The organism is Allofournierella sp. (assembly GCF_017889395.1).
Taxonomy (GTDB): domain Bacteria; phylum Bacillota; class Clostridia; order Oscillospirales; family Ruminococcaceae; genus Allofournierella.
This window is the reverse complement of sequence record NZ_JAGHKE010000002.1, coordinates 1-40634: the sequence shown is the minus strand read 5'-3', so window position 1 is coordinate 40634 and position 40634 is coordinate 1. Positions and strand designations below refer to the sequence as shown.

The 40634-nt window shown below is 58.8% G+C and carries 47 protein-coding genes and 1 tRNA gene; 22 read left to right on the top strand and 26 right to left on the bottom strand.

Features of this window, described 5'->3' with window-relative positions; translation table 11 throughout:
- From J7G73_RS00475 to J7G73_RS00440, 8 genes are all read right to left on the bottom strand, one after another.
- A partial coding sequence (locus tag J7G73_RS00475) for a carbohydrate ABC transporter permease (RefSeq protein WP_291244822.1) occupies positions 1–694 on the bottom strand: 694 nt, incomplete at its 3' end.
- The gene (locus J7G73_RS00470) at positions 691–1644 is read right to left on the bottom strand and encodes a M56 family metallopeptidase (RefSeq protein WP_291244821.1); all 954 of its coding nucleotides are present in this window, start codon (positions 1642–1644) and stop codon (positions 691–693) included. The genes J7G73_RS00475 and J7G73_RS00470, both read right to left, overlap by 4 nt.
- On the bottom strand, positions 1641–2030 hold the full coding sequence (locus J7G73_RS00465) for a BlaI/MecI/CopY family transcriptional regulator (protein ID WP_291244820.1): 390 nt from the start codon (positions 2028–2030) through the stop codon (positions 1641–1643). The genes J7G73_RS00470 and J7G73_RS00465 overlap by 4 nt, the downstream gene beginning before the upstream one ends.
- 153 nt (positions 2031–2183) lie before the next feature.
- Positions 2184–2900, bottom strand: a complete 717-nt coding sequence (locus J7G73_RS00460; protein WP_087295860.1) for an ABC transporter ATP-binding protein — start codon at positions 2898–2900, stop codon at positions 2184–2186.
- 2 nt (positions 2901–2902) lie between these two features.
- Positions 2903–3664: an ABC transporter ATP-binding protein gene (locus J7G73_RS00455; RefSeq protein WP_087295859.1), complete on the bottom strand. Its 762-nt coding sequence runs from the start codon at positions 3662–3664 to the stop codon at positions 2903–2905.
- 3 nt (positions 3665–3667) lie between these two features.
- Positions 3668–4762, bottom strand: a complete 1095-nt coding sequence (locus J7G73_RS00450; RefSeq protein WP_291244819.1) for a branched-chain amino acid ABC transporter permease — start codon at positions 4760–4762, stop codon at positions 3668–3670.
- 10 nt (positions 4763–4772) lie between these two features.
- A complete protein-coding gene (locus J7G73_RS00445; RefSeq protein ID WP_291244818.1) occupies positions 4773–5654 on the bottom strand; it encodes a branched-chain amino acid ABC transporter permease in 882 nt (293 codons plus the stop codon).
- Positions 5655–5873: 219 nt separating this feature from the next.
- Positions 5874–7031, bottom strand: coding sequence for an ABC transporter substrate-binding protein (locus tag J7G73_RS00440; RefSeq protein ID WP_291244817.1), 1158 nt, complete (start codon positions 7029–7031; stop codon positions 5874–5876).
- A 377-nt stretch (positions 7032–7408) separates the two neighbouring features.
- On the opposite strand from J7G73_RS00440, the gene J7G73_RS00435 reads away from it, so the two are divergent.
- Complete coding sequence (locus J7G73_RS00435; protein ID WP_291244816.1) at positions 7409–7993, top strand: xanthine phosphoribosyltransferase; 585 nt, start codon at positions 7409–7411, stop codon at positions 7991–7993.
- 108 nt (positions 7994–8101) lie between these two features.
- Here the strand turns inward: J7G73_RS00435 and J7G73_RS00430 are convergent, their stop codons facing one another.
- The 5 genes from J7G73_RS00430 to J7G73_RS00410 form a co-directional block, all read right to left on the bottom strand.
- The gene (locus J7G73_RS00430; RefSeq protein ID WP_087180633.1) at positions 8102–8428 is read right to left on the bottom strand and encodes a YerC/YecD family TrpR-related protein; all 327 of its coding nucleotides are present in this window, start codon (positions 8426–8428) and stop codon (positions 8102–8104) included.
- Between the two features lie 704 nt (positions 8429–9132).
- Positions 9133–10047: a translation elongation factor Ts gene (tsf, locus tag J7G73_RS00425; protein ID WP_291244815.1), complete on the bottom strand. Its 915-nt coding sequence runs from the start codon at positions 10045–10047 to the stop codon at positions 9133–9135.
- Positions 10048–10089: 42 nt separating this feature from the next.
- Positions 10090–10815 (bottom strand): 30S ribosomal protein S2, encoded by a 726-nt coding sequence (gene rpsB / locus J7G73_RS00420; protein WP_058967216.1) that lies wholly within the window; start codon positions 10813–10815, stop codon positions 10090–10092.
- A gap of 219 nt (positions 10816–11034) precedes the next feature.
- A complete protein-coding gene (locus J7G73_RS00415) occupies positions 11035–12945 on the bottom strand; it encodes an LTA synthase family protein (protein ID WP_291244814.1) in 1911 nt (636 codons plus the stop codon).
- Positions 12946–13157: 212 nt separating this feature from the next.
- The gene (locus J7G73_RS00410) at positions 13158–13457 is read right to left on the bottom strand and encodes a YlmC/YmxH family sporulation protein (RefSeq protein ID WP_291244813.1); all 300 of its coding nucleotides are present in this window, start codon (positions 13455–13457) and stop codon (positions 13158–13160) included.
- 166 nt (positions 13458–13623) lie between these two features.
- On the opposite strand from J7G73_RS00410, the gene J7G73_RS00405 reads away from it, so the two are divergent.
- The 3 genes from J7G73_RS00405 to sigE all read left to right on the top strand — a co-directional run bounded on the left by J7G73_RS00405 (position 13624) and on the right by sigE (position 16043).
- Positions 13624–14250, top strand: a complete 627-nt coding sequence (locus tag J7G73_RS00405) for an HAD family phosphatase (protein ID WP_087295852.1) — start codon at positions 13624–13626, stop codon at positions 14248–14250.
- 156 nt (positions 14251–14406) lie between these two features.
- On the top strand, positions 14407–15336 hold the full coding sequence (locus tag J7G73_RS00400; protein WP_291244812.1) for a sigma-E processing peptidase SpoIIGA: 930 nt from the start codon (positions 14407–14409) through the stop codon (positions 15334–15336).
- Positions 15333–16043 carry an RNA polymerase sporulation sigma factor SigE gene (gene sigE, locus J7G73_RS00395; protein ID WP_291244811.1) on the top strand — a complete coding sequence of 237 codons (711 nt, stop codon included), beginning with the start codon at positions 15333–15335 and terminating at the stop codon, positions 16041–16043. Before J7G73_RS00400 ends, sigE begins: the two co-directional genes overlap by 4 nt.
- Before the next feature lie 54 nt (positions 16044–16097).
- On the opposite strand, the gene J7G73_RS00390 is transcribed toward sigE, so the two are convergent.
- Complete coding sequence (locus tag J7G73_RS00390) at positions 16098–16610, bottom strand: hypothetical protein (RefSeq protein WP_087295849.1); 513 nt, start codon at positions 16608–16610, stop codon at positions 16098–16100.
- A gap of 187 nt (positions 16611–16797) precedes the next feature.
- Between J7G73_RS00390 and sigG the strand changes: the two genes are divergently transcribed.
- Positions 16798–17574, top strand: a complete 777-nt coding sequence (gene sigG, locus J7G73_RS00385; RefSeq protein ID WP_291244810.1) for an RNA polymerase sporulation sigma factor SigG — start codon at positions 16798–16800, stop codon at positions 17572–17574.
- A 79-nt stretch (positions 17575–17653) separates the two neighbouring features.
- Here the strand turns inward: sigG and J7G73_RS00380 are convergent, their stop codons facing one another.
- Positions 17654–18505 (bottom strand): DegV family protein, encoded by an 852-nt coding sequence (locus J7G73_RS00380; protein WP_291244809.1) that lies wholly within the window; start codon positions 18503–18505, stop codon positions 17654–17656.
- Between the two features lie 246 nt (positions 18506–18751).
- Between J7G73_RS00380 and J7G73_RS00375 the strand changes: the two genes are divergently transcribed.
- From J7G73_RS00375 to J7G73_RS00360, 4 genes are all read left to right on the top strand, one after another.
- Positions 18752–19660, top strand: a complete 909-nt coding sequence (locus tag J7G73_RS00375; protein ID WP_291244808.1) for a DnaD domain protein — start codon at positions 18752–18754, stop codon at positions 19658–19660.
- Between the two features lie 3 nt (positions 19661–19663).
- Positions 19664–20638 carry an ATP-binding protein gene (locus J7G73_RS00370; RefSeq protein ID WP_291244807.1) on the top strand — a complete coding sequence of 325 codons (975 nt, stop codon included), beginning with the start codon at positions 19664–19666 and terminating at the stop codon, positions 20636–20638.
- Between the two features lie 151 nt (positions 20639–20789).
- On the top strand, positions 20790–22142 hold the full coding sequence (locus tag J7G73_RS00365; RefSeq protein ID WP_291244806.1) for an MATE family efflux transporter: 1353 nt from the start codon (positions 20790–20792) through the stop codon (positions 22140–22142).
- A gap of 137 nt (positions 22143–22279) precedes the next feature.
- Positions 22280–23035 (top strand): GntR family transcriptional regulator, encoded by a 756-nt coding sequence (locus J7G73_RS00360; protein ID WP_291244805.1) that lies wholly within the window; start codon positions 22280–22282, stop codon positions 23033–23035.
- A 49-nt stretch (positions 23036–23084) separates the two neighbouring features.
- Here J7G73_RS00360 and J7G73_RS00355 read toward each other — a convergent pair whose 3' ends face one another.
- The 9 genes from J7G73_RS00355 to J7G73_RS00315 all read right to left on the bottom strand — a co-directional run bounded on the left by J7G73_RS00355 (position 23085) and on the right by J7G73_RS00315 (position 33114).
- Positions 23085–25382 (bottom strand): ATP-dependent Clp protease ATP-binding subunit, encoded by a 2298-nt coding sequence (locus tag J7G73_RS00355; RefSeq protein ID WP_291244804.1) that lies wholly within the window; start codon positions 25380–25382, stop codon positions 23085–23087.
- A gap of 137 nt (positions 25383–25519) precedes the next feature.
- Positions 25520–26311, bottom strand: coding sequence for an ABC transporter permease (locus tag J7G73_RS00350; protein WP_291244803.1), 792 nt, complete (start codon positions 26309–26311; stop codon positions 25520–25522).
- Positions 26308–27204, bottom strand: coding sequence for an ABC transporter ATP-binding protein (locus tag J7G73_RS00345; protein WP_291244802.1), 897 nt, complete (start codon positions 27202–27204; stop codon positions 26308–26310). Before J7G73_RS00345 ends, J7G73_RS00350 begins: the two co-directional genes overlap by 4 nt.
- Positions 27201–27818, bottom strand: a complete 618-nt coding sequence (locus J7G73_RS00340) for a TetR/AcrR family transcriptional regulator (RefSeq protein WP_291244801.1) — start codon at positions 27816–27818, stop codon at positions 27201–27203. Before J7G73_RS00340 ends, J7G73_RS00345 begins: the two co-directional genes overlap by 4 nt.
- 157 nt (positions 27819–27975) lie before the next feature.
- The gene (locus tag J7G73_RS00335; protein WP_291244800.1) at positions 27976–28236 is read right to left on the bottom strand and encodes a TIGR03905 family TSCPD domain-containing protein; all 261 of its coding nucleotides are present in this window, start codon (positions 28234–28236) and stop codon (positions 27976–27978) included.
- A 157-nt stretch (positions 28237–28393) separates the two neighbouring features.
- Positions 28394–29236 carry a PHP domain-containing protein gene (locus J7G73_RS00330; RefSeq protein ID WP_291244799.1) on the bottom strand — a complete coding sequence of 281 codons (843 nt, stop codon included), beginning with the start codon at positions 29234–29236 and terminating at the stop codon, positions 28394–28396.
- Positions 29237–29786: 550 nt separating this feature from the next.
- Complete coding sequence (locus J7G73_RS00325) at positions 29787–30866, bottom strand: tyrosine-type recombinase/integrase (RefSeq protein WP_087295636.1); 1080 nt, start codon at positions 30864–30866, stop codon at positions 29787–29789.
- A gap of 190 nt (positions 30867–31056) precedes the next feature.
- The gene (locus J7G73_RS00320) at positions 31057–31614 is read right to left on the bottom strand and encodes a zeta toxin family protein (RefSeq protein ID WP_270912725.1); all 558 of its coding nucleotides are present in this window, start codon (positions 31612–31614) and stop codon (positions 31057–31059) included.
- Positions 31615–32628: 1014 nt separating this feature from the next.
- On the bottom strand, positions 32629–33114 hold the full coding sequence (locus tag J7G73_RS00315; protein ID WP_291244798.1) for a helix-turn-helix transcriptional regulator: 486 nt from the start codon (positions 33112–33114) through the stop codon (positions 32629–32631).
- A gap of 155 nt (positions 33115–33269) precedes the next feature.
- Here J7G73_RS00315 and J7G73_RS00310 point away from each other — a divergent pair, with 155 nt between their 5' ends.
- From J7G73_RS00310 to J7G73_RS00260, 11 genes are all read left to right on the top strand, one after another.
- Positions 33270–33521 (top strand): helix-turn-helix transcriptional regulator, encoded by a 252-nt coding sequence (locus J7G73_RS00310; RefSeq protein WP_291244797.1) that lies wholly within the window; start codon positions 33270–33272, stop codon positions 33519–33521.
- Positions 33522–33552: 31 nt separating this feature from the next.
- Positions 33553–34878, top strand: a complete 1326-nt coding sequence (locus J7G73_RS00305) for an AAA family ATPase (RefSeq protein WP_291244796.1) — start codon at positions 33553–33555, stop codon at positions 34876–34878.
- Between the two features lie 428 nt (positions 34879–35306).
- Complete coding sequence (locus J7G73_RS00300; protein ID WP_291244795.1) at positions 35307–35495, top strand: hypothetical protein; 189 nt, start codon at positions 35307–35309, stop codon at positions 35493–35495.
- Positions 35492–35821 (top strand): hypothetical protein, encoded by a 330-nt coding sequence (locus J7G73_RS00295; protein WP_291244794.1) that lies wholly within the window; start codon positions 35492–35494, stop codon positions 35819–35821. The genes J7G73_RS00300 and J7G73_RS00295 overlap by 4 nt, the downstream gene beginning before the upstream one ends.
- Positions 35822–35824: 3 nt before the next feature.
- Complete coding sequence (locus J7G73_RS00290; protein WP_087295650.1) at positions 35825–36052, top strand: helix-turn-helix transcriptional regulator; 228 nt, start codon at positions 35825–35827, stop codon at positions 36050–36052.
- Between the two features lie 89 nt (positions 36053–36141).
- Positions 36142–36444: a hypothetical protein gene (locus J7G73_RS00285; RefSeq protein WP_291244793.1), complete on the top strand. Its 303-nt coding sequence runs from the start codon at positions 36142–36144 to the stop codon at positions 36442–36444.
- Positions 36441–36668: a hypothetical protein gene (locus tag J7G73_RS00280; RefSeq protein ID WP_291244792.1), complete on the top strand. Its 228-nt coding sequence runs from the start codon at positions 36441–36443 to the stop codon at positions 36666–36668. Before J7G73_RS00285 ends, J7G73_RS00280 begins: the two co-directional genes overlap by 4 nt.
- Positions 36665–36919, top strand: coding sequence for a hypothetical protein (locus J7G73_RS00275; RefSeq protein WP_291244791.1), 255 nt, complete (start codon positions 36665–36667; stop codon positions 36917–36919). Before J7G73_RS00280 ends, J7G73_RS00275 begins: the two co-directional genes overlap by 4 nt.
- A 14-nt stretch (positions 36920–36933) precedes the next feature.
- Positions 36934–37086 carry a hypothetical protein gene (locus tag J7G73_RS00270; RefSeq protein ID WP_291244790.1) on the top strand — a complete coding sequence of 51 codons (153 nt, stop codon included), beginning with the start codon at positions 36934–36936 and terminating at the stop codon, positions 37084–37086.
- Between the two features lie 63 nt (positions 37087–37149).
- Entirely contained in the window at positions 37150–37578 is a 429-nt protein-coding gene (locus J7G73_RS00265; protein WP_291244789.1) for a hypothetical protein, read from the top strand.
- Between the two features lie 77 nt (positions 37579–37655).
- On the top strand, positions 37656–38597 hold the full coding sequence (locus J7G73_RS00260) for a sigma-70 family RNA polymerase sigma factor (RefSeq protein ID WP_291244788.1): 942 nt from the start codon (positions 37656–37658) through the stop codon (positions 38595–38597).
- A 38-nt stretch (positions 38598–38635) separates the two neighbouring features.
- Here the strand turns inward: J7G73_RS00260 and J7G73_RS00255 are convergent, their stop codons facing one another.
- On the bottom strand, positions 38636–38911 hold the full coding sequence (locus J7G73_RS00255) for a hypothetical protein (RefSeq protein WP_291244787.1): 276 nt from the start codon (positions 38909–38911) through the stop codon (positions 38636–38638).
- A gap of 459 nt (positions 38912–39370) precedes the next feature.
- On the opposite strand from J7G73_RS00255, the gene J7G73_RS00250 reads away from it, so the two are divergent.
- Positions 39371–39568, top strand: coding sequence for an Arc family DNA-binding protein (locus tag J7G73_RS00250; RefSeq protein ID WP_291244786.1), 198 nt, complete (start codon positions 39371–39373; stop codon positions 39566–39568).
- A gap of 654 nt (positions 39569–40222) precedes the next feature.
- Here J7G73_RS00250 and J7G73_RS00245 read toward each other — a convergent pair.
- A tRNA-Gly gene (locus J7G73_RS00245) sits at positions 40223–40296 on the bottom strand.
- A gap of 147 nt (positions 40297–40443) precedes the next feature.
- On the opposite strand from J7G73_RS00245, the gene J7G73_RS00240 reads away from it, so the two are divergent.
- On the top strand, positions 40444–40634 hold a 191-nt coding region (locus tag J7G73_RS00240), incomplete at its 3' end, for a hypothetical protein (protein WP_291244785.1).

Genomic DNA, 40634 nt, shown 5'->3' with positions numbered 1-40634 from the left:
CCTTAAAGCTGTTTACAACACTGAAAATGAAGCCGAAAAACAGGCTGGGCACCAGCAGCGGCAGCGTAATGAATCGGAATTTTGCCCAGGCTCCCGCACCATCCAGCGCTGCCGTTTGATACAGCTCCTCCGGGATCATGTTCAGACCCGCCAGAAACAGCACCACATTGTAGCCGCAGTTTTTCCAGAGATACAGCCCAATCAGCACCCAAAAACTCTCCGGTCCGCTCAGCCATTGCCGGGGCGATGCGCCCCACTGCCCCAGCAGACCATTCAAAACACCCCGGTCGGCAAACAGGATCTGCACCAGCATCACAATGCTGGCAATTGGAAGTACCATGGGTAGAAGCAGCACCCGGCGCAGCCAGCAAGCCCCCGGAAGCTTCTGACGAAGCAGCAGTGCCACAAGCAGCCCCAGCGCCATAATCAGCGGAAGGCCCACCACCAAAAAGCGCGCCGTATTCTTTGCTGCCAGTTGGAACGCCGGGCTTTCCAGCACCTCCCGGTAATTGCGCAGCCCCACAAACCGAGTTCCGCCAATTCCAAAGGTGAGTGAGTAGCGAAGCATCAAAAGAAAGGGGAGCAAAAAGAAGATTCCGCTGCCCAGAAACACCGGCGCGGCCAGCATAAGGCCCGTGCGTGCTTCTCGCAGGGCGGCCGGTCTGCGCTCTTTTCCTCTTGTTCGTTTCATCATGGCTCCCCACACCTTGCTGTAAAAGGACTCTGCTTTTTCGCAGGTTTTTTGGCATGCTCCAGCAGTGCATATCCATAAAGGATGCGGTGGGCGGAATCTCGCCCTGCCAGCACCGCTTCATCACAGGCCAGCTCCAGATCATGATGGGCCGCACGCCGCATCATCCACACCAGAGGATTGAACCAGTGCATACAGGCAGCGGCCAGCAGCAACAGCTTCCAGAACAGATCGCCCCGCCGCAGATGGATGCACTCATGCCGCAGCACCGGCCCCGCAGCCGGTTCGCTTTCAAAGCCCTCCGGCAAGAGCAGAATCGGGTGAAAATACCCCAGAACCAGCGGCGCGCCCAGCTTGGCATTGCAGTAAGCTTTCGGCGGCCTTGCAAGCCCTGCAGACCTGCTTTCCGCCGCAAGCTGTTCCAGCAGTGTTGTATTTTCTACCGGCTTATTCCACCGCAGCGTCTGCCTCCGCCAGACAAAATACCGTAGCAACTGCCCTGCTGCGCACAGTACCATCCCGATTCCCCAGATCCCGCAGGCAACCGAAAGCAGCGACGGCCCCGCCTTTTCCAATAAGAGCGGCGCGGCGTCCCTCCGCGGCGAATCCTCAGGAGCTGCCGGCAGTTCCGATTTCTCCCCCATCCCCTCTTCCTGCGCCTTTTGCTCTTCCGGTTCGGGCGCCGGCTCTTCATCCCGCTGTGGGGATTGATACACCGCGCTTTGACCATATTGGGGCTGATCCAGCCTTCGCGGCAGCTCGATCCGCACAAACCCGCTCTCCAGCGGCAGGGGGATCATCAGCCGCACCGCCAGCAGCAGCCAGACCACGCATCGCCAGCGGGCGCTGTATCGCCGGGCAAGGCCCGATCGAAGCAGCAAAAGCACCAGAATCATCGCCCCCGCCGACAGGCTAAGGCCGAACACATTCAAAAGCAACTCCGCGCCGGTCATTCCAGATCCTCTTTTGCCTTTTGCAGGATTGCTTCCAGCTCCTGAATATCCTTTGCGCTAAGGCCCTTGCCCCGTTGCAGCGCCGCGATGAATCCGGCTGGCTGGCCACCATACAGCCGCTCCACCAGACTTTCGCTCTCGCTGGCCAGATATTCATCCCGGCTGATCAGCGCCTCATAGCGATAGCCCCGCCCTTCTTTGTTGTGGCACACAAACCCTTTCTTTTCCAGCCGGGTCAGCATGGTAACCAGAACTTGAGGCGCCCAGCCGTTTTTCTTTCCCGGGCCTTCATCCAGTTCACTGCGCAGCAGCGGATGGTCTGCCTGCCAAAGTGCCTGCATCACTTCCAGCTCACTGTCCGGAAGCCTGCGAATCGATTCACCCATATTCATATCCCTTTCTGTTATTTATAATACGGATGTATTATTTGAGATTATAATACATCTGTATTATAAGTTTGTCAATTCCCTCGGGCATAGAAAAACCCCCAATGCCGAAAATTTTTCGGCATTGGGGGTGCTCTTGTATTTGTTTTTTGCTCAGCAGCCCAGATAGGCCTTGCGCACTTCGATGTTATTGGCCAGCTCGTCGGCGGGGCCTTCCATCTTCACGGTGCCGGTTTCCAGCACGTAGGCACGGTCGGCAATTTCCAAAGCCATTTTGGCGTTCTGTTCCACCAGCAGAACGGTCACGCCGTCCTTGTTTACGTCCTCGATGATCTTGAAAATCTCCTTCACCAGCAGGGGCGACAGGCCCATGGAGGGCTCATCCAGCAGCAGCATCTTGGGCTTGCACATCAGCGCACGGCCGATGGCCAGCATCTGCTGCTCGCCGCCGGACAGAGTGCCCGCCTGCTGCTTGCGCCGCTCCTTCAGGCGGGGCAGGCGGTCGAATACCATCTCCAGATCCTGAGCGATGGCGGAAGCGCCGTCCTTGCGGGTAAATGCACCCATGGACAGGTTCTCCTGCACGGTCAGGTGGCTGAACACTCGGCGGCCTTCCGGCACCTGGGCCAGACCCAGCCGGATGATCTTATGGGCCTCCATCTGGCTGATGCGGTTGCCCAGAAAGTCGATGGTGCCGCTCTTGGGCTTCAGCAGGCCGGAAATGGCATGCATGGTAGTGGTCTTGCCGGCGCCGTTGGCACCGATCAGAGTCACGATCTCGCCCTCGTTCACGTGGAACGAGATATCCTTAATGGCATGGATGGAGCCATAGAACACATTCAGATCGCTTACGCGAAGCATCTCACCCATGGTCAGTCACCTCCCAGATATGCCGCAATGACCTTGGGGTTATTGCGGATGGATTCGCCGTTGCCCTGGGCGATGACCCGGCCGTAATCCAGCACATAGATGTATTCGCAGATGCCCATTACGAAGTTCATGTCGTGCTCGATGAGCAGGATGGCCACATCGAACTCCTTCTGCACAAACTTGATGGTGTTCATCAGCTCCTCGCTCTCGCTGGGGTTCATACCGGCGGCGGGTTCGTCCAGCAGCAGCAGCTTGGGATTGGTCGCCAGCGCACGGGCAATCTCCAGCTTGCGCTGCTTGCCGTAGGGCAGGCTGGAAGCAGGCAGATCCGCTTCCTTATCCAGATCAAAGATCTTGAGCAGCTTCATGGCCTTGTAGTCCATCTCCTGCTCCTTTTCCTTGAAGCCGGGCAGACGGAACACGCCGGTCCACATGGGATACTTGACCTGGTTGTGCAGACCGATCTTCACGTTGTCCAGCACGGTCATCTGGCTGAACAGGCGGATGTTCTGGAAGGTACGGGCAATGCCGGCCTGGTTGATCTTGGCCGGGGCCTTACCGGTGATGTTCTTGCCGTCCAGGATAATATCGCCCTCGGTGGGACGATACACGCCGGTGAGCATATTGAACACGGTGGTTTTACCGGCACCGTTGGGGCCGATCAGGCCATACAGATGGCCCTTCTCGATCTTCATATCCAGCTGAGCCACCGCCTGCAGACCGCCGAAAGCGATGCCCACGTTCATTACTTCAAGCAGAGCCATGGATTATGCCTCCCCCTTGTTTTGTTTTTTCGCCTGCGCCAGCTTCTGGAACAGACCGATGGTGGAAAGCTTTTCCCACACCTGATGACGCCAGGCGACCACCTGGGCGCTCTGGTTGAAGATCATCATAACGATCAGGATCACCGCATAGATCAGCATGCGGTAGTCGTTCAGACCACGCAGCAGCTCGGGCAGCACATACAGAACAGCCGCCGCGATCACAGAGCCGCGGATGTTGCCAATGCCACCCAGAACCACGAACACCAGCACCAGAATGGAGGTGTTGTAGTCGAACTTCTTGGCCGCCAGAGCGGACATATTCAGTGCATACAGCACACCCGCCATGCCAGCCAGGAAGGCGGAGGTGATGAAGGCCATCAGCTTGTACTTGGTCACGTTGATACCGGTGGCCTCGGCGGCAATGCGATTGTCGCGGATGGACATGATTGCACGGCCGGCGCGGGAATTGATCAGGTTCAGCACCACAAACAGGGTGATGAGCACCAGAATGATGCCCGCAGTGAAGCTGGAGGCTTTGGTCATGCCGCTGATGCCAATGGCACCGTTGATGATGACCTTACCATCCTCGCCCATGTTCAGAGCAGTGGCATCCTTCATGGAGAAGTGGAAGCCGTTGCTGTCCCAGCCCAGGTAGATGGCATTCAGGATATTTTTGATGATCTCACCGAAGGCCAGGGTCACAATGGCCAGATAGTCGCCCCGCAGCCGCAGCACGGGAATGCCGATCAAAAAGCCGAACACACCGGCCATCACGCCGCCGATGAGCATGGCAATCGCCAAACCCAGAACGGAGGGCAGGTTCTGCCCCGCGATCATCCAGTACACCGCGCCGGAAAAAGCACCAACGCTCATAAAGCCCGCATGGCCCAGGCTCAGCTCGCCCAGGATACCAACGGTCAAGTTCAGGGATACCGCCAGGACCACATAGGTGCAGATGGGCACCAGCATGCCCTGCATGGAGTTGCTCAGCACGCCGCCGCTGGCCAGCAGCTGCATCACCAGATAAAACAGCACCACAATGCCATAGGTGATCAGGTTGCTGCGGGTGGACTTTTTCATGGTTTTCAGAATATTCATAACCGCCACCTCACACCTTTTCACTGATTTTCTTGCCCAGCAGACCGGTGGGACGCACCAACAGCACAATGATCAGCACTGCGAACACGATGGCATCCGCCAGCTGGGTGGAAATGTAAGCCTTGCTCATGATCTCGATCACACCCAGCAGGATACCACCCACAAACGCGCCGGGAATGGAGCCGATGCCGCCGAACACCGCAGCGGTGAAGGCCTTGATACCAGGCATAGCACCGGTGGTGGGCTGCAGAGTGGGATAGGCGGAGCACAGCAGCACGCCGGCCACTGCAGCCAGGGCAGAACCGATGGCGAAGGTCATGGCGATGGTAGAGTTCACATTGATGCCCATCAGCTGAGCAGCGCCCTTATCCTCGCTCACGGCCAGCATAGCCCGGCCCATTTTGGTGTTATTCACGAAGAAAATCAGACCAGCCATGATGATGGCGCTCACCACAATGGTCACGATGGTCTCACCGGAGATGACCAGCCGGCCGCCTGCCAGCTGCACTGGAGCCAGACCCACCACGGAGGTGAAGGACTTGGGGTCGGCGCCCCAGATGAGCAGCGCCAGGTTCTGCAGCAGATAGCTCACACCGATGGCGGTGATCAGAACCGCCAGCGAGGAGGCGCTGCGCAGCGGCTTATAGGCAAACCGCTCGATCACGATACCCAGCAGCGTACACAAGACCATGGAAACAACAATGGCCAGCAGCGGAGGCATGCCCATCTGGTTCACCGCAATGAACACGATGTAGCTGCCCACCATGATCACATCACCATGGGCAAAGTTCAGCATCTTGGCAATGCCGTACACCATGGTGTAGCCCAGGGCGATGATGGCATATACACTGCCCAGGCTGATACCGTTGATTAAGTAGGACAAAAATTCCATACTCGATTCCCCTTTTTTCGCGGCGGCGGACCGATGATGCCTACACCTGTCTGCCGCCACCGCACAGAATATATGGATTATTATAGCACTGCTGTAAAGTGCGCACAAGAATTCTACAGCATTTTCTGCCGGATCTTGCTGTTTTTTTGAATAAAAAAGGGCTGCTGCGCCCCCCGGCGAGCAGCCCTTTCAGCACCGGACCAGGCCGGGCTGTTTGAATTACATTGCGGTGTAAGCGCCGTTCTGAATCTTAACGGCACGAGGAGCCTTGTTCACTTCGCCGGTGGCTTCCCACTTCATGCCCTCGCCGGTCAGGCCATCCACAGTGATCTGGGTCATGGCAGTCTTCAGAGCATCGCAAACAGCGGAGACATCCATATCCGCGGTCACGCCGCCCTTCTCGCAGGCAGCCAGGATGGTGTAAACACCGTCGTAAGCGTCGGCAGCGAACTGGTTGGGAGTCTCGCCGTACTTCTCTTCATACTTGGAAACAAAGCTCTGGGTCTTCTCGTCCTGCGCGTCGGCAGCGAAGGGAGTCAGCAGCATTACGCCCTCGAAGAGGGAGGTGTCGGCGCCTTCGATGGTCAGCAGGCCGTCCAGACCGTCACAGCCAAAGATGGAAGCGGTGCAGCCCTGCTTGTTCATCTCCTGGATGATCAGGTTGGCTTCGCTGTAATAGATGGGCAGGAACACCAGCTCAGCGCCGGAGCTCTTGGCCTTCTGAACCTGTACGGAGAAGTCGGTCTTGTTGTCGGCAGTGAATGCCTCGTCGGCTACGATCTCCAGGCCCTTGGTGGCAGCCTCTTCCTTGAACTTGTCGTGGATGCCGGAAGAATAGGCGTCGGAACTGTCGTAGATGATGGCGATCTTGGTGGCCAGGCCGTTCTCAGCGATGTAGTCCGCGGAAGCAACGCCCTGGTTGGGGTCGGTGAAGCAGACCTGGAAGGCATTGTCTTCCTTGATGACATCCACCGCAGAGGCGGAGGGAGTCAGCAGGAACATGTTGTCCGCAGCGGTCTCAGGTGCTACGGTCAGACAAGGCTGTGTGGTAACGGTGCCCAGCAGAGCCTGCATGCCCCAGTCCTTCAGGTTGTTGTAAGCGTTCAGAGCCTTTTCCGGGTCATTCTCGTCGTCCTGGAAGTTCAGTTCGAACTGCAGGCCGCCCTGGGCGTTGATCTCTTCCACAGCCAGAGCCGCGCCGTTCTTAACAGCGTTTCCGTAGATGGCAGCGCCGCCGGTCAGGGGACCAATACCGCCGATCTTAATCGCGGTGCCGGATGCGGTGGATGCTGCGCCGCTGGTACCGGACGCACCGCCACAAGCAGCGAAGCTGAATGCCATTGCGGCCGCAAGGACCAAACTCATTGCTTTTTTCATGTGGATTCTCCTCCGATCTTCCCCCTCACGCCCCTAATGCGCTTTTTGTGGGGGGAATTTTTTGCTTTTCTAAATTATACGGACATCAGTACAAAATTGCAATTCGCTATTTTCACATACTTTTTATCGTTGTAAAGCGCAAAGGTGGTGATAATGCACAGACTTCTTTGTTTTTTTGGACAAACAAAACTGTGCATTTGGCAATTTGTAACGCATTCGTTATTATTCATCCCTGAAAAAGCTGTTTTTTCAGCAAAAAAGAACGTTTTAAGCATTGCAAACCCTCCGCTTTTCTGTATAATAGGTGTATTACCTTTTTCCGTGTGTGCATTTTGCCCGCGGTGGGGATACTTTTGTGTAGGGAGAGTTATAAAGGTATGAAACTGCTGGAAGAGCGAATCGTTAAGGACGGTCAAGTCCGCCCGGGCAATATCATTAAGGTGGATTCCTTCTTGAACCATCAGCTGGATGTAAACCTGCTGGACGAGATCGGTAAGGAATTCTATCGTATTTATAAAGACGATGGCATCAACAAGATCCTGACCATTGAGGCTTCCGGCATTGCCATCGCCTGCATGACCGCCCGTTACTTTGATGTTCCGGTGGTATTCGCCAAAAAGGCCAAAAGCAAGAATCTGGACGGCGAGGTCTTCACCTCCACCGTACATTCCTTTACTTACGGCAAGGACTACGACATTACCCTGGCCAAAAAGTTCCTGGGCCCTGAGGATCGGGTACTGATCCTGGATGACTTCATGGCAGTGGGCAAGGCCATGCATGGTCTGCTGGATGTATGCGAACAGGCAGGCGCCACCGTATGCGGCATCGGCATCACCATCGAGAAGGGGTTCCAGAGCGGCGGTGACTCCCTGCGTGCTGCAGGCTACAAGCTCACCAGCCTGGCCATCGTGGAAGGTGTGGACGATGAGGGCAATATCATCTTCCGCCCCCAGGAAGGCTAAGCTTTTCGCAGCATCCTTCCAAAGAAAACCACTTCTCAAATCAAACAAAAAGAACACCCGGATGATTTCATCCGGGTGTTCTTTTTGTCTCAAGGGAACCTTGTCCGCTTATTCCGCAGCCTGCTCGCCCTCGGGCTGAGCATTCTGCTTCACACGGTCGATGATCAGCTCATAGCCGCCGTTGCCGTACTGGATGCAGCGGTTGATGCGGCTGATGGTGGCCGTGCTGATCTCCACGCTCTTCACGATCTGCTCGTAGGTCTTGCCATCCAGCAGCATCTTGGCAGCCTCCAGACGCTGAGCCATGTCGGCCAGCTCCTTCATGGTGCAAAGATCCTCAAAGAATGTATAGCACTCTTCCATGCTCTGCAAAGAAAGGATGGCCTCGAACAACGCGGTGGTCGCGGGGTTTCTCAGATGATTCTTGTCAGCCATTACGCACCTCACAATTTGCTTTCTTGTTTTATTTGACTAAAGTGTATCACATAAAATTCCAAAAAGCAAGCCCGCATTATGGAATTTTTACTGTAATTTACACAAAGCTTTGCCCGGTTTGCCGCAGCTTCAACGGGCAAAAAAAAGAGCCTGCCCCGCCTGATATTCAGCGGACGGCTCTTATCTCTCATGAGCAGGGATTATTGTAGCACGACTTTTGACCATTTGCAAGCGATTTGGTCGAATTACCACTTTATTATTGCAAATTAGTACATTGAAACAATGTGTATGTACCAAAAGGACAAAAGCGCGCAGAAAAAATTGTCATAAAATAATAATTCCCAAGTTTTTCCCACTTTTAATTCACCGGTACATGACATTTTTTCTGGTTGCAGACAACCATCCTGTGCCCTTTTACCATAAAAGTCCATTGAGAAACACAGAAAAAAGGCGGTGCTCGTTTGAGCACCGCCTTTTACGGCTTGTTTGTCAGCCCTTGTGCGCTTGTTCCGCAGTGTGCGACTTAAAAACCACCGCGAGCGCCGGGCCGAAGCCTCTATTCACAATCGAATCACCGGACTGCACTCAGCCCCGCCTGTTCTCCCAAAGGCTTTCGCCCACAAAAACGGGACCGGTACTGCTCCGGCAGGAAGAAAGCGAATGATCACACACCCCGAAAGGTGCATTGGTAAGTCGAATTCGACTTACTTCATCATGCTGGCAACCTCGGCAGCGAAGTCGTCAGTCTTCTTCTCCAGGCCTTCGCCCTTCTCGTAACGAGCGAACTTGGTGATCTTGATCTCGCCGCCCAACTCCTTGGCCACCTTATCGGTGTACTTGGCAACGGTCAGCTCGTTGTCCTTAACGAACTCCTGATCCACCAGGCAGTTCTCCTTGTAGAACTTGCCGATGCGGCCCAGAACCATCTTCTCCTTGATGGCGTCGGGCTTGTTGGCGTTCTTGGGATCGTTGGCGATCTGAGCCAGCAGGATCTCCTTCTCCTTCTCAATCACCTCGGCGGGCACGTCAGCCTCGCACAGGTAGCCGGGGTTAGCGGCAGCGATCTGCATGGCGATGTCCTTGCCGTAAGCCTCGAACTCGGGCTTGGAAGCGATCTCCTCGCTGGTCTCGAAGTCAACCAGAACAGCGTGGGTGCCGCCGGCATGGATGTAAGCGGAGCAAACACCCTCGAAACGCTCGAAGCGGCGGATCTTGATGTTCTCGCCGATGACCAGGATCTTCTCCTTCAGGGCAGCCTCAACGGTGTCCTCACCCAGCTTGCAGGCCAGCAGAGCGTCCACATCAGCGGGGTTCTGCTCGGCAACCACAGTGGCGATGTCCTTAACGAAGTTCTGGAACATCTCGTTCTTGGCAACGAAGTCGGTCTCAGCATTCACTTCGACCACAACGCCCACCTTGCCGCAGACAGTGGCGTAAACCATGCCCTCAGCAGCGATACGGCCAGCCTTCTTCTGAGCAGCAGCCAGGCCCTTCTCGCGCAGGTACTCAACAGCCTTCTCGAAATCGCCGTTAGACTCGGTCAGAGCCTTCTTGCAATCCATCATGCCGCAGCCGGTCTGCTCGCGCAGATTCTTAACGTCTTGTGCAGTAAAAGCCATTTTTATTATCCCCTTTCGTTATCGGTGGAAAATGGTGGGTGCTTAGGCCTCAGCAGCCTCAGCGGTCTCCTCGGCGGCGTTCTGCTCGCCCTGACGGCCTTCCATCACGGCGTCGGCCATAGCGCCGGCGATCAGCTTAACAGCACGGATGGCGTCGTCGTTGCCGGGGATCACGTAGTCGATCTCGTCGGGGTTGCAGTTGGTGTCGACGATAGCCACGATGGGGATGTTCAGCTTGCGGGCCTCAGCCACAGCAATGCGCTCCTTGTGGGGGTCAACGATGAACATCGCCTTGGGCAGGCCGTGCATGTTCTTCACACCGCCCAGGAACTTCTCCAGCTTCTCGATCTCCAGCTCCAGCTTGGCAACTTCCTTCTTGGGCAGCAGATCAAAGGTGCCGTCCTCGCTCATCTGGCGCAGCTGCTCCAGACGGTCGATGCGCTTGCGGATGGTGCGGAAGTTGGTCAGCATGCCGCCCAGCCAACGAGCGTTCACATAGTGCATGCCGCAGCGGGTAGCCTCGTCCTTAATGGACTCCTGAGCCTGCTTCTTGGTGCCAACGAACAGGATCTCGCCGCCCTCGGAAGCAACCTCGCGAACAAAGTTGTAAGCCTCGTCCAGCTTCTTAACGGTCTTCTGCAGGTCGATGATGTAGATGCCGTTACGCTCGGTGAAGATGTACTTCGCCATCTTGGGGTTCCAGCGACGGGTCTGGTGACCGAAGTGTACGCCGGCTTCGAGAAGCTGCTTCATAGATACTACTGCCATGTTTAAATCCTCCAAATAATTGTTTTTACCTCCGCATTGCATGCATGCTCTCCCACCCTTGCGGGCACAGGGGAACAAAGCAATGCGTGTGTATTGCCGGTATAGTATACCACAAGAGTGCCGGGATTACAAGCACTTTTTTCGCATTTCTCCGCGAAAAAAGCCGCGAAACGCCGCAAATAAGGGCGGTGGAGCCCCGCAAGGCCCCGCCGCCCCCTCTCACTGTTCCTCCAGGGCGTATTCCTGGCCGAACATCAGGTCATATTGCAGCATCCAGTGCTCGTCAAACCACTGGCTTTGCTCCTCGGTCAGCTCCTCGGTGTCCGCCGAGCCGTCCGGCTGGATGGTCACACCGTGGGTACGGCTGCGGTAGGCCGACAGCTGATCGACCAGGTGGTCAAACAGTGCAGGCTGCTCCAGACCGTACAGCTCGAAGGTCACCGGGCTGATCTCGTAAGCCGCCACGGTGCCGATGTCCACCGGCTCATCCCAGTAGTTGGACCAGATCATCAAAGGCATCTGGTGCAGCTCGGGGGCCTCGCTGTTGGGCGAGGAGGAATAACCGGTGGCGGTGTAAACCTCATAGCCGCTGCCGATGGGGTTGTAATGGTCGCCCCAGAACACCAGGATCACCGGCTCGTCCACCTGGGAGAAGTAATCGGTCAGCTCACCCAGCATGGCATCTGCTTCCTTCACACCGGTGGCGAAGTCCCGCAGAGCGCCCAGGGTCTTGTCGCTGATGCCTTCGGGAGCCTTCACAATATCCACCAGCTCCTCCTCCGGATAGTTGGCCTCGTTGTAGCTGGTGTGGTTCTGCATGGTCACCGCATGCATGAACAGGGGCTGGTCCTGGTCCCGCTCCTCCCATTCCTGGATGATGCGGCGGGTCATCTCGGCATCGGTCACCAGACCGCCGCCCCAGTAGTAGTCGCGCTTCTTCTCAGGATTCTCAAAATCCTCCAGCGAAATAAATTCGTCAAAGCCCAGGTTGGGGTAGGCCGTGTTACGGCTCCAGAACTTGGCGTAATAGCAGTGAATGGCCTGAGTGGCGTAGCCCTGCTCTTTTAAATAGGAAGCCACCGAGAACATGGGCCGGGTCACATGCTGCTGGAAAGGCTTGCAGCCGCTGGGCAGAAACTCCACCGAGTAGCCGGTGAGCGCTTCGAACTCCACATCGCAGGTGCCGCCGCCGAAGCTGGGGCTGTAGGCCTTACCATAGGCGGCGCTTTCCATCAGCCGGTGCAGATTGGGGGTGACCTCCTGATCGAACTCCACCCCGTACTCCTCCAGCTCAGCCACATCCCAGAAGGATTCGTTCATCACGAAGATAATATTGGGCTGGGTCACCGCACCATCGCCTTCCCTCTTGTAGCTGCCCGCAAATTCCGGGGCCAGGTCCTGGGAGGCATCCTTATCGATGATTTCCTGCACCGCCTCCTGGCTGTAGCCGTCGGGCTTGTCCACCTGCAGATTCTGAATGTTGGTCAGAAAACCTGCGATCACACCATAGTTGCGGTAGTAGCGATTCTGCATCCACATATCCGGTGTGATGCCCACCAGCTGGGAGACCGTGGGGCTGATGAACACCCCGAACACCAGCACCAGCGCACCGACGGCAGGAATACCCGCAGCCAACGCCCGGGCGCGGACACCGGTTTTGGGCTCCCGTACAAAGCAGGCCAGCACGAACAGCACAGCGAAGATCAATCCGCTGACCCATATGGAGGTCTGCAGCTCCACACCGGACTTGCCCGCCACATCGGTGGCTTCGGAAAACTGGGACAGATCCCAGGGGAAAAAGGGCTCGCCCCGCAGCTTCAGCTTAAAATATGTAACTGCCGCCGGAATACAGCCCAGCAGACCGGTCACAGCCACCGCCAGCGGATGCAGCCGGGTGGCCCGGGCCAGAGCCTGATAAATGAAGCCCAGCAGCAGCCAGGTAAGCAGAAAGGCCGGCAGATGGGGCAGCACATTATCCGTGAGGACCTTCACGGTCAGCTCGCCCCGGTGAATCCACTCGGTGCATACCAGAGTGATCAGGCTCACCAGCGGTGCCATGGCATACCGCAGCGGACTCAGCCGCCGGGTAATGACGGCAAAAATCGACGGTTTTGTCTTGATGCTTTGCAACGATTTGTTCCTCCTTTGACCGGGCGGCATGGTCCGCAACGGCAGACTTCCCCGCCCCGGCCCCGCGCTTTTCGGCTGAAAAGAAAACGAGGCTGCGGCGGCAATTGTTTCATTTCCCAGGCAATTTTTTACCCAAAAGATATTTTTGTAAAGCTTACGTAAAACGGAAACGCTGTTTATTATACGATGTATCCTGCAGACGGCGCAAGTTTTCAGCTGCTTACAAATTTGTGAAAGATTGCCCAAATCCCCTCACCGGCCGGTTTCTGCACAGGCTCCGGCAGCGGACAGTTCACCAGAATCACATCCTCACCAATGGTCTCGATCTGCTGCCAGGCAATCATCAGGTCTTCCTCGTGGCCCAACAGGCCGAACCAGCGAGGCCGTCCCCGCAAAATCAGTCCCCGCACCCGGGCGCTGCTTACCTCCAGCTCCAGGTCATCGGCCCGGCCCAGCTTGGTACCGGAGCCCAGCTGCACCACATCCTTTTTGCACAGTTGACGCAACGTCACAGCCCATCGCCCCCTTTATTTTTTCTTTTATTGATATGCTTTGGCACGGCAGTTCATGCCCAAAGTTTTGCCGGAGCATTTGCCCCGGGAGGAAAATCGTGTATAATAAAAGCGATATCCCCGGGCTGCGCAGCCCTTGAACGATTGCAAAGGAGAATCTTGCCTTATGTATAAAAACATCATCTTCGATCTGGGGGGCGTTGTGGTGGACTTCAATCCCCGGGAATTTCTGCTGGAGCGCTTTTATAACGAGGAAATCGAACAGAAGGTGTTCGACCTGACCTTCGGCAGTGAAGAGTGGCTGCTGCTGGACGCCGGAAAGCTGAGCCGGTCCGAGGGCAACGCCCTCATGCTGGAAAAGGCCCGGGCTGCCGGCTGCGCCTTCGAGGTGCAGAGTGTGCTGGATGACTGGGCCCGCATGCTGAAGACCCGCCGCAAGACCGTGGAAGTGATCAAACGGCTGAAAAAGATGGGCTTTTCCATCTACTATCTGTCCAACATCCCTCAGGATGTGATCGACGAGATCCGCCAGCGGGAGTTCTGGCCGTTGTTCGACGGCGGCATCGCCTCCTGTGAAGTCAAGCTTACCAAGCCGGACCCGGCCATCTACAAGCTGCTGCTGGAGCAGTACGATCTGACCCCTGCCGAGACCATTTTTGTGGACGACCACAAGCCGAATACTACCGCCGCTTTCGATCTGGGTATTACAGGCATCCACTACAAGGGCAGCGCCTCCTTCATCCGGGCGCTGAACACCTGCGGCATCCCCATCAAGGAGCACCTGCTCTGGTGATTTTCTTTTCAAAACGACCAATGTGCCGTGCACCGTCTCTTACTGAGAGATGTGCGCGGCGCATTATTTTTTTGACAGCTTTCTCCTCTTCACTGCGCTACAATCGAAACCAGAGCGGGCAAACAGGCCCGGCAAAAAAGGGGTGTAGGTGCAGCTGTGAAGACCGTGATCTATCTGGATGTGCTTTTGCTGGTGAATTTTCTGGTGGCCTATCTTTTACTGCGCGCGGTGGGCTTTGTGTGCGGTGCACCGCCGGGTTTTGGACGCAGCTGTGCCGGGGCACTGCTGGCTGCCCTGTCCGCGCTGATTCTGCTTGCCCCTCCGCTGCCCACCACTCTGAGCCTTTTGTACCAGGCTGTCAGCGCCGCTGCCGTGTGCCGCGCCGCCTTTCCCTTCCGGGGCTGGCGAGGCTTTGTCCGCCAGACTGTGTGGTACTTCCTTTTGAACCTGGGACTGGCCGGAGCGGTGCTGCTGGCTTTGAGCCGCAATCTGCCGCTGGGAGCCCAGACCAACAACTTTGCGGTCTACTGGGCGGTCTCCCCCACATTACTGGTGGGCTGCGCTGTGCTGGTCTATCTGGCCCTGCGGCTGGTGCTGCTGGTCTTCGGCGGGCCCAGGGATACCGAGTGCTGGCAGCTGCGGCTTTCCCTGGGAGAAGCTGAGGGCCCGCCGCTTGCCGCCCTGCTGGATACCGGCTTCCTGCTGCGGGACCCCTTGAGCGGCCAGGCGCCGGTGCTGGCCAGTTATACCGACATGTGCAGCGCCTTGCCCCAGGCCGTTGCTGCCTTTCTGGAGGGCTATTTTACCGGAACCTGCCCCCAGCCACCGCCTGGCGTACCCATACGGCTGATTCCCTGCAAAACCGCCGGCGGAATGCGCACCTTGCCCGCCGTGGGCGGCTTTTCCGCCCGGCTTTTCGGCCCCGGCAAAGCCCGGCAGGCCGAGCGGGTACTGGTGGTTTTTACCGACCAGACCCTGGCGGACGGCTCAGTACAAGCGCTGTTCGGCAAAGAATTTTATCATACCGCCCGGCCTGTGCAGCGCCACCTCACACAAACCGGACAGGAAAGGAGCGCTGTGGAATGAAACGCAATTGGCTTTTACGCGCCTGGCATGCTCTGCTTTGCTGGCTCTGCCTGCCGGACGCGGTGTATTACATCAACGGACCGGAGACCCTGCCCCCTCCCCTGACCCCTGCCGAGGAAAAACTGGTCTTTGCCGGGCTGGAGGAGGGCCGCCAGAGCTGCCGGGACATCCTGATCACCCACAATCTGCGGCTGGTGGTCTACATCGCGAAAAAATTCGAGGGCAGCAATGTCTCGGTGGAGGATATCATCTCCATCGGCACCATCGGGCTGATCAAGGCGGTAAACACCTTCGCCCCCTCCAAAAACATAAAGCTGGCCACCTACGCCAGTCGGTGTATTGAAAATGAGATTCTCATGTACCTGCGCAAAAGCAGCAATCGCCGTCAGGAAGCCAGCATCGACGAGCCGCTGAACACCGACGGCGACGGCAACGAGCTGCTGCTCTCGGACGTGCTGGGCAGCGACCAGAATCAGATCAGTGCCCAGCTGGAGCAGGATGCGGAAAAAGACATGCTGCGCCAGGCGGTGGCCCGGCTGGCCCCTCGGGAACGGCAGATCATGCAGATGCGCTTCGGCCTGACCGACGGCATCGAGCGCACCCAAAAAGAAGTGGCGGATGCCATCGGCATCTCGCAGAGCTATATTTCCCGGCTGGAAAAGCGGATCATCCTGCGGCTGCGCCGGGAGCTGGAAAAAGCACTTTAATTTTTCAAATGCAAGACAAAGCCGGGCAAGGACTTTTTGCCCGGCTCTGTTTTTTTATCGGGTGACGGCACATCGGCAATCCGCCGCAAACCGCTCCAGCAGACTACCCGCAAGCCCCATCTCCCCCGCCGGCAGATACAACCCGTAGTGAAATCCGTCCCGCTGCCAGCAGGCCAGCGCACTGCCGCCGGGAGCCTGGCGCAGCTCGGTGCGCACCCCGCTCACCGGCCGCACCGTGAGCTGGTCGTACTCCGGCAGCCCCAGCTCCCACAAACGCAGCTCCTCGCTCTCCGGCGCCACCCGAAGCACTGCCGTCCAGCTGGGCTGGATAAAAAATTCCAGCTGCCCCACGCGCCGCCCCAGCAGATACACCCGGTCCAGCCGCAGATAGGGCATGCCGGGCAGCCCGGTCACCTTGAAGCCCGCCTTTGCGGTAAAATCCGGTGTTTGCAGCTGCTGCTTTTCCCGGGCGCAGCGGTCATAAAAGATGGCCCACAAAAAGGCCAGCCCCGCCGTGAGCAGGAGCACCATTCCCATGCAGCACAGCAGCCAAAGTTCCGAGGTCATTGTCGCATCCACTCCCTTGCATCGTTTGTGTTCACAGTATGCCGGGCGGGAGAGTTTGGTGCGTCCCGGCGCGTTATTCCTGCTTTTTTGCGGCTGCGGGCCCTGATTTTGCCAGCTCCGGCGCTGACTGCCCCGCCCCCACCGCGGCCATACTTTGAACAGGCACCCTTGCCTGTTTGGAGTGTGAATGCGTTTGTATTACAACAAAGTGGAGCTCTGCGGCGTGGACACTGCACGCCTGCCGGTACTGAGCGAGGCGGAGAAAAAGCGGCTTCTGATCGCCGCACATAAGGGCGATGCCGCCGCCCGCCAGACCATGATCCAGGGCAACCTGCGGCTGGTGCTCAGCGTGGTGCAGCGTTTTTCCGGCCGGGGCGAATGCATGGACGACCTGTTCCAGGTGGGCTGCATCGGGCTGATCAAGGCCATCGACAACTTTGATCCCCAGCTGAATGTTCGCTTTTCCACCTACGGCGTGCCCATGATCGTGGGGGAGATCCGTCGCTTTCTGCGGGATAACAATCCCCTGCGGGTGAGCCGCTCCATGCGGGACACCGCCTACCGGGCCATGCAGGCCCGAGAGCAGCTGCAGAAGGAGCTGGGCCGGGAACCGAAGGCGAAGGAGATCGCCGCCCGGCTGGACATGCCGGAGCGTGCGGTGACCCTGGCGCTGGAAAGCGTGGTGGAGCCGGTGAGTCTGTACGAACCGGTGTACAATGATGCCGGCGATGCCATGTATGTGATGGATCAGGTGGGCGAAAGCGACGGAGAGGACAGCTGGATCAGCGAGATTCTTTTCAAAGATACGGTGCATCAGCTCAGCGAGCGGGAGAAAAAGATCATGGCTCTGCGTTATCTGGCGGGCAAAACCCAGATGGAGGTGGCCCGGGAAATCGGCATCAGTCAGGCTCAGGTGAGCCGCCTGGAGAAAAACGCCCTGGGGCGTATCCGGGAGCAGCTGTGAAGCAGCCGTTCCGCCCGGTCAAGCAAAAAAGAGTGTTCCCTTCCTTTTTGAGGGGAACACTCTTTTTCGTTCTTAATTCTTACTCTTCATAATAATAGCAGCCCACGCCCAGCGCACCCGGGCCGGTGTGGCAGGCGATGCTCAGGCCCAGCGCGCTGCACTGCACCTTACAGCGAGGGAACCGCTCCTGCACATACTTCTGCCATTTTTTGCCCACCTCCGGCGCACCGGAGTAAGCCACGCCGATGTGCATGGGCATTCCGGCAAAACGGCCGGTCAGATCGGCACAGATGGCATCCATCAGCTTGTCCTGCGCCTGGGCCAGGCCCCGCACCTTGCCGAAGGCGTCGATGCCGCCGCCCTGGATCTGCAAAAGGGGCTTGATGTTCAGCACGGTACCAATGGCAGCTGCCGCCGGGGTGATCCGGCCACCTTTTTTCAGATATTTCAGGGTATCCACCGTCAGATACACGCTGGCCTTCAGGGCATTCTCCTCCAGATTCTGCTTAATCTGGGCAGCAGTCAGTCCCCGCTTTGCCAGCACCTGTGCATCCAGCACAGACTGGCGCTGGGGCAGCGAGATGCGCTTGTTGTCCACCACCTGGACCCGGCCGTCGTATTCCGCCGCCAGAGCCAGCGCGGTGGCGGTGGTTCCGCTCAGGCCGCTGCTCATGGGAATGTGCACCACCGCCTCATACTCGGCCAGAAGCTTATCCCACAAATTGGTCACGGTCTCCGGGCTGGGCTGGCTGCTGGTGATGTTGGCCCCGGCCGCCTGCCGCCGGTAGAACTCCTCCGCCGTCAGGTCCACACCCTCCAGCATCCACTCTCCGTCCACCGAAAAGGGCATGGGCAGGCAGTATACCCCCAGCTTTTTTGCCTCTTTTTCCGAAATGCCGCTGTTGGTGTCGGTCACAATTGCGATCTTCATCTTCTCAATCCGCCTCTCCGCCCTGGCGCGGGCGCTGGTTTTCCTGTTCTCTTAATCAATGGTACACGCCTCATGCAGGTTTGTCAATTCGCGGCAAAGCCGCCCCGGTCTTTTTGCGGCGGGGCACTGGTCAGACCGGGGATTTTGTGGTATGCTTTAAGATGTAATTTTATGGGCTGCCGGCGGTTTTGCCGGGGCCCGCGCTGCATTGTATGCCTGTTTGAACGAAAAAGGAGCCCTTGCCCTATGACCTACCGCCTGCGCAGCCAGACCGGCGATTCCATCGCCGTGCCTCAGCTGATCTTCACCAATCTCACCCGCGCCACCGGCGACCACATGCGGGTGGCGCTTTACATTCTGGCCACCCACAGCACAGATGCCAAGGACATCGCCCACGCGCTGGCACTGAAAAACGTGCAGGCCGCCCAGAAGGCGCTGGATTTCTGGCACGGGGTAGGTCTTCTGGAGCTGGAACGGGACGCTGCGCCTCCTGCTCCCCTGCCCGTCAAGCAGCCGCCCCTCACCGCCGAGGAGCTGCGCATGGCCGCCATGCGGGACCCCATGGTGAGCACTCTGGCCACCGAAGCCCAGGCTTATCTGGGCCAGAGCCTGGGCCAGAAGGACATCCAGCGGCTGGTGTCGCTGTATGTGAACGAGAGCATTCCGGTGGATCTGATTCTGCTGTGCGCGGCGCACATTTCCAGCCAGGGGCGTCACTCGGTGACCCAGCTGGAGCGGGAGCTGGACCGCTGGGCTCAGGAGGGTGTGACCACCGGTCAGGAGGCCGAGGTCTATCTGCAGCGCTTGAAGGAACGCAGCCAGCGGGAGGAAAAGGCTGCCGCCATTCTGGGCATGCCTGTGGGCGCGCTCACTCTGGCGGACAAGCGGTGCATCCGCCGCTGGTATGAAGAGTTCGGCTACTCGGACGCCATGGTGGAGGAGGCGGTGCTGCACGGCAACGGCAGCAAGGACCCCAAATACATCAACGGCATCTTGAAAAGCTGGTACGCCAAGGGCTGGCGCACCCCTGCCGATGCCCGGGGCGGCGGCTCGCTGACCGGCGCAAACACGCGGGTGGACCGGCAGACCCCCAGCGGCAACGACATTCTGCAGCGGCCCGCACGCCGTCCGCTGCGCCTGAAACAGGAGGAATAAGCCATGCGTACCAAAAACGAACTTTACCGGGAAGCCCTGCGCCAGGTGGCCAGCCGCCGCCAGCGGGCGGTGACCCAGGCCCAGGAGCGCCGGGCACGGGCGCTGGCTGCTTTGCCTTGGCTGGGCGAGCTGGAGGCTCAGGTGCAGTCGCTGGGGCTGCGCACCATGGAGCTGGCCGCCAAGGGCGCACCCCAGGCCGAGCGCCAGACGGTGGCCGAGCAGCGCCGCCAGACCCAGGAGGAGCTCCGGCAGCTGCTGGCCGAAAACGGCTACGGTCCCCAAAGCCTGGAGCCCCGCTACACCTGCCCGGACTGCCAGGACACCGGCATGGTGAACGGCCGCCTGTGCCCCTGCGTGGGCAAGCTGGCAAGGCAGCTGCGCTGGGAGGAGATCAGCGAGGAGACCCCGCTGAGCCTGTGCAGCTTTGAGAGCATGGACCTTTCGCTTTACCCGGACGCCATCGACCCGGCCACCGGCGATAACATCCGCGCCCTGATGCAGGACAATCTGAATTACCTGCAGGCCTATGCCCGGGAATTCGATATGCGCAACGCCAATCTGCTGATTTACGGCAACGCAGGCCTGGGCAAGACCCACGCCGCCCTGGCCATTGCCAAAACGGTGCTGGAAAAGGGCTTCAACGTGGTGTACATCTGCGCCCAGAACCTGTTCAGCCAGCTGGAGCGGGAGCGCTTTGCGGACAGCTGCCCTCTGCTGGAGGCAGTAATGGAGGCGGATCTGCTCATTCAGGACGATCTGGCCACCGAGAATGTATACCCCTATATGTCCAACGGCTTTTACAACATACTGACCACCCGCATCCTGGAAAACCGGCCCACCATCTACACCACCAACATTGTGGACGGTAAGGCCTTTGAGGTCCGTTACACCGAGAAGGTTGCCAGCCGCCTGGGCGGCAGCTGCGAGCCGGTCCTCTTTCTGGGACAGGACATCCGGGGCCTGAAAAACCGGATGTGACCAAGCGCGGGGCTGCCCCGCCCAACAAACGCCAAAAAGGAAACGTGACAAGCACCTTTCCCCAAAAATGGGGACCGGCGCTCCGCCCCGTTTCCTTTGTTTTTCCCCAAAACGGGGCTTTTGACTGTGTGTGAAACTGGAGGATTGTTAAATGAAGGAAAACATCATGGGAACCAAGCCGATGGCCCCGCTGCTGCTGGGCATGGCCTTCCCCATCATGATCAGCATGCTGGTGCAGGCGCTGTATAACGTGGTGGACAGCATCTTTGTGGCCCGCCTCAGTGACGCGGCCCTCACCGCCGTGAGCTTTGCCTATCCGGTGCAGATGCTCACCATCTCGGTGTCGGTGGGTACCAGCATCGGCGTGAACGCCCTGCTCAGCCGACGCCTGGGCGAGGGCGACCGCAAGGCCGCCGACCGGGTGGCCCATAACGGCCTTCTTCTCATGGTGGCCAGCTGGGCAGTGTTCGCGGTGTTCGGGCTGTTCTTCTCGGAGCTGTTCTTCAGCTTCTTCACCAAAAACCCGGAGGTTGCTCAGGGCGGTGCCGCCTATCTGCGCATTTGCCTGGTGTTCAGTCTGGGCATGTTTTTGCAGATCTGCCTGGAGCGGCTGATCCAGGTGACCGGCAAGACGGTTTACCAGATGGCCAGCCAGCTCACCGGCGCGGTGATCAATATTATTCTGGACCCCATTCTGATTTTCGGTATGTTCGGCCTGCCCAAGATGGGCGTGGCGGGTGCAGCCGCGGCCACCGTGATCGGCCAGTGGATCGGCTGCTGCGTCTGCCTGTGGCTGAATCTGCGCCACAACAACGAGGTCAAGCTGCGCATCAGCGCCCTGCGCTTTGACCTGCCCACCGTGAAGAGCATCTATTCGGTGGGCCTGCCCAGCATCATCATGCAGAGTATCTCCAGCGTGATGACCTTCGGCATGAATTTCATTCTGGCCGGTTTCTCCGAGACTGCCGTTTCGGTGCTGGGCATCTACTTCAAGCTGCAGAACTTTGTGTTCATGCCCGGCTTCGGCCTCACCAGCGCTCTGGTGCCCATTGTGGGCTACAACTACGGCGCGGCTAAAAAGCAGCGCATCCTGGCCTGCACCAAAATCGCTATGCTCTCCATCTCAGTGATCATGATCTTCGGCACCGCGCTGTTCCAGCTGTTCCCCGGCCAGCTGCTGGCCCTGTTCAACGACGGCGGCGATCTGGCACGCATCGGCGAGCCTGCCCTGCGCATCATCTCGCTGAGCTTTGTGTTCGCGGGCATCGCCATCGTGCTGAGCAGTCTGTTCCAGGCGCTGGGCGAGGGCCTGCACAGCCTTCTGATGAGTGCCTTCCGCCAGCTGGTGCTGATTCTGCCCATTGCCTGGCTGCTGTCGCTTTCCGGCAATGTAAATCTGGTATGGTACTCCTTCCTGATTGCCGAAGCGGTTTCGCTGTGCTTTGCGCTCACCCTGTTCCGGCGCAGCTACAACACCAAGATCAAGCATCTGGGCGGCGTTTAACGTCGTTTCGCCATACTGCCTTGCCCGAAGCGGTTCCTGTTTGGAGCCGCTTTGGGCTTTTTTGTTGCGCAAACGGCCCGGGCTGTGCTATACTTTTTTTAAAGTATGATTTATTCGTGTGCAGGAGGCAATTGGATATGGCAAGAGCAAAAACCGGTGAAGCGGGACCGCTGGGCGGCGCGGTGATCAGCCAGCAGATCGCGGCCCAGCTGCTGCGTGAGATGCGCACCGGCCCTTACGAGAACTGTGAGCGGCTGCCCGCCGAGGTGGAGCTTGCGGCCCGCCTGGGTGTCAGCCGCACCGTGATCCGGGACGCACTGGCCGAGCTGGAACGGGAAGGCTACGTGGAGCGGGTGCGGGGCATCGGCACCGTGGTGAACCGGCGCATCGTGGCGCTGGACAACCGCCTGGACCAGAAATTTGAATACAGCGCCATGATCCGTGCCGCCGGTTACATTCCCCATGCGGACAGCATCTCGGTGCAGCAGCTGAACGCGGACAGCCACCTGGCCCACCAGCTGGAGCTGGAAGTAGGCGACCCGGTGCTGATGGTGCGCAAGCGGGTGCTGGCAGGAGAAATTCCGGTGATCTACTCGGTGGACTATCTGCCCGCCAAGCTGCTGGACCACGAGAGTGCCCAGCGGCAGGATTTTGCCCGCCCCATCTTCGATATTCTGGAAGAGGTGTGCGGCGTTTCGGTGACCAGCACCGTCACCCACACCAGTGCCGTGCTGGGCGACGCAGCGATTCGCAAAACGCTGGAGGTTCCAGATCACGAGGCTCTGCTGCTGATGGATGAGATCAGCTTCTCCAAGCTGACACGGCCGGTGATGTACTCCCTTTCCTACTACACAAACTTCTTCTCCTTCTCGCTGCTGCGCAAGAAGGTGTAAAACCACAAAACAACGCAAAAAGGCAGGTCAACGCGACCTGCCTTTTTTGTTATACCTGCACCGGCTGAGGTGCGCCCGCCTCCGGCTGACCGGGCAAAAGGCACACCTGCCCCTGCTGCACACAGGCGGTGAAGCTCTGGCCCGGCTGGGCCTGCCCGCTGGCAATGCTGTCCGCCAAAGCCTGCTCCACTGCCCGGCTCACCTGACGGCGCAGCTCCCGGGCCCCATAAGCGCTTTTGCCCCGCCGGGCCAGCTCCCGCGTCAGCTCATGGGTATGGCAAAGCCGGTAGCCGCTGCGGTTTGCCCGCTGCTCCAGCTCGTCCAGCAGCTGCTCGGTGATCTGCTCCAGCGCCGGGCCCTCCAGCGGCGAAAAGACCACTGCCTCATCAAGACGCCCCAGGAGCTCCGGCCGGAAAAACCGCTTGGCCTCCTCCAGAGCCAGCTCCTTTCGGCGGGCCAGCTGTGCTGCCTGCCCGGCCGCAAAGCCCAGTGCCTCCGACTGGCCACACAGATGCCGCGCCCCCAGATTGCTGGTGAGCAGCACGATGCAGTGGGAAAAACCGGTCTTGCGGCCCTCGCTGTCGGTGAGCTGGCCCTCCTCCAGAATCTGCAGCAGCAGATTCTGCACGTCCGGGTGAGCCTTTTCGATCTCGTCAAAGAGCACCACACTGTAGGGGCGGCGGCGCACCGCCTCGGTGAGCTGACCACCCTCTCCGTGGCCCACATAGCCCGGAGGCGCACCGATGAGCTTGGCGGCGGCGTGGGCCTCCATATACTCGCTCATGTCAAAACGGAGCAGCGCCTTTTCGCTGCCAAACCACTGGCTGGCCAGCGCCCGGGCCAGATGGGTCTTGCCCACGCCGGTGGGCCCCAGGAAGAGAAACGCCCCCATGGGACGAGTGGAATCCCGCAGGCCGGTACAGGCCCGGCGGATTGCTCCCGCCACCGCGGCCACCGCCTGGGGCTGGCCCACCACCGCCCCGGCCAGACGCTGCTCCAGCAGGTCCAGCTTGCGGCGCTGGTGCTCGGTGATACGCTGAGCGGGCACACCGCTGGCCCGTGCCACCACCTGGGCCAGCTGCTCTGGCTCCAGGGTGGGCGTACCCGGCTGGTCCTGGCTCTGGATGTGCAGTGCCGCGGCGGCCTCGTCGATCAGGTCAATGGCCTTATCCGGCAGAAAGCGCCCCGGCAGATACCGCACCGAAAGCTCCACCGCCGCCTCCAGCGTGCGCGGGGGCAGCGTAACCTGATGGAAGCGCTCGTACCGGGGAGCGAGGCCATGCAGGATGCGCACCGCCTGCTGAGGGTCCGGCTCCTCCACCAGCACCCGGCCGAACCGCCGTTCCAGCGCCGGGTCCTTCTGCATGCAGCGGCGGTATTCCTGCTGGGTGGTGGCGCCGATCATACGCAGCTCGCCCCGGGCCAGCAGTGGCTTTAAGATATTGGCCGCGTCGATGGCTCCCTCCGCCGCGCCTGCACCCACCACGGTGTGCAATTCGTCCACAAACAGGATGGTGTTGCCCTCCCGGCAGATCTCCTCCAGCAGATTTTTCAGCCGCTCCTCAAAATCACCCCGGTATTTGGTGCCCGCCACCAGGCTGGCCATGTCCAGGCAGAGCAGACGCCGCCCCTGCAGACTGCCCGGCACCCGGCCCGCGGCAATGCGCTGAGCCAGTGCCTCGGCCAGGGCGGTTTTGCCCACCCCCGGCTCCCCCACCAGACAAGGATTATTTTTCTGGCGGCGGCACAGAATCTCGATCATCCGTTCCAGCTCACTCTCCCGGCAGAATACCGGGTCCAGCCCGCCCTCCGCCGCGATGCGGGTCAGGTCCTTGCCGTATTTGTCGCTGGCACGACTGCCCCGGCTGGGGGGCGGTGCGCTGAATTTGGGCTGCAGCGGCAGCACCAGCTGGCCGGAAAGCTGACGGCACTCCTTGGCGGCGGCGCTCACATCCACCCCCAGCTCGGCCAGCCAACGGCTGGCGGTGCAGGCCGGGTCCTCCAGAATGGCGCAGAGCACATGCTCGCACTGAGCCTCCTTCATACGGGCGGCGTGGGCCCCCAGCACCGCGAAATCCAGCGCCTTGCAGCTTTCCGCCATCATATCCTTGGGGCCGGGGCGACAGGGCGCACCGGCCGGCTGCTGCTCCACCTTACCCAGAATCTTCGCCCGGGTCACGGTGCGGGCCTCCAGCAGGTTCGCTGCCGGGCTGCCCCCCTGGGTCAGGATCGCCAGCAGAATGTGTCCGGTGCTCACCTGCCGCTGCCCCCGCTGCCCTGCCAGAGACAGGGCCAGATTCAGCATCTTCGCCGCGCTGCGGGAAAAGCCTTTGAACCGGTAGCTCATTGCCATCGTTCCCCCTTCGTTTGTTGGTTCCGGCAAGAGTATGGCCCGGCAGGGGCAGCATTTAAACCGAAAGAGCACAAAAAACCGCCCTCCGGCATTTCCATACCGAAAGGCGGCTTTCTTTTATTGAAAAAGGATTACACGCAGATGTCCCGCCGGGTGAACACCACCATTCCGGCGGCAAAGAGGACAACTGCCCCCAGATACAGCCCCGCCAGCGGCAGAACGTTTTCGCCGTTTGCCAGCGCCACCGGATCGTACAGGGTCACCGGGGTGAACCAGCGCAGGAACTCCGCCTGCTCGCCCACACCGGCCAGCATATCCAGCAGCAGGAAGGCCACGCTCAGACCGCCGCCTACCCACAGGGCCGGGCCGCTGCTCTGGAACAGGCAGGCCGAGCAAAAGCACAGCCCCGCAAAGAAGAGCAAAAGCCCCAGATCACCCAAGTTCACCAGTGCAAAACGGTGCAGCTCCAGCTCGCCGGGGAACAGTATCTCTGCCAGCACGCTGCACAGACCGGTCATGTAGCCCACCAGCAGCACCACCGCCGCCACCAGCACAAAAGCATGGGTGAGGACCAGCTTCCAGCGGGGCGTGGGGCTGGCCAGCAGCCAGGCCATGGCCCCCCGGTCGGTGTAACGGATCAACAGCCGCTGCACCAGAAGTAGGATCATCACCAGCGGCAGGGCAATGAGCAGAAAGCCGTAAAGATAGTTGGCCAGAAACTGGGTCAGGCTGGCTCCCGGATTACTCATGCCGAAGGCAGCGAACAGCTCCGGCATGCTCTCCATCATGATGTTCAGGCTGTCGCCCAGCTTCGGGTCGAACATGCTGGTGATCATGGACCCGTACAGGGTAACCACTCCCAGAAAGATCACCGCCAACAGGCCGTTGGCCCGCAGCTCCTTTTTCAGCAATGCTCCGCTCATTCGTTTCGCCCCCCATACATCCGCAAAAACATGTCCTCCAGCGATTCCTGCCGGGTCTGCAGGTCCTGCACGCCGCTTTTTGCCGCCATCGCCAGCAGGCGGGCCACCGGCTCGCCCCGGCTCAGCTGCAGCTGCACCCAATCGCCCTTTGCCGCCGCGCCGGGCCAGGCCGCCGCAAAGGCTGCCGCCTCTTTCTCACCCGCAAACCGCAGCTGATACACCCGGCTGGCCTTGGCCCGCAGCTCGCCCAGCTGCTCCACCGCCGCGATGCGCCCGCCACGCAGCAGAGCCGCCCGGTCACACAGCCGCTCTACCTCTTCAAAGATATGGCTGGAGAGCAAAATCGTCACGCCCTGCTGCTTTTCCGCCAGCAGAATTTCCCACAGCTGGTTCTGCATCAACGGGTCCAGGCCACTGGTGGGCTCGTCCAGAATCAGCAGCCGGGGGCGGTGCATCAGCGCGCACACCAGACCCACCTTCTGCTTGGTTCCCTTGGACATCTTGCGGATCTTCTGCCCTGCGTCCAGCCCGAACCGCTGGCACAGCTGCCAGGCATAGCTCAGGTCCTTCTGGCCCCGCAGCCCGGCCATCAGCCGGATGAAGGCCGCGCCGGTCATGTCGTCCATCAGGGCCAGCTCACCGGGCAGGTAGCCCACCTGGCTCTGCACCCGGGCTGCACCGGCAAAGCAATCCTGCCCGAAGATGCGCGCGCTGCCCGCTCCGGGGCGCACAAAGCCCATCAGCTGGCGAATCGTAGTGGTCTTGCCTGCGCCGTTGGGGCCCAGAATACCAAAGGCCTCGCCCGGCTGCACCGAAAAGCTCAGCCCGAACACGCCCCGACCGCCGCCGTAATCCTTGGTCAGGCCGCTGACCTCGATCGCTGTTTCGCTCATTGATACTCCTCCTTGTAGGCGTAGCTGCGCAGAATACCCCGCCACACCGTATATTCCCTCACCAGCTCCTCCAGCTCCAGGGGTTTTTGCTCCATGCGGCGGCGGTGGATATAACCGTCGGTCAGATAGACCAGCATGTCCAGCACCTGACGGGGCTGCGCTCCTGGGCGGAATTTTTCCAGATCCACCCCGGTAAAATACCGCTCCCAAAGCTCCTCCAGCACCCGCACCTGGTACTTTTGCAGCGCCGGGCCGATTTCCCGTTCGGCGGTGTAGTACATCCGCACCGAAAATTCCAGCGCCCAGGGCAGCTTGCGCAGAATGGCCAGCTTTTCGTCCATGCCGTAGTCCAGCAGATCGAAAAAGTCGGTGATGCCCGCCAGCTGCTCCATCTTCATGTTCTGCTCGATGAAACTTTGCAGATATCGGGCCAGATACAGATAAAGCGTCTGCTTGTTTTTGAAGTAATAAAACAACAGCCCCTTGGAAATGCCCGCTTTTCGGGCGATCTCCTCGGTGCTGGCCCGCTTGTAGTCGCTCTGGGCAAACACCTCCATGGCGGCGTGCATCACCGCTTTGCGCTTTTCCTTGGGCAGCTGGCGCAGCCGGTCCATCCTGCCATCCCCTTTCCCTCTGTTTTGCCTTGACCCGCCGGTCAGGGTTTCTGGGTCCATTGTACCCCATTGACCCGATTTTACAAGACCCCCCATGGCGCAAAAAAACCGCCTTCCCCTCCTTGGGGAAAAGCGGTTTTTGAGGAACATTTCCGGCTTACAGGCCCTCTTCCTGCAGAGCGGTCTTCAGGGCCTTGGCAATCTGGTCCGGGCAGGAGGTGGCACGGGGGCCGCAGGTGGTGCCCTCCATGCGACGGATGGCCTCAGCGGCGGGCATGCCCTGCAGCAGCTGGCAGATGCCCTTCAGGTTGCCGTTGCAGCCGCCCACAACGCTCACTTCCTGGATGATGCCGTTCTCGCTCAGGGTCACGGTGGTGCTGCGGGAACACACGCCCTTATTCTGGTAGGTATGGGTCATATTGGGTTTCTCCTTTGATTTTGGCTCACTGATTTTATTAAGCGGACACGGAGAAAACTCCCCGCCCGTTCCAACCGACAAAGAGCCGCAGATGCAGCCCCGCCGGGTCTGGATTGATGATGGGCAGCGCTGCCCTGCTTCATGCGCGCTGTGTGGTTCAGCCCTTGCGGTTCTGGGCCAGCTGCTCCAGCCGGGCCAGCGCATCGTCGCCGGTGCGGCACATGCCCAGCGCCCGGGGGCTGCCGGTATTGCGGCCGTGGAAGTCGCTGCCGCCGGTGACCAGTAGGTTGCACTGGGCCGCCAGCCGGTACAGCACCTCCTTGTCCTCGGGGGTGTTGCGGGGATGCTCGATCTCGATGCCGTCGATACGGCCCGCCAGTGCCAGCTCGGTGACCAGCTCCATGCTCTTGTACACGCTGGGATGGGCAAACACCGCCACGCCCCGTGCCTTGCGGATTACCTCCAGCACCTGGTCCACGGTCTGGTATTCCGGGTCGTGCAGCACCCTGCCGCCCTTGCCGAACAGGGGCTTGTAGGTTTCCTTGTAGATGCCGTCCGCCAGGCCGTAGTCGCACAGCACCTGCATCAGGGTGGATTTGTACAGCACGCCGCCGTCCTGCGCCAGGGCCAGGGCATCCTCCAGCCGGAACTGGGGGTAGATCTCTTCCAGTTCCCGGCCGCTCTGGCGGCAGACTGCATTGCGCCGGTCCGCCATCAGCCGGCAATGGGCGATCAGATCCGGGCAGGTCTCGTCCGGCCAGTAGCACAGAATATGCACCCGCCGCCCCCGTTCAAAATCGAAGGCGGTAAGCTCGGTGGCGGGAATCAGCCGCACGTTCTCCCGCAGGGGATTGGCGTAGCCGTAGCGCACCGAATGCATGGAATCGTGATCCGAAATGGCCAGATGGCTCAGCCCTGCGCGGGCGGCCAGCCGGGGCAGCCAGTCCGCCTTCAGCGAACCGTCGGAAAATGTGGTATGAGTATGCAGATCGCCGGGCATAGCAGCTCCCTCCTTTGGCAGATCATCAAACCGGCCGGGCCATGCCGGAGCAGGCCGGAGCCGTGAAAAAAGTATTATTTTGCGATTTCTTTTTATTATAGCACACTTTTTGCGCTGCGCAAAGACTTCTTGGGCCTTACAAATAGTGAGAAAAATTGCAGGGGGTGCAAAATGAAAGAAAGCCCGGGTCGGTTGACCGGGGCTTTTGTGTGAACCAGTGAATAGTGAAGAGTGAACAGTGAATAAGTAAAAATCCTTCTTGGCCCGCAGGGCGGGGCCCCCGCAAAAGTTTGCACAGCAAAATTTTGTGGGGAAAAGGAGGAATGACAGAGCGGTATGAGAAAAGCCCGGCCAAATGGCCGGGCTTTTTGAATGGAGCGCAGTCCATTCCGACGTGGAGCAGATGATGGGAATCGAACCAGAAAGCGGCCTTTTATCAGGGAAAATAGAGGCGTGACAAGCCACGTCTTAGCCCGCTTTTCACGAAGAATCAAGGCCGCCGGGAGATTCTCTTCACAGAAGAAAAAGCGAGAGTGTGTTACCGGGTGTGTTATGCCTGACGGCTCAGCAGCGAAGAAAAGACGCTACCCAGAGTGTCGGCGGCCTGCTCATCCTGGCCATTCACGCTATGGCCGTAAATGCCGAAGGTGTCCATGCTTCGACTGTGGCCAACCAGGCGTTTTACCTGTCCCTCCGGCAGAACCTGGGCGATGGAAACGAAGGTGTGGCGCAGCTCATACGGGGAAACCGGGGTGAGGCCGTTGGCCGCGCAGTACACGGCCCAGCGTTTGGCGTAGTTCTGCTGGTTGCTGATCCCGAAGATCTGCTTGCTGTGGCCGGTCATGGCCCGCTGCGCCTGAATCTCGGCAAAGGCCAGGTCGGGCAGCTGCACACTGCGCACGGCATTCTCATTTTTGCCTTTGGTCACCTCGCCCCGGCAGTTAATCGACCGCTGCACATGGAGGGTTTGACCCTTCAGGTCTGACCATTCCAGCCCCAGCAGCTCCCCGGGACGAAGGCCGGTAAGGACCTGCACCCGGTATGCGTGGATATATTCCTCCGGCACACGCTTGCCCCAGCGGGTGGTGGTGTCGATGTTGAAAAGCTTCACCAGGTCGGCGGGCTGAAGGATCTCTTTGCCCTTGTTTCTGGCCCCGGCGGGGATGGTGAGATCTTCGGGACTGAAGGTGGTCAGCTTGGATCTGCGGCAGAATTTGAAGAAGGCCCGCAGATCGCAACACATGGAAGTGAGCGTCTTCTTGGAAAGACCCGCGGCGAAGGCAGCGTCTACAATATCCTGCAGGTTTTGCTCCGTGATCCGATCCAGCTTTTTGCCCCCGATGGCCGGATCGATCCACTTCCGCCACCGGCTGTCGATGGGCCGCCAGTTGGATGCGCTGGTGGTGGTTTGCAGCCGCTTGATCCATTCCGGGTAGACGCTGGCCACCGTGGCGCCAGCAGCATTCACCCCGGATTCCAGCCATCGGTCTGCCTTGGCGTTGGCCTCCCTCTGACCGGTGCGCCCAGGCGTGGAGCTGTAGAAGCTGCGGCGCTGGCCGTCTCGCTGCACACTGATCCGCCAGCGGCGGTTCTTCTCGTCCCAAGACGCGGTGTTTGTGCGTTTTTCCATAAAAATAAACCTCCTTGTTTCTACGCGCACCCTCCCAGAAAGAAGGCGACTTTTAGGTACACTTTGACAAGCCCACCGCAAAGAGGTTATAATACAGGTGTTCGGGCTGCATTATCCCTTTGGGGTAAGCTGTCTATCAAAAGGCCGTTCTCTGTTGGCGCAGAGGGCGGCTTTTTTTCGTTGTTGCAGGTTATTCCATTCCTGCCATCAGCCGCACCAGCCATTCCGGCCGGCGGCTGCCAATGGGCAGGATCTCGCCGTTCCGGTACTCGGCCACCAGCACAAAGCCGTTGTCATTGTCGAAGAAGCGGGCCTCGTCGCAGTAGGGCAGCACCTTCGCCACATCGGCAAAACGGCGGGCAAAACGGCTTTCCACATCCTTCCGAGGAATATCATGCCCGCCCTTGCGAACGCGGTTCTCGATGCGCTGGAGGCTCTCCTGCACGGTGTCCAGCCCGATGTAATAAAGGCGGATGTAATATCCGGCCTCTTTAGCCCGGCGGGCCAGCTTGCGGGTGTAGCCGCCGGAAAGGGTGGTTTCCTGGGTAAAGCTGACCCCATCAGCCAGAGCCTTCTCCAGCTTATCCACGGCCAGCTTGCCGCCCTCGTATTCATCCCCGCCCAGCTCAGCGGTGAGCTTGTCCGGGTCTACGATAATGCCCAGATCGGTGCGCTCGGCCTTCAGAGAGCCGGTAAGGCTGGATTTTCCGCAGCCGTTCACGCCGCCGATTATGGTGAAGATCTTCATAGCTTTTTCCTTTCCCGCCTCCGGCAGCCGCCGGGGGCTTTTCTTTTTTGTCTGGTCGGAAATCCAGCGAGTTGCAGTTCTGGGCGGCGAAAAGTAGAACTCAGCGGGAAAACCACCGGCTTTCGCTACCTTTCCAGGAATGAGCCGTCCCCAGCTGCAAAGGCCGGGGCCCCTCCGGGCCTATCTTCCATAGCGTTTCGGAGAAATGCGCTGCCATCACAATGCGATGATCCATGAGTCTGGGAGATTCCCAGCAAGCGCCGTTTTCGCAGGACTTGGCCAAGAAAGCATTGCTTGCCGATCAGCTCCGGCCCGGCGGCTGGTATAAGCCTGGCTTATCTCTGCCCTGATCTGGCTGCATGGTTGCGACATTTTGTCGCAACCTCCTTGCTGCCATCGATGCGGCAAGGGGTCGGCGGTTTACCGCCCCTATTCTGCCCTTCGCAATTTGCGATGCCCGCAAAGGGGGTCACGTTTCGCTACCCCCTTTTGCCCTGGGATGGGGTCGCTTTAAGCTGCCCCACCGATGCGACAATTTGTCGCACTGGTACCGCTGTCGCACCGTGCGACAACGGTGCAGCGGCCGATCGGCTGGCCGGGGTCCGAATTTCGGACGCCGGTGGAGCTGCTTCGAGTTGTCCAAATTTTGGACGACTCCCCGCGGGCGTTATCGTGTTACAAAATGCTGCTCCGCCGGGGCTCAAATGTTCCTACGCCCGTTCCATACGCGCACAGATGTACGGTTTCTTCATATTCCAGCATAGGCCATAGCTCATTGCAAGCAATGCGTGTGGATATCCACGCAGACCCGGCGGCGCCAGAGCTCCCGGAAGAGGCTCCGGGATTTAAGGTTTTTTAAGGTTTTCGCACCGGTGCAACAGGCTCCGTATATTGCCGATAATTTCGGCAATATGGCCAGTTGCCCAGATGATGGACAACTTCCCGCGCGTTATCGTGTCATTAAACTCTGCGCCTCATGCGCGCTGCGACCCCTGGCTGGGTCTGTGGTGGGGTTTACTCTTCGGCTGAGAATATGCGGCCAACAAGATATTCTGTATAATTCGACACTTCATCAACAAGTCGAATAACTTCGTCATCTTGCAAAATGCCCCCGGAACCAATGCCTTCAACGAAAAATACATTCGCTATGCTGCGATTCATCGTACAGCCGCGAAGAAGAAGCAGACGCTGAAGAGTTAGTACCTTAAAGTCATGGATTTTATTTTCAGGTGTCTGTTCTGTTCCCTCATCAACAAGTGTCATCCACTCAGCATCTGCGTTAGTCTTCCAGCCCATAAGAAATTTGGGTGTAGTTTCTAGCGCCTTTGCCAATATCTCTAGCTTATCAAGCGGAAGATTCTTTATGCTTCCGGTTTCATACCGCTGTAATGTTGATTTACTCATCCCTGTGCGCTCTGCAAGGTCTTGTAGACTAAGCCCCAGCTCCAAACGCCGACTTCGAATGCGATCTCTGATAGCATCCATTTTATCGTCGCTCATAAAAACACCGCCTTCCTACTGCTATAATAAACCATTCGTTTCATGTTTGCAACAACTTTTTGCGCTCCGTTGCAAATTTGGGTTGACACGCAAACCAAACGGTGATATTATAGTTTCGTCCCAAATACGCAACAAAAAGAGGGAGAGGTGATACATTGAACACGCAATTATTAAAAGGAAAAATGGCTGAAGCTGGGTACACACAGCAAAAATTAGCGCAGGCGATTGGGGTTGTTCCCCAAACTCTTAGTAGAAAGCTGCAAGGAAAGCGCCAGTTTACAGTGGGGGAAGCTCTTGCAATTTGTGAAGTCCTACACATTAATCAGGATCAGCGCAGTGCTATTTTTTTGCCATCGAAATCCCAAATTTGCAACAGCCCTGACTGCTCGGAGGAAAAACAGAAATGAATATAGGGAAGAACGTACCGGGGGTGATACATTGACCGGAAATGAATATCAGGCCATGGTGGATGCGATCGACACCCCGGCGGAGCTGCTGCGGCCGGAGTCCTTTCTGCCGGCCTTCCAGCAGCCCACCCCAGAGGACTATTTAAACATTATCCATCGCCGCTCTATCGTGCTGCATATCCCTCAAAAAGATTTTGAGCAGGCGGCCAAAAATGCTTTTGCGGTTATGGAGGCATCAGCAGCCGCCGGGGGCGATGTGTTCGGCAGGGCGGAACATACCGGCAAAGGCGGCATCATCGTACCACAGCTTGCGCCCATCGGCCTGAGCCAGATTCAGACGGCCGCCGTTGAATGGCTTATCCCCGGGCTATTCCCGCGCGGTGAACTGTCTGTGCTGGGCGCAGACGGCGGCACCGGCAAGGGGCTCTGGCAAGCACAGCTGATTGCCCACGCGACCACAGCCCGAGAAAGCGACTTTTTCCCCGGGAGTATTTCAAAACCCTGCCGGACGCTAATCTTCTCCGGAGAGGATGACCCCGCAAAGGTGCTGCGGCCCCGACTTCTGGCCGCCGGAGCAGATGTGGAAAAGGTGTTCGTGGAAACTTCGGACGGTTTCTTTCGTAAGAACGGCTGCTTGTTGTCGATCGACAGCGAGTTAATGACCGAGATCATCCGCAACACCGCGCCCGATCTGGTTATAGTAGACCCGTATCAGGCATTTCTCCCCATGGATGTGAAAATGGCCGAGCGCAACCAGATGCGCGGTGCCACAACGCCACTCAGGGCCGTCCTGCGTGAAACCAATTCCGCCGGGCTGCTTGTGGCCCACTCCAACAAGAAAGGCTCCGTTGCAGGCCGTCAGCGTCTGGCCGATTCTGCAGACCTCTGGGACGCATCCCGGTGCGTTGTTATGATGGGCCGGGATCGGGTGACAAAACAAGTCTATGTCAGCAACGAGAAGAACAGCTACGCCCCCGAGTGCCGAACGACGCTTTTCACCATCGAAGGGGCAACCGTGGAAGGGGTCAAAACCGCTGTGGCCGTGTACCAGGGCACCACCGATAAAAAGGACTATGACTTCATCATGGACAAACCCACACGCCCGGCGGCTTCCAAGGATGAAGCCAAAGAGGCTATTCTTTCCATCCTCAATGAAAGCCAGACGGGCAGCATGGAGAGCGACAAACTCCGACTTGCAGTTATGGACGAGACCGGGTGCAGCGAGCGAACATATAACCGAGCCCGACAGGATTTAAAAGCCGCTGGCACGATTTATCCAAAGAAGTTGAGTTTGAAAGACGGGCTCCAAAAATGGTACATCTTCTACCGTAGTGATACAGATGGCATTCTTCCCTAACAAACCCCGTAATTAAGCCGCTTTACAGGAAGAATGCCAACTTGGCATCCTTCCACCCATTGGCATCCTTCCACCAAGAATGCCAGCATCCGAAAGAGTGCCACGCTGACATTCTTTCACAAAACCGCACCATGAAGCCAAAAACCAAGGAAGAATGCCACTGCCATCACTCTATAGGGCCGTGAGCATCTGCCAAACGGGCCGAAAGTCGGGCGAATCCCGCAACCGAGAAACAAAAATCCATATTGAAAGCGAGTGAACACCATGAACCCGACCGACAATTATTGTCCCCTGCTGCTTATCGTCGCCGCTCTGAGCGGCCCCCAGTGGGGACAGTGCATCCGCCATTCGTGCGCCTTGTACGACTACGAAGCAAAGAGCTGCGCCCTACTCAGCATCGCGCGCAGCCTAAGAGAGGAGAATGGAAAGTGAGCAAGGCTTACAACGATGTTATGGCCGGTATTCTGAATGGAATAGAGGCGACGCGGCCTGCCGATGTGCAGCACGTTTGCGATCTTCTCTATATCATTCGGCGCAGCGATTCCGCCACGCTGAGAAAGCTTCTGGCCATCGCAAGTGCGCTGGACCGGATAAACGCAAGGAAGGTGAAAACATGAAAGCACACAGCGAACTGGAACTTATCGCCCGGCGGTACCGCAAGTACGGCGTGACCCTGGACAAGCTGCTGGATCTGTTGGCCAGCGCCGAAGCCCAGGGCCTGCCCCACAGCGGGGCGCTTGCCTGGCTGCGGCTCACCCTGGGCAATGAGTTCGGAGAAGAGGAGTATTTCAACGCCGAGCAGATTTCAGCCATGACCGGCGACACCCCGGAGCAGGCCACGGTCGGCATGATGGAATTTTGCAGAACGCACCCCGACCATGGGCCGGTGCTCTGCATCGACCGCCGGGCACTGGCCATGATCGAAGCCGGACAGGAGGAATGAACGATGTTATTCAAAGCACTGCGCGTAAGAATGGTGGAGAAGGAGATCCTTCAGGCAGAGGTGGCCCGGCGGGCCGGGATGGCAGAAAGCACCCTGAGCAGCCGGATGCAGGGCCGACAACCTTTCACGGCCTGGCAGATCGAATCCATTGCCGATGTGCTGCAGATCCCGCCGGAGGAGTGGCACCACTACTTTTTCGATCGTGCCCCGGGCAACAAAAAAGCCGGCTGAGAAGCGCCAACTTCTCAACCGGCAAAATGGGAAACAGATTGACAACCCCTGTTTCCCTCCCAGTTTATCAGAAAACGGAGGAATGAGCAATGAAATTTTTCAAGACCATCAATCTGACCGCCTACGAAGTGGAGTACATCGACCAGCGGGAGCCGAAGCCCCGCACCGTAAAGCGTGAGGCCGTGGTGCTGGACGGCGGCCGGATCAGCGCGCTCGGTCGCCTTGGAATCCGCCCGGCGGGCTGGATCTCCCAGCAGTTCGCCGCCCAGGGCTACACCGTTACCACCGTGCGCAAAGGCGAGAGCCTGGGCGTAGATGTGGACTTGTCCGAGCTGTGGCAGCGCACCGCCGCCCAGATCGCCGAGCGGCAGGAAGGAGGCGCAGCGGAATGAACCTTACATACCGCAAGCGGCGGGCCGCCGGAAAGGCCCGCCAGACGGCTTTTCTCATCGCCACTGTGTTCTATGCCCTGCTGACCGTGGGCCAGCTTGGGGCCATCGTGGAAGGTCTTGTGGGCATCGTGCCCGGGCTCTTGCTGTGCATCCTGTGGGGCTTCGGCGCCGCTGGCTGCTGCCTGACCGCCGGGCCGCTTCTGGAAGGGGGTGAGGCGCTGTGAGCTGGAACATGATCCACATCACAGTACATGAAGCCGATACTCTCGGACGATACAACCCCGCGTTTATTGCCACGGATAGCCTTGTGAACGAGCTTTTGAGGCTGCGCAGCGGAACCGACGATCCCCACCCATTCAACTGGGAAACTGCCGTGTTTATCAGCGATATATTCAACGCTGGCCGGATCAGCGGCATCAGAGAAGAGCGGGCGCGGAGACGAAGAACCCACACAGCTTCCAACACCCACGAATGAGAGGAGAAATCACAATGGCGACTTTCGCACAAGTACAGGTGGTGCTGACATTCCTGCAGCATCTTTTGGGCGGTGCCCTTTCGCCCGATCGGTCGGCCCTGGTTGCCCAAGCGCTCACCATCCCCGAAGAAAAGGCCGCCCAGCTGCTGGCTGAGCTGAACACTTGATAGACCCGCCGGGGTGGCTGCGAGGCTTCCCCGGCCAAAATGTCGGAAAAGGTTGGTGAAAACATGACAAGAGACGAGGCCAAAACCCGGCTGGAGCGATACACCGGGCTTCGGCTGGAAGTGCGCATCCGGCTGGAGCGGTTGGCCACGCTTCAACAGATGGACCGGGAGCAGCCTTCCCCATGCGGCAGCCGGTCGGAGGAGTACGCCCGGGAGATTGCTCCCATCGCGCAAGCGAACCGCCGGGAGATGGCAGAGATTGAGGCGGCTGTGGCTGCGCTGTCTGATCCACTTGAGCGGGAGGTGCTGCGGTTGCGATACCTGAAACCCTCCAAAGACCCGCGGACCGGAAAGAGGAGCATCCGGCATACAGCGTGGAAGGATATCTCGGCGGTACTGCTGGGAAACGCCCGGGAAGACGGAGTTCGAGCTTGCCTGCGATTCCATGGTAACGCTCTTTCCCATCTGGCCGACAGCTGGCCGGAACCCTGAGAAATAAAAAAAGAGCCGCCCTCCCGGACGGCCCACAACCCTTATCACCAGTATAGCACGAACGGGAGGGCAGCACAATGGAAGAAACCAGAACCCCCGGCGGAACGGGCACACAGCAGGCCGCACCGCCACTCGATCAGCGCCAGGAGCTGAACAGCATGCTCGCCCAGCTGGCCTGCCAGGGCAACAGTGCGGCCCTGGCTCAGCTGTGGGAAATCAACCGACCTGTGATTCACACAATGTTCTGGCGCTGGTACAGCCGGAATCAGAGCGTGGCCGAATCCGCCGGGGTTACCCTGGAGGACTTCGACCAGGAAAGCTATTTTGCCGTGAAAGAGGCAGCAGAGTACCACAACCCGGAGAAAGGCGCTTTTCTGACGGCGCTGCAATATTTTGTGCAGCATCGAATCCAGAAGGCCATCTTGCAGGGCCGTGGGCGGTATGTGGTCACAGAGGACGGCCGCCGGGTGAGAGTCTCGGCGGAACCGTTGGACAGCGCCCAGAGCCTGGACGAGCCTGTCCCGTGGGACGATGACGGAGAAGTTACCCGGGCCGATGTAACCCCAGACCCGGCGGCTGCCCAGGCCTTTGAGGATGCAGAGCAGAACAGCTACCGGCAGGAGCTGCGGGCGGTGCTGGACAAGGCGCTGTCCCTGTTGCCCGATCGGCAGCGGGACGTGATTGCCCGGCGATTCTATGAGGGACTGACCCTCCGGCAGGCCGCCGAGCTTGACGGAGTAACCCAGGAGCGAATCCGGCAGATGGAGGACAAGGCACTGCGGGCGCTGCGACAAAACCAGGAGCTGCGCCGATTCTACGGCGAGGATCTTCTTTCCCGGGCCTACCAGGGAACCGGCTTCGGAGCCTGGAAGAGCGGCGGCAGCGTGCAGGAGCGCCTTGTGGAACGCCAGGAAGAGAAGGAACTCCGCCTTGCTGCATCAAGCACAAAGCACTTGGCCGAGCTGCTTGGCCTGGATGCAAATGAGTTGTACGGCTTTTTCGATGATGCGAAGCAATAAGGCCCGCCGGGTTTGTCCTGGCGGGCCTTCTGCTTGCGTTATGCGATTGTGAACCGGCGGACGGTCTGGGGTTTGCAGAACATGGCATACAGGCGCTTGTGGGCGGCCGCAAATGCCTTGCTGTCAAAGCGATTGCTGGTCACTTCCTTGTAGCGGGCCGTGGTATCGTCGATCTGCATTTCATCCACCCCGGCGGCATCCATGTGGGCCTTGATCCGGTCGGCCACGGCGGCCTTCTGCTTCTCCAGCTGGGCGATCTGAGCGGTGATCTGCTGATATTCGTTCATTGCTTTGCGCAGTTCGGTCTTTTTCATGGGGAACTTCCTTTCATTGTGGAGCCGCCCGGCGGTCATCTTCCTGACTATTGCCCGTAGGTTCACAGGGATATGGGCCGCCGCTTGCGGGCGCTTTCGGCTGCCCGGCGGCTGAGTGTTCATCTTGCATTTCGTGTGCGGTTCTGATACAATGAAAGCAGCAAGGGAGCCTGTTTAGTTGGTTGCTAAGTGGTTTCTGCTATGCGGTTATCTGTTGGAGCAGGTAGCCGCTTTTTTGTATCTGTCGAACCGTTCAAGCTGTTCGCTCTTGGGAAGCTGTTCAAACTGCTTGCTTGTCATGCCTGCCTCCTTTCCGGCTCCCTTGCTGTGATTATATTATATATCATTGCGCAAGTGTATTCAATTGACGAAATGCACAATGTTTTGTAATTGCATAAGTACATTTTGTACACTTGCGCAATTACATTTTCTGATGTATAATAAGGTCGAGGTGATACCATGGGAACTGCGAGAACGAAAGCAAACAACAAGTGGAATGCAAAAGCCTACGACCGCGTGAATTTGACCATGCCGAAAGGGCGCAAAGCCGAAATTCAGGCCTACGCGGAAGCACACGGCGAAAGTGTCAATGCGTTCATCAATCGGGCCATAAACGAGGCTATGGAGCGGGACAGCTCCGGCCCTGAAAAGCAATGAAATAGAGAAGCCCCCGCCGTTGCCTGTGTGGCTCCGGTGGGGGTTTTCTGTATAACTTAGATCATCCAGCCGCCGGGACTGCCTTGTGCATTTTGTTGAACCAGGAGCGCCCAATCACGCCGGATCGGAGCCGGTAGTGTGGGCGAGCTCTGGCATTTTGCACAAAGAATCAGCTCTTTGCAGTTGGCTGCAACGGTTTCCCAACGAGCCGGGGAAGAGCGTACCCACTTGTGGGCATAGTCCCGGCGGATACTCCGTAGCCACTTGTGGCGACGCTTCCCCAGAAGCGGGGGAATGCTCAGGCTCTCCAGTCTCACCGCTTCCTCGCCGCTTTGCCACAAGCGGCAAAAGCCCGGCGGGTTAAATCGGCCAACGTGGACTATTTAAATCCGCAAGGCTTGCGGATTTAACGGCCTGATGCATCACAGCCCAGGAAAGCACCGCGGGCCGCCGGGTTTACTATCCGTAAAATTAGACTATACAGCAGGTTGTCAAACAGTTGGACAACTACCTGTCGGCACGTTGCCGAATTTTTCGGCAACCCTCTTGCCAGAGGTCCGGCCCGGCGGATCGTTCTGAACGGAAGTGTGTTCAAAAGTGTGTTATTGAGCAAAACAAAAGCCCCACAAAGCCTTGTGCCTTGCGGGGTTTCTTTGGAGCAGATGATGGGAATCGAACCCACACAGCCAGCTTGGGAAGCTGGAGTTCTACCACTAAACTACATCTGCACATGATTCTCTTTTATGGAACAAGATTCAGTATACAGCATGCCCTTGCAAAAGTCAATCGGTTTTTTCGGTCGAAACTTGCCGGGCGGGCCGAAAACACGTATACTAAAAGCACCATTCATCATCCAGTCAAGGAGGGCTGAATCCATGAAAACCCCTGCCCGCGTTCTGGCTGTGCTCCTGTGTGCTGCCGCGCTGCTTGTGCTCAGCTGGGGCGTACCTTATTACTTAATGAATACCGGCGTTCGGGTGGTACAGCCGCCCCAAAGCACCGTTTCTGTTTCGTCTGTCCCCACCGCTACCCCGGACCCTCAGCAGAAGGCCACTGACGCCCTGAC

Bases quoted from the DNA above. Each gene is read 5' to 3' on its own strand.
- J7G73_RS00470 (WP_291244821.1), bottom strand. From the start codon at position 1,644: ATGACCGGCGCGGAGTTGCTTTTGAATGTGTTCGGCCTTAGCCTGTCG.
- J7G73_RS00465 (WP_291244820.1), bottom strand. From the start codon at position 2,030: ATGGGTGAATCGATTCGCAGGCTTCCGGACAGTGAGCTGGAAGTGATG.
- J7G73_RS00460 (WP_087295860.1), bottom strand. From the start codon at position 2,900: ATGGGTGAGATGCTTCGCGTAAGCGATCTGAATGTGTTCTATGGCTCC.
- J7G73_RS00455 (WP_087295859.1), bottom strand. From the start codon at position 3,664: ATGGCTCTGCTTGAAGTAATGAACGTGGGCATCGCTTTCGGCGGTCTG.
- J7G73_RS00450 (WP_291244819.1), bottom strand. From the start codon at position 4,762: ATGAATATTCTGAAAACCATGAAAAAGTCCACCCGCAGCAACCTGATC.
- J7G73_RS00445 (WP_291244818.1), bottom strand. From the start codon at position 5,654: ATGGAATTTTTGTCCTACTTAATCAACGGTATCAGCCTGGGCAGTGTA.
- J7G73_RS00440 (WP_291244817.1), bottom strand. From the start codon at position 7,031: ATGAAAAAAGCAATGAGTTTGGTCCTTGCGGCCGCAATGGCATTCAGC.
- J7G73_RS00435 (WP_291244816.1), top strand. From the start codon at position 7,409: ATGAAACTGCTGGAAGAGCGAATCGTTAAGGACGGTCAAGTCCGCCCG.
- J7G73_RS00430 (WP_087180633.1), bottom strand. From the start codon at position 8,428: ATGGCTGACAAGAATCATCTGAGAAACCCCGCGACCACCGCGTTGTTC.
- tsf (WP_291244815.1), bottom strand. From the start codon at position 10,047: ATGGCTTTTACTGCACAAGACGTTAAGAATCTGCGCGAGCAGACCGGC.
- rpsB (WP_058967216.1), bottom strand. From the start codon at position 10,815: ATGGCAGTAGTATCTATGAAGCAGCTTCTCGAAGCCGGCGTACACTTC.
- J7G73_RS00405 (WP_087295852.1), top strand. From the start codon at position 13,624: ATGTATAAAAACATCATCTTCGATCTGGGGGGCGTTGTGGTGGACTTC.
- sigE (WP_291244811.1), top strand. From the start codon at position 15,333: ATGAAACGCAATTGGCTTTTACGCGCCTGGCATGCTCTGCTTTGCTGG.
- J7G73_RS00390 (WP_087295849.1), bottom strand. From the start codon at position 16,610: ATGACCTCGGAACTTTGGCTGCTGTGCTGCATGGGAATGGTGCTCCTG.
- sigG (WP_291244810.1), top strand. From the start codon at position 16,798: ATGCGTTTGTATTACAACAAAGTGGAGCTCTGCGGCGTGGACACTGCA.
- J7G73_RS00380 (WP_291244809.1), bottom strand. From the start codon at position 18,505: ATGAAGATCGCAATTGTGACCGACACCAACAGCGGCATTTCGGAAAAA.
- J7G73_RS00375 (WP_291244808.1), top strand. From the start codon at position 18,752: ATGACCTACCGCCTGCGCAGCCAGACCGGCGATTCCATCGCCGTGCCT.
- J7G73_RS00370 (WP_291244807.1), top strand. From the start codon at position 19,664: ATGCGTACCAAAAACGAACTTTACCGGGAAGCCCTGCGCCAGGTGGCC.
- J7G73_RS00365 (WP_291244806.1), top strand. From the start codon at position 20,790: ATGAAGGAAAACATCATGGGAACCAAGCCGATGGCCCCGCTGCTGCTG.
- J7G73_RS00360 (WP_291244805.1), top strand. From the start codon at position 22,280: ATGGCAAGAGCAAAAACCGGTGAAGCGGGACCGCTGGGCGGCGCGGTG.
- J7G73_RS00355 (WP_291244804.1), bottom strand. From the start codon at position 25,382: ATGAGCTACCGGTTCAAAGGCTTTTCCCGCAGCGCGGCGAAGATGCTG.
- J7G73_RS00350 (WP_291244803.1), bottom strand. From the start codon at position 26,311: ATGAGCGGAGCATTGCTGAAAAAGGAGCTGCGGGCCAACGGCCTGTTG.
- J7G73_RS00345 (WP_291244802.1), bottom strand. From the start codon at position 27,204: ATGAGCGAAACAGCGATCGAGGTCAGCGGCCTGACCAAGGATTACGGC.
- J7G73_RS00340 (WP_291244801.1), bottom strand. From the start codon at position 27,818: ATGGACCGGCTGCGCCAGCTGCCCAAGGAAAAGCGCAAAGCGGTGATG.
- J7G73_RS00335 (WP_291244800.1), bottom strand. From the start codon at position 28,236: ATGACCCATACCTACCAGAATAAGGGCGTGTGTTCCCGCAGCACCACC.
- J7G73_RS00330 (WP_291244799.1), bottom strand. From the start codon at position 29,236: ATGCCCGGCGATCTGCATACTCATACCACATTTTCCGACGGTTCGCTG.
- J7G73_RS00325 (WP_087295636.1), bottom strand. From the start codon at position 30,866: ATGGAAAAACGCACAAACACCGCGTCTTGGGACGAGAAGAACCGCCGC.
- J7G73_RS00320 (WP_270912725.1), bottom strand. From the start codon at position 31,614: ATGAAGATCTTCACCATAATCGGCGGCGTGAACGGCTGCGGAAAATCC.
- J7G73_RS00315 (WP_291244798.1), bottom strand. From the start codon at position 33,114: ATGAGCGACGATAAAATGGATGCTATCAGAGATCGCATTCGAAGTCGG.
- J7G73_RS00295 (WP_291244794.1), top strand. From the start codon at position 35,492: ATGAAAGCACACAGCGAACTGGAACTTATCGCCCGGCGGTACCGCAAG.
- J7G73_RS00290 (WP_087295650.1), top strand. From the start codon at position 35,825: ATGTTATTCAAAGCACTGCGCGTAAGAATGGTGGAGAAGGAGATCCTT.
- J7G73_RS00285 (WP_291244793.1), top strand. From the start codon at position 36,142: ATGAAATTTTTCAAGACCATCAATCTGACCGCCTACGAAGTGGAGTAC.
- J7G73_RS00280 (WP_291244792.1), top strand. From the start codon at position 36,441: ATGAACCTTACATACCGCAAGCGGCGGGCCGCCGGAAAGGCCCGCCAG.
- J7G73_RS00270 (WP_291244790.1), top strand. From the start codon at position 36,934: ATGGCGACTTTCGCACAAGTACAGGTGGTGCTGACATTCCTGCAGCAT.
- J7G73_RS00265 (WP_291244789.1), top strand. From the start codon at position 37,150: ATGACAAGAGACGAGGCCAAAACCCGGCTGGAGCGATACACCGGGCTT.
- J7G73_RS00260 (WP_291244788.1), top strand. From the start codon at position 37,656: ATGGAAGAAACCAGAACCCCCGGCGGAACGGGCACACAGCAGGCCGCA.
- J7G73_RS00255 (WP_291244787.1), bottom strand. From the start codon at position 38,911: ATGAAAAAGACCGAACTGCGCAAAGCAATGAACGAATATCAGCAGATC.
- J7G73_RS00250 (WP_291244786.1), top strand. From the start codon at position 39,371: ATGGGAACTGCGAGAACGAAAGCAAACAACAAGTGGAATGCAAAAGCC.